The 57,671-nt window shown below is 58.1% G+C and carries 51 protein-coding genes and 1 tRNA gene (2 of these 52 only partly in view); 27 read left to right on the forward strand and 25 right to left on the reverse strand.

Annotation, left to right across the window (positions count from 1 at the left end; translation table 11 throughout):
* On the reverse strand, nt 1-1,577 hold the 5' portion of the coding sequence (locus FO268_RS07460) for a carbohydrate-binding module family 20 domain-containing protein (protein ID WP_150991230.1). It extends 136 nt beyond the left edge of the window; only the first 1,577 of its 1,713 coding nucleotides appear in the window; the start codon lies at nt 1,575-1,577; its stop codon lies off the left edge, out of view.
* 263 nt (nt 1,578-1,840) lie between these two features.
* On the opposite strand from FO268_RS07460, the gene FO268_RS07465 reads away from it, so the two are divergent.
* Nucleotides 1,841-2,581 (forward strand): ParA family protein, encoded by a 741-nt coding sequence (locus tag FO268_RS07465; RefSeq protein WP_150991232.1) that lies wholly within the window; start codon nt 1,841-1,843, stop codon nt 2,579-2,581.
* Here the strand turns inward: FO268_RS07465 and gabT are convergent.
* Entirely contained in the window at nt 2,578-3,852 is a 1,275-nt protein-coding gene (gabT, locus tag FO268_RS07470; RefSeq protein WP_150991234.1) for a 4-aminobutyrate--2-oxoglutarate transaminase, read from the reverse strand. The genes FO268_RS07465 and gabT overlap by 4 nt on opposite strands.
* Before the next feature lie 90 nt (nt 3,853-3,942).
* The gene (locus tag FO268_RS07475; protein WP_150991778.1) at nt 3,943-5,679 is read right to left on the reverse strand and encodes an ABC transporter transmembrane domain-containing protein; all 1,737 of its coding nucleotides are present in this window, start codon (nt 5,677-5,679) and stop codon (nt 3,943-3,945) included.
* 251 nt (nt 5,680-5,930) lie between these two features.
* Here FO268_RS07475 and FO268_RS07480 point away from each other — a divergent pair, with 251 nt between their 5' ends.
* The gene (locus FO268_RS07480) at nt 5,931-7,736 is read left to right on the forward strand and encodes an ABCB family ABC transporter ATP-binding protein/permease (RefSeq protein WP_150991236.1); all 1,806 of its coding nucleotides are present in this window, start codon (nt 5,931-5,933) and stop codon (nt 7,734-7,736) included.
* A gap of 7 nt (nt 7,737-7,743) precedes the next feature.
* On the opposite strand, the gene FO268_RS07485 is transcribed toward FO268_RS07480, so the two are convergent.
* Both FO268_RS07485 and FO268_RS07490 read right to left on the reverse strand, forming a co-directional pair.
* Nucleotides 7,744-10,272, reverse strand: a complete 2,529-nt coding sequence (locus FO268_RS07485) for a chemotaxis protein CheB (RefSeq protein ID WP_150991238.1) — start codon at nt 10,270-10,272, stop codon at nt 7,744-7,746.
* Nucleotides 10,272-10,865, reverse strand: a complete 594-nt coding sequence (locus FO268_RS07490) for a PAS domain S-box protein (RefSeq protein ID WP_150991240.1) — start codon at nt 10,863-10,865, stop codon at nt 10,272-10,274. The genes FO268_RS07485 and FO268_RS07490 overlap by 1 nt, the downstream gene beginning before the upstream one ends.
* Nucleotides 10,866-11,129: 264 nt before the next feature.
* On the opposite strand from FO268_RS07490, the gene FO268_RS22815 reads away from it, so the two are divergent.
* Both FO268_RS22815 and FO268_RS07500 read left to right on the forward strand, forming a co-directional pair.
* Nucleotides 11,130-11,531: a DUF4398 domain-containing protein gene (locus FO268_RS22815; RefSeq protein WP_191966886.1), complete on the forward strand. Its 402-nt coding sequence runs from the start codon at nt 11,130-11,132 to the stop codon at nt 11,529-11,531.
* Complete coding sequence (locus tag FO268_RS07500) at nt 11,528-12,394, forward strand: OmpA family protein (RefSeq protein ID WP_150991244.1); 867 nt, start codon at nt 11,528-11,530, stop codon at nt 12,392-12,394. The genes FO268_RS22815 and FO268_RS07500 overlap by 4 nt, the downstream gene beginning before the upstream one ends.
* A 75-nt stretch (nt 12,395-12,469) precedes the next feature.
* On the opposite strand, the gene FO268_RS07505 is transcribed toward FO268_RS07500, so the two are convergent.
* Both FO268_RS07505 and FO268_RS07510 read right to left on the reverse strand, forming a co-directional pair.
* Nucleotides 12,470-13,192 carry a Crp/Fnr family transcriptional regulator gene (locus FO268_RS07505; RefSeq protein WP_150991246.1) on the reverse strand — a complete coding sequence of 241 codons (723 nt, stop codon included), beginning with the start codon at nt 13,190-13,192 and terminating at the stop codon, nt 12,470-12,472.
* A 127-nt stretch (nt 13,193-13,319) separates the two neighbouring features.
* A complete protein-coding gene (locus tag FO268_RS07510; protein ID WP_150991248.1) occupies nt 13,320-15,692 on the reverse strand; it encodes a sensor domain-containing phosphodiesterase in 2,373 nt (790 codons plus the stop codon).
* A 111-nt stretch (nt 15,693-15,803) separates the two neighbouring features.
* On the opposite strand from FO268_RS07510, the gene FO268_RS07515 reads away from it, so the two are divergent.
* Nucleotides 15,804-17,381, forward strand: a complete 1,578-nt coding sequence (locus FO268_RS07515; protein WP_202336547.1) for an FAD-binding oxidoreductase — start codon at nt 15,804-15,806, stop codon at nt 17,379-17,381.
* A gap of 42 nt (nt 17,382-17,423) precedes the next feature.
* On the opposite strand, the gene FO268_RS07520 is transcribed toward FO268_RS07515, so the two are convergent.
* The 7 genes from FO268_RS07520 to def all read right to left on the reverse strand — a co-directional run bounded on the left by FO268_RS07520 (nt 17,424) and on the right by def (nt 25,090).
* A tRNA-Pro gene (locus FO268_RS07520) sits at nt 17,424-17,500 on the reverse strand.
* 139 nt (nt 17,501-17,639) lie between these two features.
* A complete protein-coding gene (gene glyS, locus FO268_RS07525; protein WP_150991250.1) occupies nt 17,640-19,721 on the reverse strand; it encodes a glycine--tRNA ligase subunit beta in 2,082 nt (693 codons plus the stop codon).
* Nucleotides 19,722-19,723: 2 nt separating this feature from the next.
* On the reverse strand, nt 19,724-20,743 hold the full coding sequence (glyQ, locus tag FO268_RS07530; RefSeq protein ID WP_150991252.1) for a glycine--tRNA ligase subunit alpha: 1,020 nt from the start codon (nt 20,741-20,743) through the stop codon (nt 19,724-19,726).
* A 127-nt stretch (nt 20,744-20,870) separates the two neighbouring features.
* A complete protein-coding gene (trkA, locus tag FO268_RS07535) occupies nt 20,871-22,274 on the reverse strand; it encodes a Trk system potassium transporter TrkA (protein ID WP_150991254.1) in 1,404 nt (467 codons plus the stop codon).
* Nucleotides 22,271-23,572: a 16S rRNA (cytosine(967)-C(5))-methyltransferase RsmB gene (gene rsmB, locus FO268_RS07540; RefSeq protein WP_150991257.1), complete on the reverse strand. Its 1,302-nt coding sequence runs from the start codon at nt 23,570-23,572 to the stop codon at nt 22,271-22,273. Before rsmB ends, trkA begins: the two co-directional genes overlap by 4 nt.
* On the reverse strand, nt 23,573-24,508 hold the full coding sequence (gene fmt / locus FO268_RS07545; RefSeq protein ID WP_150991259.1) for a methionyl-tRNA formyltransferase: 936 nt from the start codon (nt 24,506-24,508) through the stop codon (nt 23,573-23,575). It abuts the gene before it with no gap.
* A gap of 78 nt (nt 24,509-24,586) precedes the next feature.
* Nucleotides 24,587-25,090, reverse strand: coding sequence for a peptide deformylase (def, locus tag FO268_RS07550; RefSeq protein ID WP_150991261.1), 504 nt, complete (start codon nt 25,088-25,090; stop codon nt 24,587-24,589).
* Between the two features lie 374 nt (nt 25,091-25,464).
* On the opposite strand from def, the gene FO268_RS07555 reads away from it, so the two are divergent.
* The 8 genes from FO268_RS07555 to FO268_RS07590 all read left to right on the forward strand — a co-directional run bounded on the left by FO268_RS07555 (nt 25,465) and on the right by FO268_RS07590 (nt 32,279).
* Nucleotides 25,465-26,481: a LysM peptidoglycan-binding domain-containing protein gene (locus tag FO268_RS07555; RefSeq protein WP_150991263.1), complete on the forward strand. Its 1,017-nt coding sequence runs from the start codon at nt 25,465-25,467 to the stop codon at nt 26,479-26,481.
* A 142-nt stretch (nt 26,482-26,623) separates the two neighbouring features.
* Nucleotides 26,624-27,784 carry a DNA-processing protein DprA gene (dprA, locus tag FO268_RS07560; RefSeq protein WP_191966893.1) on the forward strand — a complete coding sequence of 387 codons (1,161 nt, stop codon included), beginning with the start codon at nt 26,624-26,626 and terminating at the stop codon, nt 27,782-27,784.
* A 25-nt stretch (nt 27,785-27,809) separates the two neighbouring features.
* Nucleotides 27,810-28,385, forward strand: coding sequence for an L-threonylcarbamoyladenylate synthase (locus FO268_RS07565; RefSeq protein ID WP_150991265.1), 576 nt, complete (start codon nt 27,810-27,812; stop codon nt 28,383-28,385).
* 8 nt (nt 28,386-28,393) lie between these two features.
* A complete protein-coding gene (hemF, locus tag FO268_RS07570; RefSeq protein WP_150991267.1) occupies nt 28,394-29,320 on the forward strand; it encodes an oxygen-dependent coproporphyrinogen oxidase in 927 nt (308 codons plus the stop codon).
* On the forward strand, nt 29,313-30,140 hold the full coding sequence (gene aroE, locus FO268_RS07575; protein WP_150991269.1) for a shikimate dehydrogenase: 828 nt from the start codon (nt 29,313-29,315) through the stop codon (nt 30,138-30,140). The genes hemF and aroE overlap by 8 nt, the downstream gene beginning before the upstream one ends.
* A gap of 73 nt (nt 30,141-30,213) precedes the next feature.
* Nucleotides 30,214-30,987, forward strand: coding sequence for a MotA/TolQ/ExbB proton channel family protein (locus FO268_RS07580; protein ID WP_150991271.1), 774 nt, complete (start codon nt 30,214-30,216; stop codon nt 30,985-30,987).
* Between the two features lie 3 nt (nt 30,988-30,990).
* The gene (locus tag FO268_RS07585; RefSeq protein WP_150991273.1) at nt 30,991-31,824 is read left to right on the forward strand and encodes a flagellar motor protein MotB; all 834 of its coding nucleotides are present in this window, start codon (nt 30,991-30,993) and stop codon (nt 31,822-31,824) included.
* Nucleotides 31,825-31,961: 137 nt separating this feature from the next.
* Nucleotides 31,962-32,279, forward strand: coding sequence for a PA4642 family protein (locus FO268_RS07590; RefSeq protein WP_150991275.1), 318 nt, complete (start codon nt 31,962-31,964; stop codon nt 32,277-32,279).
* A 28-nt stretch (nt 32,280-32,307) separates the two neighbouring features.
* Here the strand turns inward: FO268_RS07590 and FO268_RS07595 are convergent, their stop codons facing one another.
* The 3 genes from FO268_RS07595 to FO268_RS07605 all read right to left on the reverse strand — a co-directional run bounded on the left by FO268_RS07595 (nt 32,308) and on the right by FO268_RS07605 (nt 35,116).
* Nucleotides 32,308-32,763, reverse strand: a complete 456-nt coding sequence (locus FO268_RS07595; RefSeq protein ID WP_150991277.1) for an Hsp20/alpha crystallin family protein — start codon at nt 32,761-32,763, stop codon at nt 32,308-32,310.
* Nucleotides 32,764-32,895: 132 nt separating this feature from the next.
* Nucleotides 32,896-34,503, reverse strand: a complete 1,608-nt coding sequence (locus tag FO268_RS07600) for an alkaline phosphatase family protein (RefSeq protein ID WP_150991279.1) — start codon at nt 34,501-34,503, stop codon at nt 32,896-32,898.
* 76 nt (nt 34,504-34,579) lie between these two features.
* Entirely contained in the window at nt 34,580-35,116 is a 537-nt protein-coding gene (locus tag FO268_RS07605; RefSeq protein ID WP_150991281.1) for a gamma carbonic anhydrase family protein, read from the reverse strand.
* A gap of 207 nt (nt 35,117-35,323) precedes the next feature.
* Between FO268_RS07605 and prlC the strand changes: the two genes are divergently transcribed.
* The 3 genes from prlC (at nt 35,324) to FO268_RS22820 (ending at nt 37,917) form a co-directional block, all read left to right on the forward strand.
* Nucleotides 35,324-37,369 carry an oligopeptidase A gene (gene prlC / locus FO268_RS07610; RefSeq protein ID WP_150991283.1) on the forward strand — a complete coding sequence of 682 codons (2,046 nt, stop codon included), beginning with the start codon at nt 35,324-35,326 and terminating at the stop codon, nt 37,367-37,369.
* 76 nt (nt 37,370-37,445) lie between these two features.
* Entirely contained in the window at nt 37,446-37,700 is a 255-nt protein-coding gene (locus FO268_RS07615; RefSeq protein ID WP_150991286.1) for a YheV family putative zinc ribbon protein, read from the forward strand.
* Between the two features lie 58 nt (nt 37,701-37,758).
* The gene (locus tag FO268_RS22820; RefSeq protein ID WP_191966895.1) at nt 37,759-37,917 is read left to right on the forward strand and encodes a hypothetical protein; all 159 of its coding nucleotides are present in this window, start codon (nt 37,759-37,761) and stop codon (nt 37,915-37,917) included.
* Between the two features lie 132 nt (nt 37,918-38,049).
* On the opposite strand, the gene FO268_RS07625 is transcribed toward FO268_RS22820, so the two are convergent.
* Together FO268_RS07625 and FO268_RS07630 are read right to left on the reverse strand one after the other, a co-directional pair.
* Complete coding sequence (locus tag FO268_RS07625) at nt 38,050-39,372, reverse strand: Na+/H+ antiporter family protein (protein WP_150991291.1); 1,323 nt, start codon at nt 39,370-39,372, stop codon at nt 38,050-38,052.
* Between the two features lie 111 nt (nt 39,373-39,483).
* On the reverse strand, nt 39,484-39,714 hold the full coding sequence (locus tag FO268_RS07630) for a DUF1653 domain-containing protein (protein ID WP_150991295.1): 231 nt from the start codon (nt 39,712-39,714) through the stop codon (nt 39,484-39,486).
* Between the two features lie 163 nt (nt 39,715-39,877).
* Here FO268_RS07630 and FO268_RS07635 point away from each other — a divergent pair, with 163 nt between their 5' ends.
* Nucleotides 39,878-41,677 (forward strand): sensor domain-containing diguanylate cyclase, encoded by a 1,800-nt coding sequence (locus FO268_RS07635; protein ID WP_150991298.1) that lies wholly within the window; start codon nt 39,878-39,880, stop codon nt 41,675-41,677.
* A 2-nt stretch (nt 41,678-41,679) separates the two neighbouring features.
* On the opposite strand, the gene FO268_RS07640 is transcribed toward FO268_RS07635, so the two are convergent.
* The 3 genes from FO268_RS07640 to FO268_RS07650 form a co-directional block, all read right to left on the reverse strand.
* The gene (locus FO268_RS07640) at nt 41,680-42,066 is read right to left on the reverse strand and encodes a DoxX family protein (protein WP_150991301.1); all 387 of its coding nucleotides are present in this window, start codon (nt 42,064-42,066) and stop codon (nt 41,680-41,682) included.
* Nucleotides 42,067-42,137: 71 nt separating this feature from the next.
* Nucleotides 42,138-42,785: a hypothetical protein gene (locus FO268_RS07645; protein ID WP_150991304.1), complete on the reverse strand. Its 648-nt coding sequence runs from the start codon at nt 42,783-42,785 to the stop codon at nt 42,138-42,140.
* Between the two features lie 203 nt (nt 42,786-42,988).
* Nucleotides 42,989-44,260 (reverse strand): MATE family efflux transporter, encoded by a 1,272-nt coding sequence (locus tag FO268_RS07650; protein WP_191966922.1) that lies wholly within the window; start codon nt 44,258-44,260, stop codon nt 42,989-42,991.
* A 264-nt stretch (nt 44,261-44,524) separates the two neighbouring features.
* Between FO268_RS07650 and coxB the strand changes: the two genes are divergently transcribed.
* The 3 genes from coxB to FO268_RS07665 all read left to right on the forward strand — a co-directional run bounded on the left by coxB (nt 44,525) and on the right by FO268_RS07665 (nt 48,265).
* Entirely contained in the window at nt 44,525-45,649 is a 1,125-nt protein-coding gene (gene coxB, locus FO268_RS07655; RefSeq protein ID WP_150991310.1) for a cytochrome c oxidase subunit II, read from the forward strand.
* A gap of 92 nt (nt 45,650-45,741) precedes the next feature.
* Entirely contained in the window at nt 45,742-47,328 is a 1,587-nt protein-coding gene (gene ctaD / locus FO268_RS07660) for a cytochrome c oxidase subunit I (protein ID WP_150991313.1), read from the forward strand.
* 49 nt (nt 47,329-47,377) lie between these two features.
* On the forward strand, nt 47,378-48,265 hold the full coding sequence (locus tag FO268_RS07665; RefSeq protein ID WP_150991316.1) for a cytochrome c oxidase subunit 3: 888 nt from the start codon (nt 47,378-47,380) through the stop codon (nt 48,263-48,265).
* A 29-nt stretch (nt 48,266-48,294) separates the two neighbouring features.
* Here the strand turns inward: FO268_RS07665 and FO268_RS07670 are convergent, their stop codons facing one another.
* Nucleotides 48,295-48,498 carry a twin transmembrane helix small protein gene (locus FO268_RS07670; RefSeq protein ID WP_150991319.1) on the reverse strand — a complete coding sequence of 68 codons (204 nt, stop codon included), beginning with the start codon at nt 48,496-48,498 and terminating at the stop codon, nt 48,295-48,297.
* Between the two features lie 50 nt (nt 48,499-48,548).
* Here FO268_RS07670 and FO268_RS07675 point away from each other — a divergent pair, with 50 nt between their 5' ends.
* The 6 genes from FO268_RS07675 to hrpB all read left to right on the forward strand — a co-directional run bounded on the left by FO268_RS07675 (nt 48,549) and on the right by hrpB (nt 55,490).
* Nucleotides 48,549-49,292, forward strand: a complete 744-nt coding sequence (locus tag FO268_RS07675) for an SURF1 family protein (RefSeq protein WP_150991323.1) — start codon at nt 48,549-48,551, stop codon at nt 49,290-49,292.
* A complete protein-coding gene (locus tag FO268_RS07680; RefSeq protein ID WP_150991326.1) occupies nt 49,279-49,923 on the forward strand; it encodes a hypothetical protein in 645 nt (214 codons plus the stop codon). The genes FO268_RS07675 and FO268_RS07680 overlap by 14 nt, the downstream gene beginning before the upstream one ends.
* Nucleotides 49,924-49,947: 24 nt before the next feature.
* Nucleotides 49,948-51,054, forward strand: coding sequence for a COX15/CtaA family protein (locus FO268_RS07685; RefSeq protein WP_225316526.1), 1,107 nt, complete (start codon nt 49,948-49,950; stop codon nt 51,052-51,054).
* Nucleotides 51,051-51,974: a heme o synthase gene (gene cyoE, locus FO268_RS07690; protein ID WP_150991329.1), complete on the forward strand. Its 924-nt coding sequence runs from the start codon at nt 51,051-51,053 to the stop codon at nt 51,972-51,974. The genes FO268_RS07685 and cyoE overlap by 4 nt, the downstream gene beginning before the upstream one ends.
* Nucleotides 51,975-51,996: 22 nt before the next feature.
* The gene (locus FO268_RS07695; RefSeq protein WP_150991332.1) at nt 51,997-52,665 is read left to right on the forward strand and encodes an SCO family protein; all 669 of its coding nucleotides are present in this window, start codon (nt 51,997-51,999) and stop codon (nt 52,663-52,665) included.
* 347 nt (nt 52,666-53,012) lie between these two features.
* Nucleotides 53,013-55,490 (forward strand): ATP-dependent helicase HrpB, encoded by a 2,478-nt coding sequence (gene hrpB / locus FO268_RS07700; RefSeq protein WP_150991335.1) that lies wholly within the window; start codon nt 53,013-53,015, stop codon nt 55,488-55,490.
* Here hrpB and FO268_RS07705 read toward each other — a convergent pair.
* On the reverse strand, nt 55,444-56,295 hold the full coding sequence (locus FO268_RS07705; protein WP_150991338.1) for a translation initiation factor eIF-2B: 852 nt from the start codon (nt 56,293-56,295) through the stop codon (nt 55,444-55,446). The two genes, hrpB and FO268_RS07705, sit on opposite strands and share 47 nt — an antisense overlap.
* 63 nt (nt 56,296-56,358) lie before the next feature.
* On the reverse strand, nt 56,359-56,727 hold the full coding sequence (locus FO268_RS07710) for a DUF6746 family protein (protein ID WP_150991341.1): 369 nt from the start codon (nt 56,725-56,727) through the stop codon (nt 56,359-56,361).
* Between the two features lie 572 nt (nt 56,728-57,299).
* Between FO268_RS07710 and FO268_RS07715 the strand changes: the two genes are divergently transcribed.
* On the forward strand, nt 57,300-57,671 hold the start of the coding sequence (locus tag FO268_RS07715; RefSeq protein WP_150991343.1) for an ATP-grasp domain-containing protein. 447 nt of this gene lie beyond the right edge of the window; 372 of the gene's 819 nt are visible here — the first part of the coding sequence; its start codon is at nt 57,300-57,302; its stop codon lies off the right edge, out of view.

The raw sequence follows: 57,671 nt of genomic DNA on the forward strand, positions 1-57,671 counted from the left end.
TTAGCCGGCATATCAAAAGTACCGCTCCAGTTCGGGTAGGCGGTCGGGTCCAGTTTGAGTGCGTCGGCTGGTGACCAACTGCCAATGGCACTATTGTCGCCGGTGATATACACGCTCTGCCCCCACTCCGTCGCGCCATTCTGGCACTGGAAAGTCACGGAAGCAGAGTTTTCTACCGGCGGCTCGGGGTCGGTATCGCATGGTTCGCCCGTGTGCAGAGCCGCAGCTTGCATTGCAGGGACGGTCAGAGACACCTGCCCGTTCTGGACAGTGACGCAGGCGCCATCGCCGGCAACATTCCGGTAATTGCCATCGGCCAGAGTGGTACTGAAGGTGCGGGAGAGGCTGTTGCCTTCACGGTTAATGGCGACGAAACCGGCATTACCGCGGCTGAAGGCAATCTGGTTATTGCTATTGTCCCACCAGTTATTCACACCCTGCCCGTCGGTTTCGGCCCGGAAGCCTACCATGCTGGCAATGGAATCCCATCGGTGTTCGCACACCCAGGCAGAACCACACTGTGCCGAGCCATTCTGGTAGACGCTCTGGGCCGGTGGCCCCTGTTCACTGTCAGAAAATGCGTAACTGGACATGACCTTGGGGTAGCCATAGGGCCATGCCAGCATGAACACGTTTGCCAGGTTGTAAAGATCTCCGTTCTTGTACGTCAGGACATTGCTGCCGCCGGCACCGTGACCTCGCTGGTTGTCGTGGTTATCGGTAAAGACCACGGCATCCCCGCCGGCAAGAAAACCCCAACTCTCGCCAAACGCATTCAGGTCGGCCAGCCTCTGATTCTTGAAGACATTGCCAATAGAAGCACTGTAGCGAAATTCGGTAACGTCCGAAGTACTGGTGTATTCATTGGCGCTGACGGCCTCTCCCCCCAGGTCAATCACTTCCTGGAACACATACAGAGGCTCATTTACCTGACTGACGATAGCGCCAATATCCTCCGGCGACATATGCTTGGCGGCGTCCACACGAATACCTTTGACCCCAAATGACGTAAGCTGGTTCAGATACCCGGCCAGGGTGTTACGCACGTAAGTGCTTCCGGTATCCAGGTCCGGCAGACCCACCAGCCGACAATTGCGGACGCGCCAGGCATCTGAGCTGTAGTCGGAACTGTCTATGCTGCATTCGTCATGGAAGTCATTACTGCTGTATGTCGGATAAGTCAGCGAGTTGCTGTTGTAACCGGAGCCTGCAGTACCGGTGCCGGTACCATTGGCCGTGTGGTTTATGACTGCATCGACGTAGACGTCCACACCGGCGGCATTGCAACGGGATACCATGTCGGCAAACTGGCTGGCGTTGCCACTACGGCTCTGAAGTTGATAGCTGACCGGCTGGTATCGGGTCCACCAGGCATCGCCCTGAATGTGTTCCTGGGGTGGGGATACCTGTACGGCACTGTAGCCCTTGGGGCCCAGGAACTGCTCACATTCGGTAGCAACATCGTTCCATTGCCATTCAAACAGATGGACAAAGGTGCCGGCCTGAGCGGTGTTAAAGGGCAACGCAAGCGTCAGGCCGAGGCTGACACCGGTCACCAGACGTGGAATAGAGATCATAATGTGCTCCTGATTGTATTTGTTGTGGAGACCATCCGACTGCCCATGTCGTCGGGAGACGCCATATGCAGATGCCCATAATCAACATGAAGTGTTCACCCGTTAGCCAAAACATCCTTATGCGCAGTTAACGGGGAGTAGGCAGGGGGAGGAGGCAAGAAACTCGTGTCGGGTATAGCGATGTGTCATATAACTGAAACACGCTCCCAAGCAGGATCGGTTAAGCTGGCAGCCGTTATCCCGTAAGGGTTTCAGGAGGAAGCATGAAGATCATCGCGTTTTACAGCCTCAAAGGTGGTGTGGGTAAAACCGCAGCGGCTGTGAATATTGCCTACCTGGCGAGCCAGGCCGGTATCAGTACCCTGTTGTGGGATCTGGACCCCCAGGGGGCAGCAAGCTGGTATCTGGCGGGTACGGACGAGATCAAGGGCCGGAAGCTGGCAGCATTGATGGACGGCAAGACACCGATAGGCAAGTTCATTCGTGCCAGTGCCTACCCCGACCTGGATTTCATCCCCGCTCACAACAGCTTCCGCAACCTTGATGTCCGCCTGGACAAGGACGATAGCAATAATACCCTCAAGAACTGGCTGGCGCCGTTGTCGGAGGAAACCAGCCTGGTGGTGCTGGACTGTCCCCCGTCCATGTCGCGTTTATCCGAGCAGGTACTGAAAACGGCCGATGCTGTATTTGTGCCGGTAGTGCCCACCTGGCTGGCACTGAACAGCTGGCATCAACTGCAGGAGTTCGCAAAAGACAAGAAGCTCAAACCGGGCCGTCTGCACCCGTTTTTCTCGATGGTAGACCGGCGCAAGAACCTGCATCGGGAAATGGTCATCAACCGTAAAAAACATCTGGAGGGCGGGATGAACGCCATCATTCCCAATGCCAGCGTTGTGGAGAAGATGGGCGAAAGCGGCCAGCCGGTTGAACTGATGGACAGATCCTCGGCTGCCGCTGACGCCTATCGTCGCCTATGGAAGGAAATCCGTAAGCTCCTTTAGCCTATTTCTTTCAGAGCCTGCTCAACGATACCCAGCCCTTCCTCGAGGATGTTGTCCTCGATGGTTACGGGCATCAGGAAACGAATGGTATTGCCATACATACCGCAGCTAAGCAGGATCAGGCCGTTTTCCTTGGCTTTCTTGGTGACGGCTGCAGCGAAGTCCGCTCTTGGTTCCTTGCTGGTTTTATCTGTCACCAGCTCAATGGCCGCCATGGGGCCCAGGTTACGCACGTTGTCCACATGGGGGAACTGCTCCTGCCACTGGTCAAAACGCTTGCGCAGCTTCTCGCCCAGACGCTGGCTCTTGCCCAGAATGTCCTCTTCCTTGAACACATCAAATACTGCCAGGGCGGCCGCACAGGCAGTGGGGCTGCCGGTATAGGTGCCACCGAGTGAGTTCGGACCGGAAGAGTCCATTACCTTGTCAGTGCCAACGATCGCGGAAATCGGCATGCCATCGGCCATGCTCTTGGCCATGGTCATGATGTCTGGCTCAACACCGCTGTGTTCGATGGCGAACATCTTGCCCGTACGGCCAAAGCCGCTCTGAACTTCATCCGCAATCATCAGGATGCCATTCTCATCACAGATCTTGCGAATCTCTTTCAGGAAGCTGGCGGGTGCAGCGTAGAAACCACCCTCACCCAGTACCGGCTCAATCACGATAGCGGCAGTATCGTTGGCTGGGGAGTCCGCCTTCATGGCCATTTTCAGTCCGCGCAGCGCCTCGTCTTCACTGACACCGTGATAAGGCACCGGATAGGGTGCGCGGAAGACAGTGCCTGGCATCGGCCCGAAATCGGTCTGGTAAGGCGCGGCCTTGCCGTTCATGGCCATGGTGTAGAAAGTACGGCCGTGGTAACCACCATCGAAACAGATAACGTTGGTTTTTCCGGTTGCCGCCCGGGCGATTTTCATGGCGTTCTCAAGGGCCTCGGCGCCGGAGTTGGCCAGCATCACCTTGGCGTGCCCTTTCACCGGAACTACTTCGCTGAGTTTCTGCGCCAGCTTCACATAGCCCTCGTACGGCATGACTGTCTGGCAGGTGTGCATCAGCTTGTCCAGCTGCGCTTTCACCGCCTCAACCACTTTCGGGTGGCGATGACCGATATTCAGTACACCGATGCCGCCGGCGAAGTCGATCATCCGCTTGCCATCGGCGTCCCAGAGTTCGGCATTGGTCGCATGGTCGGCAAACTGCTCGTTGGGGCTCGCGGCACCGGCCGCGACATAACGTTCTTTGAGTGCCTGCAGTTCTTTGTTCGTCACTTTGCCTCTCCTCGAATTCGGTTTAGTTCCACCAGCATACACGAAATGATGGCCCGGTTTGAAAACCCGACCCTGATGTTTCTACGTACTTCAGCTGCCCTCGTCTTCCCGGAACTGAAGTTCCGCCAGGCGCCGATACAGCGGATTGCGTGCCACCAGATCGTCGTGATTGCCAATATCCTGAAGAACGCCGGCGTCCAGTACAATGATACGATCGGCGTGCCTCACGGTAGCCAGCCGGTGCGCAATAATCAGTGTTGTGCGGTCCGACATCAAGCCCGGCATTGCCTGCTGAATCAGATGCTCGCTTTCAGCATCCAGGGCACTGGTGGCCTCGTCCAGTAACAGTATAGGTGCATCCGCGAGCAATGCCCTGGCAATTGCCAGCCTCTGCTTCTGTCCTCCGGAAAGCCCCAGCCCGGTGTCGCCCAGGGGTGTTTCATAACCGTTTGGGAGTTTGCGAATAAATTCATCGGCATGGGCAATACGCGCGGCTTCCACCATGGCCTCGTCGCTGGCTTCCGGGCGGGCATAGCGAATGTTGTCGGCAATGGTGCCGTGGAACAGTGCCGGGTTTTGGGGCACCAGGGCAAAGCATCGTCGCAGGTCATCGATTGCGACCTGGCGACTATCGGTATTGTCGATAAGAATCTGCCCCGCATCGGGTTCGTAGAATCGCAGCAACAGATCAAACAGCGTGGATTTGCCCGCTCCGGAGGGGCCCACCAGAGCAACGGTTTCCCCGGCGCGAATGCTCAGTGAAAGCCCCTTTATGACCTCGACATCCGGTCGCGACGGGTAGGAAAAGCTCAGATTGCTGATTTCGATACTGCCCTGAATGGTGTCAGGGAGAGTTTGTGTAGCGGTGTCCGCTGTCGAGATTTCGCTGGGTGTCTGCAGCAACTCAAAGATCCGCGCCGCTGCCCCGGCAGCCCGCTGCAACTCGCCGATGACCTCACTGATTGCCCCGGCCGCGAGGCCCACCAGCAGGCTGTAGAACACAAACGCTGCCAGTTCCCCGGGGCTGGTACGGCCGGCAATCACATCCAGCCCGCCGATCCAGATCACCACCCCGATCGCACCCATCACCAGGGTGATCGCAATGGTGGTCAGCCAGGCCCGCTGGCGAATCCTCACCCGCGCTATGTCAAAGGCATTCTCAGCCACACGGGCAAAGAACCGGCGGTCATGGGGTTGGTGATTGAACGCCTGCACGGTCTTGATCTGGGTAAGGTTCTCTCCCACGTAGCTGCCTACTTCCGCCACCCGGTCCTGGCTTAGCCTGGAAAGCTGCCTGACGCGACGCCCGTAAACCAGAATGGGAATGATCACCAGCGGAAAACCCAGGATGATAATGCTGGCCAGTTTGGCATTGGTAACAAACAGAAGAATCAGCCCGCCCACCAGCATCAGTGCATTACGCAGCGCGATCGATACCGTGGAGCCAATCACCGACTGCAGCACGGTGGTATCGGCGGTAAAGCGTGACTGAATCTCCAGGCTTCGGTTTTTCTCGTAGAAGCCGGGGTGAAGGTCGATCAGATGGTTGAACACCTGCTTGCGAATATCCGCCACCACCCGTTCGCCAATCCAGGACACTAGGTAGAAGCGGGCAAAGGAACCGGTTGCCAGGCCAATCACCAGTACAAAGAAAAGCCCCACAGCTTTGGACAACATCACGGGGGATTGGGTTGCCAGTCCCTGGTCGACGAGAATCCGTAGTCCCTGTCCAAGTCCAAGCGTGATAGCCGCCGTAATAACCAGAGCAACCAGCGCACCAGCAACGGCCCTTTTGTAGGGACTGATAAAATCGACGACCAGTTTCAGAGCTTTGCGGTGACGGGTGTTGATGATGTGCCTCCTGATTGGCGGTGCTGTAAACTCTGGCAACAATACGGTTTGAACGCCGTAAAAGACCTATCATACATCCGGGCAGAGCACACGTGGGTGGCAGGGTCTTCCGGGACACGCTGTAAATACGTCCCTGTACGCTCGACAAAAGCCATCCATGGCTTTTGACGGTCCCGGAAGACCCTGCCACCCACGCGCGCTCCCCAACCTTGGAGTTATTCTCGATAGTGAGAGCCTACGCCGATAACGACTACCCCGCTGACCATAAACCGGACTGGAAAGTCATTTCCGGTCTCTGGCCCTATCTGGCCGAGTTCCGGGGCCGGGTTGTTCTGGCGTTGGCGTTTCTCATAATCTCCAAGCTAGCGACCGTTGCCACACCGGTAGCCTTGAAGTACATCGTCGACTACCTGGATGAGAACCGCGGTGGCGAGATGCTGCTGTGGATTCCGGTGCTCTTGGTGCTCGCCTATGGCCTGCTCCGATTCGGCAGCACGCTGTTCAGCGAACTACGGGATGCAGTGTTCGCCCGAGTTGCGGAACGGGCAATGCGGCGGGTATCGCTGCGGGTTTTCGAACACCTGCATAATCGGGAACTGGCGTTCCATCTGGACCGGAAAACCGGTGGTCTGGCCCGGGATATCGAGCGGGGTACCAACGGTATCAGCTTCCTGCTGCGTTTCACCCTGTTCAACATCGTGCCCACCCTGCTCGAAATCCTGCTGGTCGCCGGCATCCTGTTTGTGGTGTTCAACGTCGGTTATGTACTGGCGATCCTGGTGGCTGTGGTGGTCTACGTGGTGTTTTCCATCAAGGTTACCGAATGGCGCACCAAGTTTGTGCGTGAAGCCAACGCCCGGGATAACCAGTCCAATTCCCGGGCGGTCGACAGCCTGCTCAACTACGAGACGGTCAAGTACTTCAACAACGAGAAGTTCGAAGCCCGGCTGTACGACGAGGACCTGGACGACTGGGAGAAGGCCCGCCTGAAAAACCGCCTGTCCCTGGCGGCCCTGAACGCCGGCCAAGCCTTTATCATTGGTCTGGCGATGATTGTCATCATGGCCATGGCGGTACGGGAAGTGGCCAGTGGCGAGATTACCCTGGGTGACTTCACCATGATCAACGCTTACTTGCTGCAGTTATTTATCCCATTGAACGCGCTCGGGTTTGTGTATCGGGAAATACGCCAGGCACTGGTGAACGTGGAGCGGTTATTCGGTCTGCTTGGCGATGAACCTGTGATCGAGGATGCACCAGATGCCAAAGCACTGGTTGTGGAGAAAGGCGAAGTCCGTTTCGACCATGTTCACTTTGCCTATCGACAGGACCGCCAGATTCTTCGGAATGTAAGTTTTTCCATCCCGCCGGGTCATACCGTGGCTGTAGTAGGTGCCAGCGGTGCCGGCAAGTCGACCCTCGCCCGCCTGCTGTTCCGGTTTTACGACGTGGACCGGGGCGGTATTACCATTGATGGACAGGATATTCGCACCGTCACCCAGGCCAGCCTGCGCGCTGCTATTGGCGTGGTGCCCCAGGATACGGTGCTGTTCAATGACACGCTCTACCGTAACCTGGCTTACGGACGGCCCGAGGCCAGCGAAGCAGAGGTCTATGAGGCGGCCCGTATGGCCCATCTGGACGCCTTTATCCTGAGCCTGCCGGATGGCTATGAAACTCAGGTCGGCGAGCGTGGACTGAAGCTCTCCGGGGGCGAGAAACAGCGGGTAGCGATTGCCCGTGTTATTCTCAAGAATCCACCAGTGCTGATTCTGGATGAGGCTACCTCTTCCCTGGATTCCCTGTCTGAACAGGCCATTCTCGGGGCGCTGAAGGAAGTCAGTCGTCAGCGCACGTCGCTGGTGATTGCCCATCGCCTCTCCACCATCCGGGATGCCGACACCATTCTGGTGATGGACGGCGGACGCATTGTGGAAAGTGGGCATCACAATGACTTGCTTGCCCGCAATGGCCACTATGCCCATCTCTGGGCGCAGCAGCATCGGAGCGGCGATGATAACCGTGAAGCCTGAAACAGCGTCAGGCCGGAGGCGTCTTCCGCAGGGAGGATTCCAGTTTCTTGGTGTCGGTGATGTCCACCAGGGTGATGACAACACCGTCAATCATGTTGTCCAGTCTGCGGTAGGGTATGATCCTGACTGAAAACCACCGCTCATCGTTGGTGGTAATCTGCTTCTCCCTGACCGCCAGGGTATCCAGGGTTTTCCGGGCGTCTTCCTGAAGCTCGGGGTAACGCAGGCTGGTGGTCAGATCGCTGAGCGGGCGGCCGACGTCGCTCTCGCGCAGGCTGATAATGGCAGCAGCCCGTTCGGTGTAACGCCGTACGTTCAGGTCCTGGTCCAGGAACAGAACCGCAATTTCGATACTGTTGAGCACATTCTGCATATCGCTCTGGGCAAGGGCGAGATCATCCAGCTTGGTTTGCAGTTCCGTGTTGATGGTCTGCAGTTCCTCGTTCATCGACTGCATTTCTTCTTTAGAGGTTGTCAGTTCCTCATTGGCAGACTGTAGTTCTTCATTGGTGGACTGCAGCTCCTCGTTGGACGCCTGCAGTTCTTCCCGGGTGTGCTTTGCCTGCTGCCGCAAGCTTTCGATTTCCTTCTGGTAGCGCTGGACTTCCGCAACATGGTCAGAGTCGGCAGCAGAGGCGGATTTGCGGCGCCGGGACGCCACCGGCATGGGGGCATCGCGGAATACAACCATCGTCATACCCTTCAGGGCTTCGGGTTCCCGTAACGTCTGAATGGTTACGTCAACGGCCTGCGTGCTGGCGTCGGTCTGAACCTGCACTCCTGTGAGCTCAAGCGGGTCTGTTTGCTCCGTTACCTGTTGCAGGGCGGTATACAAAGGCTCCCGCAGACCTTCCCGGGCCATGGCGTGGATGTTCCAGTTGGCCTTGCCCGCAGCCGGTTCCAGATACTTGCCGGTACGCCCGCTGATATAAACGATATCGGCATCGGCATTGAGCACCACCGCAGCGGGTGAATAGACCTGCAACAACACATTGTCGGCAGCGGACTGCAGGCTGTTGGTGGCCTCCTGTGGGGGAACCTGTGTGGACCGCACGGGGTGCTCCTTGTGCAAGGTGGACATGGGTGGGAAGGATTTTAGCAGGAAGTCAGAGTGGCGAAACGACTCGAAAGGTTTGCGGCGGTATAGACGCAGCCTGGGCTTCACTGGCGCAAACAGGTGATTCAGCCGGCCAATGGTCTCGGAACTGCCCAGCATCAGTAATCCGTTGGGGCGAAGGCTGTAGTGGAACAAGGGCAGTATCCGCCGCTGCAGTGTGACATCGAAATAGATCAGCAGGTTGCGGCAGGCAATCATGTCGAGCTTGGTAAACGGTGGGTCAAGAATGACGTCGTGGGGGGCGAACATCACTTTATCCCGTATCAATGGCCGTACCTGGTAATGGTTGTTGTGTCTGGTGAAAAAGCGTGCCAGCCGGTCCCGGGATACGGTGCTTTCAATACTGAGTGGGTATTGCCCCCGCCTTGCCCCCGCAATGGCATCCGGGCTGATGTCAGAGGCAAATATCTGCAGATTCAGTTCCTGCCCCGGCAGAGTGTTTTCCAGCGCCTCGGTAAACGCAATGGCCAGCGAATAGGCTTCTTCCCCTGTTGAGCAGCCCACCACCCAGGCACGCAGCGGATGGCCCGGCGTTTGCCCGGTGATCAGTTCCGGCAGCCCGGTTTCTATCAGGTAATCCCAGGTGTCAGGATCCCGGAAAAACTCGGTAACACCGATCAACAGTTCCCTGAACAACAGCTGTACTTCCTGTTTGTTGTCGGCCAGAAAGCGGGTGTAATCCCCAAGGTCCGCAATACCATGGATGGCCATGCGGCGCTCAATCCGGCGGTTCAGCGTGGAGGGTTTGTACAGGGAAAAATCATGCCGGGTGTGCTTTTGCAGCAGGCTGAGAAGCGGATCAAGCTGCTTCAGCGATGTTTGGGCGGGGTGGTTATGAGTGGGGCTTTCTCCCGGGACGGGAACGCGACGGACATAGGCCAGTATGCGATCCGGAATTTCATCTGCCGGTGCCACTATATCTGCGCAGCCTGCATCTATGGCGCTTTTGGGCATGGCGTCAAACTGGGCCGAGAGAGGTGTCTGCACCAACGTCAGCCCCCCGGTCGCCTTGATGGCCTGCAAACCCAGGGTGCCATCAGAGCCCATGCCGGAAAGCACAACGGCAATGGCCCGTTCGTTCTGGGCGCTGGCCAGGGATGAAAACAGCACATTGATGGGCAGGCGCAGCCCCCGTGCTTCGGTTGGCTGCACCAGCTTCAGGGTCTCATCCTGTACCCGCAGTTCGCGGTTTGGCGGGATGACGTAGACGGTATCAGCGCGAACGGCCGTATTCTGCCGGGCTTCAAAAACCGGCATCTCGGTATAGCGTTGGAGGAGTTCCGGCAGCAGCGCTTTCTGGGTTGGATCCAGATGCTGCACCACCAGGAAGGCCATGCCGGTATCGCAGGGCATGTTACGGAAAAAATCCTCGAATGATGCCAGGCCGCCAGCGGAGGCACCAATACCTACGATACGCATCAGTACGTGGGGGCGTAAGTCGTGGCTTCAGTGAGTATCATCAAAACGCTGTCCCTGGCAGCGGTGGGCTTTGCGCTGATCACCATGCATCTGCGATCTTGCAGTTCGACCGTTGCTTCTACCGCGCCCGACGTTCTGAGCAACGTATTCACGATGTCGTGCTGTCCAGGTGCGAGAAGGGCATTCAGGCCCATTCCGGCAAGGTCCGTCGTGTGGTCGCCGAATAGAATGCCCGCAGCCAGGTTACCTTCAATAATATCGCCGTCGTTAGCCACAATCAGATAGGCGGCAGGCGCCTGCTCATAGAGCGACCGGTAATGGGCCAGCTCCTCGTTGATTTCCTGTTCGTTAGCCAGAAGCTGTTCATACAGCAGATCAAGCTCCACCTGGTAGGTTTGCAGCTCGTGGAGCAGCTTGAGGGCATCAGCAGCGGATTCGGGGTTGCTGGCACGCTCGTAGAGCAAATGGAGTGCTTCCACGCTCAGGTTGCCGCCGTGGTTGCGGGGCGGTACGCCGTGTTCGATCAGATCACTGGCGCTGCGTCGCAGCCGTTCATGGTGTTCAACATCTGAATATCCGTTCGTATGACTCATCGTCCCTCTCCAAACCGTTCAAACCGTCCAAACTGTCCAGGCCGCCACCGGTGTTACATCAGGCAAGTCTACTCCACCTCAAGCGGCCCGAATAGCAAGTGGCTGGGGTATTTCATTTTGAGGCCCTTGTGTGTGTTAGCGTACGGACGATGTCACGGCCCTGGCGCTAATGTGAATGACAGGGAGCATTGGCGGACCGTTCAGGTTCGGCATTGGCCGGTTCAAAACAGAACCGGGGAGCTCCGTGGCATAAGGAGCCATGCTATGAAAACGCACATGATCCGGCGGGCCGCTGAACGTCTCGGCCTATTTACCACGTTATTTCTCGCAACTTTGACCCTCGTCGCCTGTGCGTCTGCGCCGTTACCACCGACCGAATCGCTGACCATGGCCAGCGATGCCATTGCCAATGCCGAACAGGCGGAAGCCCGGCGTTATGCCGGCGCGGAACTGGAAGAAGCGAACCGTCATTTGGCAGAAGCTGAGAAGGCTGTGGCAGCGGAGCGAATGACCGAAGCCGACCGGCTGGCAAAACAGGCCCGCGTTGCCGCAGAGCTGGCAATAGCAAGAACCGAAGCGGCGAAGGCCGCGGCGATCAATCGTGAAATGGGGCGCGGCGCCGAGGCCCTGGATGAAGAGATGCAGCGCCAGGGAGATCAGCAATGAAAATCTTATCGTTCCTGAAACCGGTTCCAGGTAAAAAAACGACCATCGCCGTGGTGCTTTCCTCAGTACTGCTGACCGCATGTGCCATGTCGCCGACCAGCCCTGAAGGCTCAGAGGATGTGCGCACCAAGCTGACCGAGCTGCAACAGAACCCTGACATGATGACTCATGCCCGCATCGAATTGCGTGATGCGGAAGCGGCGGTGCAGCTTGCCGAGCAACCGTTGGATAGCGATGAACAGGCCCTGGCCGACTATCGCCTCTACATGGCTGACCGCATGGTCGAGATTGCCCGGGCCAAGGGCCAGACCCGGCTGTTGGAAGCCGAGCGGGAGCAACTGGGCGAGCAGCGTGATGCGGCCAGGCTGGCCGCACGAACCCGCGAAGCGGATGAGGCCCATGCCGACGCCGAAAGTGCGCGTAGCTCACAAGCGGATGCCGCAGCCCTATCTGCCCGTGAAGCGGAAGAACTGCAGCGGCAGATTGACGACCTTGAGGCCGAAGCAACCGAGCGGGGGCTGGTGTTGACTCTGGGGGACGTGCTTTTTGCGAGCGGTAGCGCGGAGATTCAGGGAGGCACTAACGAGAATCTGGAGAAGCTGGTGAACTTCCTCGAACAGTACCCTGACCGCCAGGTGCTGATTGAAGGCCATACCGATAACGTGGGTAGCGCGATGTTTAATGAAACCCTGTCGCGTCAACGGGCAGAATCTGTGCGGCGTTTCCTGACTGGCCGCGGCATTGACGGCCGCCGGCTGACCGTGTCCGGGTTCGGTTTTGAGCGTCCGGTTGCCAGCAATGACAGTGCAACGGGTCGCCAGCAGAATCGCCGTGTTGAAGTGGTGATTGAAAACCGGGAGTAGCACATGCTGAGGTATCGGGATTTCTTCCCGCTGGCGGGGGATACCAAAGCCAGCGACGAGTCGGCGTCGACCGGCTCAGTAACCGGGGTAGCCCGAGGTCAGGCGGTCGGTCTCGTGCTTGACCACGGCGTAACATTCGCAGCTGAGGGCCTCAAGCCCCGGCCGGTCAATCACGGTGATATGGCCGCGATGGTATTCGATGATCCCCAGGTCCTGCAGTTTGCCAGCTGCTTCGGTAACACCCTCACGGCGAACACCCAGCATGTTGGCGATGAGTTCCTGGGTCATCGTCAGATGGTTGTCCGCAAGGCGATCAAGGGATAACAACAGCCAGCGACACAATTGCTGGTCAATGGAGTGATGGCGATTACACACGGCGGTCTGGGACATCTGGGTGATCAACGCCTGGGTGTAGCGCAGGGTAAGCCCCCTTACCGCGGGAGTGTTATCGAACTCCTCCTTGAGTTCCGGGGCGGTCATCCGGTAAGCAAATCCCTTGCTTTGCACAACCGTCCGGCTGGGGGTACTGTCGCCACCCATGAACACGGCAATGCCGGCCATTCCCTCGTTCCCGACCACCGATATTTCGGCGGACGAGCCATTTATCATCACGTACAGCAGCGAAATGATGCAATTGGTCGGGAAGTAGACAAAGTCGATGGGTTGGCCGGATTCATAAATTACGTCCCCGAGGTTCATTTCAACCAGTTTGAGCTTGGGGAATATCCGTACCTTGGCGCTGTCTGGCAAGGCGGCCAGCAAATGATTCTGATCGTGGAAGGTTGTAATGTCTGACATAACTACCTCCCTGGCGGAGCCGTCGTTTATGGGTACAACACGCTAACACAAAAACGCATTCTAACTGTAACAATAGAAGGTCCTGGCAGAATATCCCGATGATCAAACCACAAAGTCAGAGTGGTGACTATTGCGGTTGAGGACTGGCGGATCGAGCCTCCCAGGTGAACCTGCCTGCCCACGACAGCGCCAGCGCCAGCGGCATCGGCCTGCTGTAGAAAAAGCCCTGCCCCAGCTCACACCCCATCTCTATCAGTTTCGCTTCCACCGCAGCGGTTTCAATACCCTCCGCGACGAGGCGGCGCTGGAAACTTTGCGACAGGCTGACAATGGCACTGACAATGCTGTAGTTATCGTTATTGTCCAGCATGTCCATGACGAAGGACTGATCGATCTTGATTTCCTGCGCAGGCAGCCGACGGAACAGATCCAGTGAGGAATAGCCCGTACCGAAATCATCCAGAGAAACATCCACTCCCAGGTCACGGCAGGCCTGGAGGTTCTCCAGAACCTTGTGAGTATCGTCCAGGGCGGTGGTTTCGAGAATTTCGAGAATCAGGTGGCAGCGGATGTCACGGGGGCAATCGCCCAGGGCGCTGGCCAGGTCTTCACGGAATTCAGGGCCCAGAAAATGGGAGGGGCTGAGGTTAACGCTCAGGGTGTACGGAAGCCCATTTTCCGCAAATTCCTGTAAGCGTGTGATCGCTTCGCGAATCACGAAGTTACCGACACTTCGGGCGTATTCGGTATATTCAATGTGTTCAAGGAAATAACCGGGACTCAGAAGCCCTTGCACGGGATGGTTCCAGCGTATCAGTGCCTCGAAACCTTCCAGGCACTGTCTGGTGAAATTCACCTTGGGCTGATAGTAGAGCTCGAGCTGGCCCAACCTTATGGCATCGCCGATCTGCTCAATGACTTTTACGCGCTCCTTGCGTGAGAAGTGGGAGTCCAGATCGAACAGGGTGTACGTGTTCTTCCCTGCTTCCTTGGCCGCATACATGGCCTGGTCAGCATGGCGTATCAGCAGGTCGGCATCGGCATCGTCGCTCGGATAGACGGTCACACCCATGCTGCCTGAAAGGTTCAGAATATAATGCCGGTAGTTGATGGGCTGGCGGATGGCTTCCAGAAGCCGGGCATAAACCCGCGCATCATCCACATCCCGGAGTATGGCCACAAATTCGTCACCTCCCAGGCGGGCAACGATGTCGTGGGCACGAACGCTCGATAGCAGCCTTTGGGCGACGGACTTAAGCACCGCATCGCCCACAGCGTGGCCGTGCTGATCGTTGATTTCCTTGAAACCGTCGAGGTCAATAAAACACACAGACACCAGCCCCATTCGCTGGTTGGCTTCGAACAGCTCCTGCTCAAAAAGGGCTGTCAGCCTGCGCCGGTTTGGCAGGCCGGTGAGTGAATCGTAGTTGGCAGCCTGCTCGAGACTCTTCTGGTGTTCGCGTTTCTCCTGGTAAAGCCGTTTACGCTCGATCAGGTTGCCAAGGGTTTGTAACAGGGGCTCGAGCTCTTCGGCAAGTCGAGCAGGGTAACCATCCAGCCGGTTGGCAAGGCCAATCAGCCCGATCTGTTTGTCGCCGGAAAATACCGGGATACCTATATACGCGCTGATGGGCGGATGGCCGCTCGGCAGGCCCCCCCGGCGGGGATCGGTCTCCAGGTCGTTGGAGATGATGACTTCTCCGGTCACCATGGGTTTGCCAAGAATGTTGTCGAGGCGGTCGAAGATCATTCCTCGCCGTTCCACTTCCTGATACAGCGCCTGGGTTTCCGGGCTCCAGGCGATATTGGTGATGGCCCCGATTTTCAGATAGGGGGTTTGATCCTCATGGCGAAGCACTTCGCCGATGAAGCCGAACTGGCTGCCGGTCAGTGATAGCAGGTCGCTGAGCATCTGCTCGAACGCCGCGCGCTCATTGTTGCTGGTCAGGAAAACGTTCTGCGCCCGGTGAATGGCCCGGCTGAGGTGAGACACATGCACATAGTCGTGGTCGGTGGCCGTCAGGTAGGCGCGTTCCAGCTCGTCCTCGACAATGCTGGCGAGGCTTCGTAGCACGTCCAGGTCAATCTCGTTGAGGTGGCGGGGCTTGTCGTCAATGATGCAAAGGGTGCCAATCTTGAAACCGCTGGGCTCTCGCACCGGCATACCGGCGTAGAAACGGATGAAAGGCTCCCCGGTCACCAGGGGGTTTTTGCAGAAACGGGGGTCCTCGGTAGCGTCAGCCACCAGAAAGACCTTGTCCTGTTGTATGGCGTAGTCACAGAAGGCAACCGATCGCGGCGTTTCCGGTGCTGCCAGGCCCTGGCGGGATTTGAACCACTGACGTTCATTGTCGACGATGGTGAAAAGCGCGATCTTGACCTGATAGTACTGTCGCGCAATTCGCGTCAGCCGTTCGAAGCGTTCCTCCGGCGGAGTGTCAAGAATACCCAGGCGATCAAGAGCGGCAAGCCTGCGTTTTTCGATGTTCGGGGTGGTCATCAATCGGTCTCCGCAAGGGGCCGCTTTACCTGAAGTTCAGATGAGTTCTGGAATATCACTCACTATTGCCTTGAACTAGACTGAATGCAAAACAATAAACAGGAAATGTCCATGACAATACGCAATTACTGGGGTTGGGGTAATGAAGACAGCGCATTTGATGATCAGCAGATTGAGCAATTGCGTCAACTGGTGGGTATGCAGTTTGATGGCATAGAGTTCACCTCTCAGGCGCCGCCAGCCTTGGCCGACCTGGTAATGCCGGAATCCCGGTTGCAGCCTCCGCAATCTCTGTTGCCCATTATGTCCACGGACCGCCGGGACCGGGCCAGCCACACCTACGGCAAATCCTTCCGGGACATTGTGCGTGGCCTGGACGGGGATTACCGCTGCGCGCCGGACCTGATTGCCCGCCCGTCCACCGAACAGGAACTGCTGGACGTGCTGGACTACGCCAGCCGCAGTGGTGCGGCGGTGATTCCCTATGGCGGCGGCTCCAGTGTGGTCGGTGGCACCGAAGCCCGCTACGAAGGCGACTGGGCCGGTACTGTTACGGTCGATATGGAGCGCTTCAACCGCATCCTTGAGGTGGATCACCAGTCCCGGGCGGCTCATATTGAGGGCGGCATCTATGGGCCTGCCCTCGAGGCCGGGCTGCGGCCCCATGGTTACACCCTGCGGCATTTCCCCCAGTCCTTTGAGTTCTCGACCCTGGGCGGCTGGATAGCCACTCGTTCCGGCGGCCATTTTGCCACGCTCTACACTCATATCGATGACATGGTGGAGTCCACCCGTGTGATAACGCCCCGAGGCTCCCTGGAAACCCGGCGGTTGCCGGGATCAGGCGCCGGGCCATCGCCGGACCGGCTGTTCCTGGGCTCCGAAGGCATTCTCGGTTTTGTCACTTCGGCCTGGGTGAGGCTGCAGGTAAGGCCGGAGTTCCGCGCCACCCGCACGGTGCATTTCGCAGATTTTCTGCAGGGTGCGGAAGCGGTTCGCAGAGTGTCCCAGTCCGGCCTTTACCCCGCCAACTGTCGGCTGATTGATGCCCGTGAAGCCATGATCAATGGCATCGGTAACGGTAGTAAGCACTTACTTATTATCGGCTTTGAATCTGCTGATCACCCGGTGGAGGCGTGGATGGAAAGAGCCCTGGAGATTGTCGCCGGCGCAGGCGGATCGGTTCAGGTCAGCCGGGAAAAGACACCTGATAAAGGCCAGGCTGGTGACTGGCGCCAGCAATTTATCCGTGCCCCCTACATGCGGGATGGACTGATCCGCCTGGGGCTGGTTGCGGAAACCTTTGAAACTGCGATTACCTGGGACAGGTTTGAAGGTTTCCACCAGGGTGTCATGGAAACCGTGACCAGGGTCGCCCGGGAGATCTGCGGCAAGGCGTTCGTCACCTGCCGCTTCACCCATGTGTACCCGGACGGCCCCGCGCCCTACTACACCGTGATTGCCCCGGGCCGGCGCGGAGATCAGGTAAAACAGTGGGACGAGATCAAGCTGGCGGTAATGGCAGCCCTGATTGACATGGGCGGCACCATTACCCATCACCACGCCGTGGGGCGTGACCATCGGCCGGGCTATGATCGCCAGCGGCCGGATCTGTTTGCGGAGGTGTTGCGTTCAGCCAAACAGACTCTGGACCCCGATGGTCTGTTGAACCCGGGGGTGTTGGTATAAAGGTCTTTGAAGAACAAAAGAAGACGAAAAAGCGGGAAGGAATGGTCGGCGTGGCAGGATTCGAACCTGCGACCCCTTCGTCCCGAACGAAGTGCGCTACCAAGCTGCGCCACACGCCGATCAACGGCCGGTATTATACGGATTAGCGGGTTATTTACCAGCCCCCGGATGACTTAACGGCATCCGTAGAGTTGCTGAGCCTGCCATGGCGGGGCCAGGTATCGGAGGGCCGGTTCAAAGGCCCTCCGGATATCCCGGTTAACCGGCAGCAGGCAGCACGGATATATCCGCCACCCGAAGGAACAGGTTGCGTAGCAGATTGAGCATGGCCAGGCGGTTGTTGCGCACGGCCTCGTCGTCGGCCATGACCATCACTTCGTCAAAGAAGTTGTCCACCGGTTCCCTCAGGCTGGCCAGGGAGCTCAGGGCAGTGGCGTAGTCGCCCTTCTCGAACAGTGGCAGCACCTTTTCCGCCTGCTGGCGGATCTGCTCTGCCAGGGCTTTCTCGGCGTTGTCCTGCAGCAGATCGGTATCGATGGTTTCACCGATGCTGTCACCGCCCTGCTTGGTGAGAATGTTGGACACCCGCTTGTTGGCACCGGCCAGGGCCAGGGCTTCCGGCAGCTGGCGGAAGGCTTCCACGGCTTTCACCCGGCGGTCGAAATCCAGCGGGCGTGTGGGACGACGGGCGTGCACGGCCAGGTAGACTTCGGCGCTGATGCCCTGCTCCTCATAGTGGGCGCGGAAGCGCTCCAGCATGTAATCCACCACGGTGCTGGCTACGTTCGGCTCGGTGATGCTGGTGTGTTCTGCTTTCGCCCATTCGCAAAGGGTCTGCAGATCCAGTGGCAGTTCCCGTTCGATGATGATGCGCAGCACGCCCAGAGAGGCACGGCGCAGGCCGAAGGGATCGCGGGTGCCGGACGGTGGCTGGTTAATCCCGAACAGGCCCACCAGGGAGTCGATACGGTCGGCAATGGCCACGGCGCAACCGGTCAGTGTGGCGGGCAGGTCGTCGCCGGCAAAGCGCGGCATGTACTGCTCGTTCAGTGCGCTGGCCACTTCTTCGTTTTCGCCGTCATTGGCGGCATAGTACTGCCCCATGATGCCCTGAAGATCGGTGAACTCCAGCACCATCTCGGTGACCAGGTCAGTCTTGGCCAGCATGGCGGCGCGCTCAGCAAGTTGCGGATCGCTGCCAATAGCGTCGGCAATTTTCTTCGCCAGTGCCGCTACACGAACAGACTTGTCATGGATGCTGCCCAGCTTGTCCTGGAATACGATCGGCTTGAGCTGGTCGATCCGGTCTTCCAGCCGGGTTTTGCGGTCAGTGTCGTAAAAGAACGCGGCATCGGCCAGACGCGGACGGATGACCTTCTCGTTGCCGGAGATCACCTGGCTCGGGTCCTTGCTTTCCAGGTTGGCAACGGTAATGAACAGCGGGAGCATCTTGCCGTCGTCAGAGACCACGTGAAAATACTTCTGGTGTTCCTTCATGGAGGAAATCAGTGCTTCGGCGGGCACATCCAGGAAACGGTCCTCGAAGCGGCCCATCAGGGGCACTGGCCATTCGTTCAGCGCGGTGACTTCATCCAGAAGGTCTTCATCAATCACGGCTTGTCCGTGGCCTTCATTCTTTGCAATGGCCATCACCCCGTCGCGAATCTGTTCACGGCGTTCGGCGAAGTCCGCGATCACGTAACCTTCCTGGCGCAATACCACCTCGTAATCACAGGGCTTTGGAACAATCAGTGACTTGGGGCAGTGGAAACGGTGGCCACGGGTTTTGTTGCCCGGTGTCAGGCCCATGATCGGCGTCTCGATCACCTTGTTACCGAACAGCATGATGGCCCAGTGTACCGGGCGGACAAATTCGGTGCGGTGAGCGCCCCAGCGCATGCGTTTGGGTATGGGCAGTGCTGCGAGGGACTGGTCCACCAGTTCCGGCATCAGTTCCACGGTGGGGCGGCCTTGTTCAATGGTGCGATAGACCACCCAGGCGCCCTTGTCGGTTTCCAGGGTGTCGAGCTGGTCAGGGGTTACGCCCAGGGAGGTGGCAAAGCCAGTCAGCGCCCGTGTGGGGTTGCCGGAATCGTCGAAGGCGGCTTTTACGGCCGGGCCACGCTTTTCCACCGGCTTGTCCGGCTGTGCGTCTTCCAGGTCACGAACCCTTACGGCGAGCCGGCGCGGTGCTGCAAAGGCCTCTACCTTGCCGAATTGGATGCCCGCTTCTTCCAGGCCCTTGCTGATACCACGGGTAAAAGCCTCAGACAGTGGCTTGAGGGCCTTGGGGGGCAACTCTTCGGTGCCCAGTTCAACCAGAAAATCCTGTGTTGCCATGATTATGCGTTCCCCTGTTCCTGCTGAGCTTTCTTCGCTTTTTTGCCCTTCTTGCCTTTTTCATCGGCGGCGTCGGCTGCTGCCAGTACTTCCTTGCGCAACGCCTCTGGCGCCAGCGGGAAGCCAAGCTTGCGGCGACTGTCGAAGTAAGCCTGGGCTACGGAACGGGCGAGGGTACGAACCCGCAGGATGAACCGTTGACGCTCGGTCACGGAGATAGCGTGCCGCGCATCAAGGAGGTTAAACGTATGGGAGGCCTTGAGCACCTGCTCGTAGGCAGGCAGTGCCAGGCCGGCTTCGATCAGGCGGGCGCTTTCACGCTCGTGGACATCAAAGCTGTGAAACAGAAATTCGGTATCGGCGTGTTCGAAGTTGTAGGTGGACATCTCCACTTCCTGCTGATGGAACACGTCACCGTAGGTGACCACGCCATCCGGGCCCTCGGTCCATACCAGATCGTACACACTGTCGACGCCCTGCAGATACATGGCGATACGCTCAAGACCGTAGGTGAGCTCGCCGGTCACCGGATAGCACTCCAGACCGCCCACTTGCTGGAAGTACGTGAATTGGGTCACTTCCATGCCGTTGAGCCAGATTTCCCAGCCCAGGCCCCAGGCGCCGAGGGTGGGCGATTCCCAGTTGTCTTCCACGAAACGGATATCGTGTACCAGCGGGTCGAGGCCGAGCGCCTTCAGGGAATCCAGATACAGTTCCTGGATGTTGTCCGGCGACGGCTTCAACACCACCTGGAACTGGTAGTAATGCTGCAGGCGGTTAGGGTTTTCCCCGTAGCGGCCGTCGGTCGGTCGGCGGCTGGGCTGAACGTAGGCGGCGTTCCAGGTTTCCGGGCCGATGGAGCGCAGGAAGGTGGCAGGATGGAAAGTGCCGGCACCTACTTCCATATCCAGTGGCTGGAGTACTACGCAGCCGTGCTGCGCCCAGAAATTCTGCAGGGCGAGAATCAGGCCCTGGAACGTTTTGATATCCGGAGTGTTTTCGGAAGTTGCCTTGTCTGTCACGACGTTTGCCTGTTGGTCAGTCTGTGTGTGGCGCCCGGGCATCTTGCCGGGGCACTCTGTAAAAAATCGGCATTATACGCCTGCCAATCGCGTATTTCTAAGTCAGCTTCACTGGGCCGGCTTTGCGCTAGAAGAAAGTCAGCCCTACCTGGAAGAGTTTCTCCACATCTCTTATCCGGGTTTTGTCCACCAGGAACAGCACTACGTGGTCGTCCGGTTGCACCCGCAGGTGGTCATGAGCAATCAGGACTTCATTGTGGCGGACGATGGCACCTATGGTGGTGCCCTCCGGCAGGTTGATCTCATCAAGCCGCTTTCCGACCACTTTGGAGGAGCGGTGGTCGCCATGGGCGATGGCCTCGATGGCTTCCGCAGCGCCTCTGCGCAGTGAGTGAACATTTACTACGTCACCGCGGCGCACATGGGTGAGCAGGCTTCCAATGGTGGTTTGCTGGGGCGAAATGGCGACATCGATATCGCCGCCCTGGATCAGATCAACATAGTCCGGGTTGTTGATCAGGGTCAGGACCTTGCGGGCACCAAGACGTTTGGCCAGGAGTGAGGCCATGATGTTGGCTTCGTCGTCGTTGGTGACGGCGCAGAAAACATCGGTATTCTCGATATTTTCTTCCAGCAGGATGTCCTTGTTTGCGGCATCCCCCTCCAGTACAACGGTTTTGCGAAGGCTCTCAGACAGCATGACGCAGCGTTCGTGGTCCCGCTCCAGAAGTTTGACCTGAAACCGGGATTCCAGGGTGTGGGCCAGACGCTGGCCGATGTTGCCGCCTCCACAGATGAAGATGCGCTTGTAGGGTTTCTCCAGCGGCTGCAGCTCACTCATCACTGAGCGGATATGGTCGGAGGCGGCAATAAAGAACACCTCGTCACCGTCTTCGATCACGGTGTTGCCCTCGGGCATGATGGCCCGGTCTTTGCGGAAAATGGCGGCCACCCGGGTCTCGATCTTGGGCATATGGCTACGCAGGTACGACAACTCATGGCCCACAAGCGGACCGCCCTCGGTGGCACGAATGGCGACCAGCTGTACCAGGCCCTTGGAAAATTCCAGTACCTGGAGGGCGCCCGGATATTCGATCAGCCGGGTGATGTGCTTGGTGACCAGGTGTTCCGGGCTGATCAGTACGTCGATCGGAAAGCCCCGCAGGCTATCCAGATCCTTTTTCTGTTCACGCTGGTAAAACAGTTCCGGTTTTGCCAGGTAAGCATTGGCCCTCACCCGGCAGATGGTCGTTGGCGTCTTGTACATCAGCTTCGCCACCTGGCAGGCCACCATGTTGACCTCATCGCTGTTGGTGACGGCAATCAGCATGTCGCCGTCCTCAGCACCGGCCTGTCTCAGCACCGTGGGAAAGGACGCCTTGCCCTGTACCGTACGAATATCCAGGCGATCCTGGAGTTCCCGCAGACGGGTACTGTCGCTGTCGATCACGGTAATGTCATTGGCTTCGTTGGCGAGGTTCTCTGCCAGGGTTCCGCCCACCTGGCCGGCGCCGAGAATCAGGATTTTCATGGTTCAGGTTTCTCCAGCACGGCGTAAAAGAATCCATCGTGGCTTTCGGGATCGGGCAGCAGCTGGCGGCCGGATTCCATATCGCGTCCCCACTCCACATCCGGCTCTATCAGGGTCGCGTCATCCTGCTGAGTGAGGAATCGACGGATTATACGGTGATTTTCCTGGGGGAACACGGAACAGGTGGCGTAGACCAAACGTCCGCCTGGTGCGAGCACCTGCCACATGGCTTTCAGAAGACCCAGCTGGATGCTGGCCAGTGGCACAATGTCCGACTCCCGGCGCAGCAATTTAATGTCCGGGTGCCGTCGAATCACGCCGGTGGCGCTGCATGGAACATCCAGCAGGATACGGTCGAACGGCCGCCGATCCCACCATTGATCAATGTTCCCTGCATCCGCGTGTGTCAGGGTGGCCACCAGATCCAGCCGGTCGAGGTTTTCCTGCACCCTGGGCAGCCGGTCGGCAGACTCGTCGATGGCGACCACTTCCTCCAGCTCCCCGCAGCTTTCCAGGATAGCGCAGGTTTTGCCGCCGGGGGCGGCGCAGGCGTCCAGCACGCGTTGGCCGGGGGCGAGATCCATCAGGGTGGTACAGAGCTGGGCGGCTTCGTCCTGGACACTGACAGCGCCGTCGGCGAACCAGGGCAGGTGGTCTACAGGGACGGGCGAGGCCAGTTGAATGCCGTAGGGAGCGAATAGTGTGGCGTTTGCCTCGATCCCGGCGTCTGTCAGCAACTGAAGGTAGTCGTTGCGGCTGAACCGGCGGGCGTTTACCCGCAGGGTCATGGGTGCCTGGGCGTTGTTGGCATCAAGAATGGCCTGCCAGTCATTGGGCCAGTTGTGACGCAGTTTCTCCAGCATCCAATGGGGGTGGCTGAAGCGTGCGCTCTCGTCGGGCCAGGCGGGCTCCCCTTCCCGTTCCGCCGCTCTTAAAACCCCGTTGACCAGGCCAGTAAGGTGCGGCCTGTCGAGGCTGCGGCAGGCTTCCACGGTTTCATTCAGTACTGCGTAGGTGGCCTGCTGGCTGAATCGTAGCTGGAAAAGCGCCACCAGCATCAGGTGGTGTACAACCCGGTCAGGCTTGCGCAGAGGTTTTTTCAGACGGGCCTGCAGTTCGGCGTCCAGTCGGTGAAACCAGCGGCAAGTGCCATAGCATAATGCCTGGAGTTGCGGGCGCTCGCTGTCTGCGACCTCATTCAGGGCCAGGGGCAGGCATTGTGTCAATGACTGGCCATTCTCGACCGATTGCAGAACCCGGGCGGCGACGGCCCTCACTGGCTGACCACGGTCACCCATTCAATGCAGCTCCTGGCCGGGCATCAGTATTTCCTTGCCGCCGTTGATCAGATCGTTGGCCGTTTGCGGGCGCGAGCCAGACAGTTGCAGCCGGGTGATCCTCAGTGACTCAAGCCCGCAGGCAACGTCAATACCTTCGCGGCTGCGGCGAATAACCGTCCCCGGGTGTTTGTCACTGGTGTTTTCCAGAATGGTGGCCTGGTGAATGCGGATGCGCAGTTCGTCCAGATCGGTGTAGGTGCCGGGCCAGGGATTGAAGGCACGGATCAGGCGGCTGATGGCGGGGGCGTCCAGGGTCCAGTCGATATGGCCTTCTTCCTTGCTCAGCTTGCTGGCGTAACAGGCCCGGTTCTCATCCTGCACTTCACCACGCAACTCGCCTTTTTCCAGGTGGTCCAGCGCCTTGACGATGGCGTGGCCACCCAGGTCAGCCAGACGGTCATGGAGACTGCCGCCGGTATCGTCTTCATTAATCGGAGTAATGGCTTTGAGCAGCATCTCACCGGTGTCCAAACCGGCATCCATCTGCATGATGGTAATGCCGGTTTCGCGGTCCCCGGCGGCAATGGCCCGCTGGATCGGGGCGGCGCCACGCCAGCGGGGCAGGAGGGAGGCATGGATGTTCAGGCACCCATGGCGCGGGATATCCAGTACTGCCTGGGGCAGGATCAGCCCATAGGCGGCCACGACCATCACATCCGCATCCAGCACCCGCAATTCCTCCTGGGCCTCGGCGGCTTTCAGGGACTCGGGCTGGAAGACAGGAATACCCGCCTCTGCGGCCACCTTTTTCACCGGGCTGGGTGTCAGTTTTCGGCCACGGCCGGCGGGGCGGTCAGGCTGGGAATAAACACCAACCACCTGATGGCGGGTGGCGAGCAATGCCTGGAGCGCGGTGGCTGCAAAATCGGGGGTGCCGGCAAAAACAAGTCGCACGGGCTGTCATTCCCTTGTCCGTTGGATACGAAAAGACCGGGCTTGCACCCGGTCCCGGTTTACTCTGAACTGGTTGTCTCAGGCACTTTTCTTGTGGAGCTTTTCCAGTTTCTTGCGAATCCGGGTGCGCTTCAGTGAGCTCAGGTAATCCACAAACAGCTTACCGTTGAGATGATCCATTTCATGCTGAATACAGACCGCAAGCAGGCCGCGAGCTTCCAGTTCAAACGGGTTGCCGTCCCGATCAATGGCCCGGATCATGCAGTGCTCAATCCGTGAAACGTCTTCATAGAAACCCGGAACGGAGAGACAGCCTTCCTGCATTTCCTCAAGCTCGCCGTCGAGAACTTCCACTTCGGGGTTAATGAACACCCGTGGCTCGCTCTTGTCTTCGGACAGGTCCATCACAATGATCTGCCTGTGCACGTTGACCTGGGTGGCCGCAAGGCCAATGCCGGGCGCATCGTACATGGTCTCGAACATGTCGTCGATCAGCTTGCGGGTCTCGTCGGTCACCTTGTCCACCGGCTTGGCGACGGTGCGCAAGCGGGGATCAGGGTATTCGAGAATGTCTAGTATCATAGCGCTCGTACTTTTGGTGTCTGTATCTGGTTTCCACCGTTATCTTTTGTAACGGTGTGAAAACGCTCTCCGAAATGCGACAGCGTACTGCGCATTTTCCAGTCCCGTGTCTATTATGATCGGGACGAAAGAGCCGGTTTCAACGGGTTACTGCCGTTTATGGTGCTATTATCCCTCAACTCGCTCATTGAGTACAAACTGATCAGGTGATAGTTAAAAGCTTTCGTCCGTAACGTAGAATTCACTGGAAGAACAAAAGATAACATCACAATTTGCGAGACATCTTCTATAGTAGTGGTATAAAAGGCAGAGTACCGGCTGCATACCAAGAACAGAATCTAGCGATTCAAGGCACGCGATCAAGGACTTAAACAATGAGGAAACTGCTGTACGCTCTGGCAGCAAGCATGTTGCTGCTAACCTCCTGGGCCCAGGCTGCCCCGGATCTGAGGTCCGATCATCCCGAGCGTTACACTGTCGTGAAGGGTGACACCCTGTGGGATATTTCCGCACGTTTTCTGAATAATCCATGGTACTGGCCGGAAATCTGGCATGTGAACCCACAGGTACAGAACCCCCACCTGATCTATCCGGGAGACGAACTGGCCCTGGTTTATATTGATGGTGAGCCGCGTGTAACCAAGGTGTCCAGTGATCGCGTTGTGAAGCTCTCGCCGAAAGTGCGTTCCGAAGCTATCGACACCCCGATTCCTGCCATACCACTGGATGCGATCAGCAGCTTCCTCACAGATACCCGTATTGTCAGTGCGGAAGAGCTGAACGGTGCACCTTACGTGCTGGAGGGCGAAGATGGCCGCATTGTTACCGGTGCTGGCGACCGCATTTATGCTCGTGGTGAAAAGCCTGCCGATAACCTGGGCGTTTTCCGCCGTAGCAAGGAGTTCCGCGACCCCGAAACCGGCGAATTCCTCGGCCTGGAAGCCCGCAGTATTGCCCGCGGTGAAGTCACCGCAGAAAACGGCGACGTACTCACCCTTATGCTGAAGCAGTCCAGTGAGGAAGTCCGCATTGGTGACCGTCTGCTGGTTAGTGAGGAGCGCCGCATTACCACCAGCTTCGTGCCCAGTTCCCCGGACAGCGAGATTGAGGCGCAGATGATTTCGGTGGAAGGTGGTGTCAGCCAGATCGGTCAGTTTGATGTGGTTGCCATTAACCGCGGCGAGCGCGAGGGCCTGAAACCGGGTAACGTCATGGCTGTGCTCAAGAGTGGTAACCTGGTCCGGGATCCGGTCACCAATGAAACCATTGAGCTGCCCTCCGAGCGTGCCGGGCTGATGATGGTGTTCCAGACCTACGAAAAAATGAGTTATGGCCTTATCCTGCAGGCTACACGCCCATTGTCGGTTGGTGACAAGGTGACCAATCCCTGAGTGGCTGAAAGCCGTTGAGAGATCTTGAGTGAAGTTGAGAAAGGGAGCCGCATCGCCGGCTCCTTTTTTTATGGCATAATTTCGGGCTGTCCCGCCAGGAAGGTGGGAGCCGTTACCACTATCTGATCCACGGAAGGATGCCATGCCCCTGTCTACTGCTGCCCGAACCGACCTCGACCTGTTCCGGTCCACCACCGGATTCTGGCTACTGCTGTCACGCCTGCCCAAATTCGGTACCCGCCGTCAGCAGGCCATACTCGAACATTTATCCGATTTTCAAAGCCTCTTGACCAGCAATGCCGCCACATTGAAAGCTGTCGGGCTGGCATCCGAAACCATTGAGGCCCTGGAGGCGTGGCGCCGCCAGGACCTTGATCATCCGGTCGTTGCAAGCGCTGCCGGCATTCGCAGGGATTGTATAAGGACCGGCACCGATATCCTGACCCTGGCGGACGCGGACTACCCTGAACCCTTGAAGCATATCGCGGACCCGCCACTGGTTCTTTTTCTGCGGGGAGACCGCTCATTGCTGGGGCGCGAACAGATCGGTATTGTCGGCAGCCGAAACGCCACGCGGGCCGGGCTGGAACATGCTCGCTCGTTCGCCGCAGCGTTGGGCAGAAAAGGCCTGCTGGTGACCAGCGGGCTGGCACTGGGGGTGGATGGTGCGGCCCATTCCGGTGCCCTGGATGCCGGCTTTCCGACCGTAGCCGTCATTGGCAATGGTGTGGACCAGCCCTACCCTTATCGCCATCGTAAGCTTAGCGAACGCATCGCCAGCGATGGTGTCATTGTGTCTGAATACCCGCCCGGTACTTCTGCCAAAGCGGGTCACTTCCCCCGCCGAAACCGGATTATCAGTGGTCTCAGTCGGGGCATCCTGGTGGTTGAGGCAGGGCTGAAAAGCGGTTCGCTGATCACCGCCCGCCTGGCGCTGGAACAGGGGCGTGAGGTGTTCGCCATACCCGGCTCCGTGCACAATCCGCTGGCCCGTGGCTGCCATGATCTGATACGCCAGGGCGCGAAGCTGGTGGAAACCGTGGATGACATCTGTGAGGAACTGGGCGCCTGGTGGAGCAATCACGGCCAGGAAGGGCCTCAGGCACCGGAACGCCCTGCCACGGAAGGGCTGGACTCCCGGGAAATCGCGGTTCTGGAGGCTTTAGGGTATGATCCGCAATCAACCGACGATTTATGTTCAGTGACCGGCCTTCCCGCCGACCAGTTGATGCAGTCGCTGCTGCTTCTGGAGCTTCAGGGGCTTGTAGATGCTGCACCCGGAGGGTTTCAGCGGATCGCCTGAACAGCATCAGTGACCTGGCGCCCCCATGAAGAAACCACAGCAACCATTGTCTGACTGGCACCTCCACTGTGCCCGCCGCACCCTTCTTGGGGGTGGCGTTATTGCTTATCCTACCGAAGCTGTCTGGGGCCTGGGCTGCGACCCCTGGAACCCGGAAGCGGTCGAGCGGATTCTCGAACTGAAGCAGCGCCCGGTCGAGAAAGGCGTCATCCTTGTGGCCGCCTCTGTTGATCAGATACGGTTCCTTCTGGACCCGCTGCCAGCGGAGCTGCAGGAAAAGGCCCTCGCTAACTGGCCGGGGCCGGTAACCTGCCTGTTACCGGACGTTCTCAAGCAGATTCCTGCCCAGGTGCGAGGGCGACACAGTTCCATTGCGGTGCGCGTCAGTGATCATCCGGTAGTGAGGGCGTTGTGCGAAACAGTGGGTTTTCCTTTGGTATCCACTTCCTGCAACCCCGCTGGCCGCCAGCCGGCGCGCACCCCCTGGCAGGTGCGCCGGTACTTTGAGGGCCAACTGGACTGGCTGGTACCGGGCGACTTGGGGGGTAATCGCCAACCCAGCCGTATTATCGACATCGTCAGCGGACAACAACTGCGTTAGGAGTTCTCATGCCACAGCAACCCGACAGTAATGCCGTCAAACAGTACCTGCTGGGACTGCAGGAGCAAATTTGCCGACGGCTGGCAGCGGTTGATGGCAAGGGGAGCTTTGAAACCGACGCCTGGGACCGGCCCGAGGGTGGAGGTGGTATCAGCCGGGTTATTACCGACGGTGCGGTCTTCGAAAAAGGCGGGGTCAACTTCTCCCACGTCATGGGCGAAACCATGCCCGCGTCCGCCACGGCACACAGGCCCCATCTCGCAGGTGCGCCCTGGCAGGCGATGGGGGTATCCCTGGTGCTGCATCCCTTCAATCCCTATGTACCTACCTCTCATGCCAACGTCCGGTTTTTCGTGGCAACGCCGGAAAATGCCGAACCGGTGTACTGGTTCGGCGGTGGTTATGACCTCACACCCTATTACGGCTTTGATGAAGACTGCGCACACTGGCACCGGGTAGCGAAGGCCGCCTGCGACCCCTTTGGCAATCAGATGTACCGCCGATACAAGCACTGGTGTGACGACTACTTCTATCTGAAGCACCGGGACGAGCCCCGGGGGGTCGGCGGGCTGTTCTTCGATGACCACAATACCGGGGATTTTGACCGTGACTTTGCATTGATGCAGTCCGTGGGCGATAGTTTCATTGAGGCCTACGAGCCTATTGTCCAGCGCCGTAAAGACACGCCCTGGAGCGATCGCGAACGGGATTTCCAGCTCTACCGGCGCGGCCGCTATGTGGAGTTCAATCTAGTGTATGACCGTGGCACCCTGTTTGGCCTGCAGTCCGGTGGCCGTACCGAGTCCATCCTGATGTCGCTACCCCCGCTGGTGCGTTGGGAGTACAGTTTCAAGCCTGAACCGGGCTCTGAAGAGGCACGGCTGACGGAGCATTTTCTGACCGGACGGGACTGGCTGGAGATTGGCGATGAATAACGATCTTTACGCGGTGGTGGGTAATCCCATCAGCCACAGCAAATCTCCCCGCATTCACAGCCTGTTTGCCAGCCAGACTGGTGAAAAGCTGGAATACACAGCCATCCAGGCTCCGAAAGACGGTTTTGCCGACACCGTAACTGGCTTTTTCCAGCGTGGTGGCCAGGGATTGAATGTGACTGTGCCCTTCAAGGAACAGGCCTGGAAGCTGGCGGACCGGCGTACCGAACGGGCGGAGTTGGCCGGCGCCGCCAACACTCTGTACCAGGACAGTAACGGCTTACTGATCGCCGATAATACCGATGGTACTGGATTGGTGATGGACCTTACCGAAAACCACTGCATCACTTTGGCAGGTCTACGCATCCTGGTGTTGGGCGCAGGCGGAGCGGTACGGGGTGTGCTTGGGCCTTTGTTGGCGGAGGAACCGTCGGCCCTGGTCATCGCCAATCGCACGGTTGCGAAGGCAGAAGGCCTGGTAACACTGTTTGAACCCATTGCTGGGCAAACGCTGCTGGAGGCGTGTGGATTCGAGGAGCTCAAGGAGCCGTTCGACCTGATCATCAATGGCACCAGCGCCAGCCTTCAGGGTGATCTGCCACCGATTTCGCCAAATGTGATCGGTGCCGGCACGGTGGTCTACGACATGATGTATTCTCTCCAGACCACCACATTCAATCAGTGGGCGTTGGACCACGGTGCCACGCTGGTATTTGACGGCCTGGGCATGCTGGTGGAGCAGGCGGCCGAGTCGTTCCGGATATGGCGTGGGGTCCGCCCTGAAACACGGCCGGTGATTGACGAATTGCGAACCGACTGAGCTCCCGCCGGGCCCATGGGCTATGCTCTGCAGGCGTACAAGCTTCCCAAAGGTTTCTGATGTAAGGTCTCTGATGGATATTCTCACCCTTGTGGGGCTGGTGGCAGGTGTTCTGATTGTTTTGCTCGCCATGCTGGCCAATGCCTCGATCCTTACCTTTTTCAATCTCCCCGGACTGGCGATCGTATTGGGCGGCACCTTTGCGGTTACCCTGATCAAGTTCCGCCTGCCTTCGGTGATGGGTGCATTCCGGCTGGCGTTTGCGGCGGCTTTTACCGAGCGGGTGGAGCGCCCGGCGGATCTTATCCGGGAAGTAGGAACGCTGGCACTGGTGGTGCGCAAGGAAGGTATCCTGGGTCTGGAAAACCACGACACCAGTAACGATTTTCTTCGCAAGGCCATCAATCTTTGTGTTGACGGCCACCCACCCGAACTGGTCGAGGAGGCCCTGGCCCAGGAAGCCCAGCAGACGGCAGAACGCTACGAGGTAGCCGAGCGGGTGTTTCGAGGGATTGGTGAGTCCGCCCCGGCTATCGGAATGCTGGGCACCCTGGTGGGTCTGGTCCAGATGCTCAACACCCTCGATGACCCTTCCTCCATTGGCCCGGCCATGGCCATTGCCCTGCTGACCACGCTTTACGGAGCCTTCATCGCGCAGTTGATCGCCCTGCCCCTGGCGGACAAACTCCAGCTCAAGGCGGAGGATGAGGCGCGGAATCAGCTCCTTATTACCACTTCCATACGCAATATCATGCGCGGTGAAAACCCGAGGGTAATGACAGAGCTACTGTCGTCGTTCGTAACCCCGGACCAGCGTACCAACCTTGCCCCGGAGCGGGAGGCGTAGGTTTTGATATTGCGTCAGCCAGTAAAAAAGAAAAAACAGGGCCGGGGTTCTCCGGCCTGGATTGTGACCTTTGCCGATCTGGCTACGTTGCTGCTGACGTTTTTTATCCTGCTGCTGTCCTTCGCGGAAATGGATATCGAAAAGTATCGGGCCATGGCCAACTCCATGGCTGTGGCCTTCGGTAGTAACCAGGTGCTCTCTGATGACGTGGGCGGGTCGCCCCTGACCCTGATCGAATCAGACACGGTTTCCCTGCCGCAACCCACCGATACCTCTGCCAGCGAGCCGGAATTCATAGACGAGCGCGCCGAGGGTGAGGCCCCCACAAAGATTCCTGGGGGCGTCATTGACCTGGCGAGCCGATTGATTGATGAGCTGGAAGCGGAGGTGGCCTCGGACGCCTTGAATGTGACCTACGACGAAAACCAGGTGGTCATCCGTTTTTCTGAAGAGGCCACTTTTCGCTCCGGAGCGGCGTCCATCAAGCCAGAGATGATCCCCATTATTGAGCGGGTGGTGGCTGTACTGTCTGGTTGTTCCGGCGACGTACTGGTGGCCGGCTACACCGACGACCGCCCCATATCCAGCGGGCGTTATCGCTCAAACTGGGATCTGTCTGCGGCACGGGCGGTTTCCGTGGTGCATGAGCTGGTGCTGAATCGTCAGGTGCCGGCGGAACGGGTAGTGGCTGCCGGCCGGGCAGAAACCAATCCCCTGGCCCCCAACGACAGCGACGAAAACCGTGCAAAAAACCGGCGGGTGGAGATCGCCATCCGGGACCCGGCGTGTGACGACAGCGTAAATACCGGGCAGCTACCGGTGGAAATCATGCCGTAAACAGCGCCTTATGCTTGCGGGGCAGCCTCTCATAGTCAATTCATATAACTCCTATGCGTTCAGATCTTTATACTGTGCGGCCCCAGGCGAACACATTTGCTGATTCAATTTGTTGATACAAAAGGGCCAGAGAGATTATGAGCGGACCAGACAAGCCGAAAGTCATTGGCGAGGAATGGAGTGATGAACGGGTAAAGAGCTTTCTGGCGATTGCTCCCTATGACAGCAATGTCAATGCTGACTTCAATGCCCTGATCAAGGCTTACCAGGCTATGATTGCCGAAGATTTCGAGCGTTTTGTCGCTTTCTTTGTGGAAGTAGGGCGGGATATCAACGCTGTGGATGAGAACGGCGAAACCTTCCTTGACCTGGTGTCAAAGCACCGCCGTAGTACCGCCTACGCGGAGATCGTCAAAAAGGCCGGAGCCAAAACAGCAGCAGAGGCCGGGAACTGAGCCCGGCCTTGCCGCATCGCCTTGTTTGTTACTGAACATCCACTTCAATGGCTTTGGGTTCAGCCGGCTCTGCCTTGGTCAGTGTCAGCGACAGGATGCCGTCCTTGAAGCTCGCCCTGATGCTGTTCTCATCCACGTTTTCCGGCAGGGTAAACCGACGCAGGAAGCTACCGTAAACCCGCTCAATGCGGTGGTGCTTTTTGTCGTTGGTTTCTTCCTCGTGCTTGCGTTCACCCTGAATGCTCAACACACCATCCTGGACAGTGACTTTCACATCGTCCTTCGTCATGCCCGGTAGTTCAGCTTCGATGTTGAAGGCTTCCGGGGTTTCCTTGATATCCACGGCCGGGGCCCAGTCGCTGCGGCTGAACAGGTCTTTGCCCTCCCGTTCATCGTTACCACGTGTCAGACCGAACAGCCGGTTATAACGGTTCATCAGGTCATCGAATTCGCTCACTGGATTCCAGCGGGTTATGTTAGCCATACGAAACTCCTCCTACGAAATTGAGTTAACACGTTGATGTCAGCTTCAATCGCGGAACAGCTCCATACCGGTGGCGCCAGCCTGTATGGTTTTCCGTGAACCTCTGCTATCTCTCAATGTTGGAGCATTTGATCAGTTTTCAATAGGTCGGCGGGCAGATATTTCCACTGCCGGGGAGGATGCACCAAACTGCTGTTGAAGGAAGGGTCGGAACTCTGCCATCGCCGGGCCATCCGGATTGTCTCCCGGCAGGGCACCCCAACTGAACCCGGGCAGTTGGCCACTGGCAACAAAGGGCGCCAGCAATTGCGGATCGGCGCTGATGATATGCACCACCACATCCCGGCTGGCATCCTCGCCAGTGACAAGTGGCGCTGCCTGATGGTCTCCGAGTAGCACCAGCAGTGTCTGGTTGTCGACGTGACGGAGGGCGTATTCCGTGGCCACATTCAGGGCATAATCCAATGCCTGTGCATAGTGTTCCCTCACCCGCTCCGGGTCACGCCACAGGCGGGCGGGGGCCTCGCCAGTACCTTTCCATTGGTTGAACGTTTCGCCAGTGCCGATGGCGTCCCAATCTTCCAGGACGGGCAACACCGGTACCCAGGGGGCGTGGCTGCTTATTAGTGCAATCTCTGCAAACAGGGGTGTTTCCGCCTGGTCCCGAACGTTGCGCTGGAACCATGACCAGGTGTACTGGTCCGGCATGGTGACCCAGTTAAAAGCGGGGCCGCGGTAGTCCATGGTGGTGGAAGCGTAGATACGGTTGTAACCAAAAGCCTGGCCTTCAGGCCAGGCTCTCGTTATGGCGGGCATGACAGCCACCGTGTCGTGGCCGGTGGTATCCAGGTCGTCAATCAGTGTGGGGAAATTGCTGGCCAGGAAGATTTCGTAGTCCAGCTGCGTTTCGATCCATTGACCGCTGAGCAGCGTGGTATGTGCCAGCCAGGATTGGCCGCCCTGGACGGGGGAGCGCAGGCGCCCGGTTACAACATGCAGGCCGGCTTCATCCAGCTTTTGCGCCATTTGCTCCAGACGGGGCTCGATCACCGGTCTGTAACGGGGGTCAGTGATGGCTGAAATGCCATAGGATTCGATAAAGCCCAGGATGACGTCGGTAGTCTCCAGTCCTTTGAGAGGGGTGGTCTGAGCAGCGTCCGGATTATCTTCAAGATGTTGTCGGAACGCCAGGGTGGACTGGTGGGTATCCGCTGCCAGCTGGATTTGCGTTGCCGCCAGCCCCGAAACGCTCAACCCCACGACCGGCTGAGGCAGCCATGACGCGGATACTGCGATACCGCCTGCCGCTGCCACCAGCCTGCCTGCTCTGGCCGGAGTACCGCCACCAAGCTGGGACAGCAGCCTGCCGACAAAGCCACCCAGGCCGGCAAAGGCGACGGCCAGGGCCAGAATAACCAGTAGCGACAGACCAAGCCCCAGGTTACTCTCCAGCAGGTCAAATACAGAACCCGCAACGCCCACTTCCAGGTACAGATTGAACGGCCGCCCAATGCTCTGCCGGACCAGCACATCGCTCAGGGAGAAGAAGGCCAGCAAGGCGTACAACACGCCAACGGTTCCGGCCAGGTATTGCTTGCCTCTTCCGGCGGGCAAAATCGCAAATACGCCCGCCAGTAACAGCGCGTCAGCTGCAACCCAAGGTATCCAGGGGTAATCCGGGAGCAGCAGCACCAGGAACAGGGTATTGAGCAGTAGCGTGGTGACTATCAGCCGTTTCATATCGACGCCTCTGCTCCTTAAGAGAACAACACGTTCAAATACGCTGGCACCGTCGGTTTCAGATTAATTGGCCGGATTAAACCTCGTTCAGGTATTCGTCTTTGAGTTTCACGTAATTGCTGGCGGTGTAGCGGAAAAAGGTTTTTTCTTCGTCCGATAGCGCCCGAGCCTGGCGGGCGGGTGAGCCCACGTACAGAAACCCCGATTCCAGGGTTTTGCCCGGCGGCACCAGGCAGCCAGCGGCGACAATCACCTCGTCTTCTACGACGGCGCCATCCATGATGATACAACCCATACCCACAAGTACCCGGCTGCCCACGGTGCAGCCGTGCAGCAGCGCCTTGTGGCCAATCGTGACATCATCACCGATCGTCAGTGGGTACCCGCCGGGGTTAAAGTCACTGGCATGGGTGATGTGCAACACAGACCCATCCTGAATACTGCAACGGTCACCGATACGAATTTTGTGCATGTCGCCGCGTACTACGGTCATTGGCCAGATGGAGACGTCATCCCCTGTCTGAACATCCCCGATGACCACTGCACTGGGGTCAATCCAGGTGCGTTCTCCAAAATGTGGCGTGTTACCCTTGTGTGTTCGTACATTCGACATTACATATACTCATTGAGTGGATTGATGCTTGTAGGGAAGGAGTCTCTGGGGGAGGCCTTTCCAAAACACGCTCAAGCACATCCATGTGGCGCTTGAGCTCCGCCATCCATGGCTCCGCACAGTTTTGGAAAGGCCTCCCCCAGAGACTCCCCAAGCATTGGAGTTATCTCAAATTACCTTAGACACCCGGAGCTGAGAAGGGGACTTATGAATAACCCGTTATTGACCGACGACCTGTTGCCCAAGTTTGACCATGTTCGCACCGAGCATATGGAAACGGCAATTGACCAGATTCTCAGCGAAAACCGCGTGAAAATCGCCCAACTGGCCCAGCAGGATGAGCCCACCTGGGAGACCCTGGCGCAACCCATGCAAGCCACCGAAGACCGGCTGGAAAGGGCCTGGTCGGTGATTTCCCATTTAAACGGCGTCATGAACAGTGACGATCTGCGCAAGGTGTACAAGAGCTGTCTGGAAAAACTCACCGAGTACAGCACCGAACTGAGCCAGAACACCGAACTCTGCGACGCCTACAAAAAACTGGCCGCAAGCGAAGAATACAAAGGACTGAGCGAAGCCCAGCGCAAGTCGGTGGACAACACCCTGCGGGATTTCCACCTCGGTGGTGTCGATCTGCCGCCGGAGAAGAAAAAACAGTACGCGGATCTTTCCATGGAGCTGTCGGAGCTGTCCAACCGCTTCAGTGACAACGTGCTGGATGCCACCCAGCACTGGTACAAGCACATCACCAACGTGGAAGAGCTGGCGGGCGTGCCTGAGAGCGCGCTTGATGGCGCGAAACAGGCCGCGCAGCAGAAGGATCTGGACGGCTATGTGATCACGCTGGATTTTCCCAGTTTCTATCCGGTAATGACCTACTGTGACAACCGTGACCTGCGCCGGGAAGTCTACGAAGCCTTTGTCACCCGCGCCTCCGACATGGGGCCGGACGCCGGCACCTGGGACAACACACCGGTGATGGCCGAAATTCTCAAACGCCGCCACGCCATGGCCAAACTGCTGGGCTTCAACAACTATGCCGAGCGCTCGCTGGCCACGAAAATGGCCCGCAGCGTGGATGAGGTTCTTGATTTCCTGAATCAGTTGGCAGGCAAGTCCAAACCCATGGCCGAGCGCGAGTTTGCCGAGCTGAAGGCATTCGCCAAGGACACGCATGGGGTTGATGACCTGCAGGCCTGGGATGTCGGCTATTACAGCGAAAAGCTGCGCCAGCAACGCTACGATATCTCCCCGGAAACCCTGCGCCCCTGGTTCCCGGTAGACAAAGTGGTCCCCGGCCTGTTCGCGGTTGCCGAGAAACTGTTCGACGTTCAGATTGAAGCGAAACCTGACGTGGAAACCTGGCACCCGGATGCCACCGCCTATTGCATCAGCCGTAACGGCGAGCCGCTGGCCTGGTTCTACCTCGACCTGTTCGCCCGCCAGGGCAAACGTGGCGGCGCCTGGATGGCCGATTGCCGGGTACGCTGGCGCAACCTGCGGGGTCAGTTGCAGTTACCGGTGGCTTTCCTCACCTGTAACTTTACCCCGCCGGTGAACGGCAAGCCGTCGTTGCTGACCCACGACGAAGTCACCACGCTGTTCCACGAATTCGGCCATGGCCTGCACCACATGCTGACGCAAGTGGACGTTTTGGACGTATCGGGTATTAACGGCGTGGCCTGGGACGCGGTAGAACTGCCGAGCCAGTTTCTGGAAAACTGGTGCTGGAACCCGGACTCCCTGGCCCTGATAGCCTCGCACCACGAAACTGGCGAGCCCTTACCAGAAGATCTGCTGCAAAAAATGCTGGCAGCCAAAAACTTCCAGTCCGGGATGGCCATGGTGCGGCAGTTGGAATTCTCGTTGTTCGACTTCCGCCTGCATGCGGAATTCACTGAGGAAGCCCCCACCAATCCGCTGGACATGCATCGCAAGGTACGCAGCGAAATTGCCGTGGTGGAAGCACCGGCGTTCAACCGCTTTCCCAACAGCTTCTCCCACATCTTTGCCGGCGGTTACGCGGCAGGCTATTACAGTTACAAATGGGCTGAAGTGCTGGCTGCGGATGCGTTCTCACTGTTCGAGGAACGCGGCATCTTCGATCCGGAAACCGGCAAGGCGTTTCTGCAGAACATTCTTGAGAAGGGTGGTTCCCAGGAACCGATGGAACTGTTCAAGGCATTTCGTGGTCGCGAGCCGCAGGTGGATGCGTTGTTGAAGCACAGTGGTATTACGGACGACGCTGCGTGAATTAACCGGGAACGGGTTTGTCGGATTACGGCCTGCGGCCTGATCCGACAACTGAAAGACATTGCGGAGTATTACCATGCCAACCCCCAAACGCTTCATCGCCGGCGCCGTCTGCCCCCGCTGTGCGGAGATGGACAAAATCATGATGTACACCACCGACGACGAGGACCAGGTTCGCGAGTGCGTGGCCTGCGGCTTCACCGACGCGGTGTCCGACGCCCCACCCGCTCCGACCAACCCGGAACTTGAAACCCGTGTTAACACGCGTAGTAACAAAGACGACCATACGGTTAAACAGGTGGTGTTTTTCAAGTCCGGCGAGGAGGACTGAAACTTCGGAGTTTGGGTTCCTTTTGTAGCCTGCTGGTATTGGGGGCCTGGAGGGCGTCGTGGTGCTTTCTTCTGGGAAAAAGAACTCGCTGCGCTCGGACACCTTTTTCCCGGCAGAAAGCACCCCAACACCCTCCGGTTTGAACCAAAAGGATATCGCTGAAAAAGAAAAGCACGTAATGCGTGTCCTTGGCGATATCCGTGGTGTTCATTCGTGAGGGGGCAGGGGGATTTTTACTCGCCAGAAATGGGTGTCTGAGCGCAGCGAGTTCCATTTCAAGAGAAAAAACTCCCCCTGCCCCCTCGCAGCCCCAATCCAGGCAGGCTACAAGAAGGCCAGCTCCCAAAGCTTAAAGAACCATAGCCGCCAACCACCCAAAGCCCAACAAAGGCAGGTTGTAGTGCAGGAACGTAGGCACCACCGTGTCCCAGATGTGGTTGTGCTGGCCGTCGACGTTGAGGCCGGCAGTGGGGCCGAGGGTGGAATCGGAGGCCGGGGAGCCGGCATCGCCGAGGGCGCCGGCGGTGCCCACCAGGGCCACGATCGCCAGAGGGCTGAAGCCCAGTTCCAGTGCCAGGGGCACGTACAGGGCTGCAATGATGGGGATGGTGGAGAACGAGGAGCCGATACCCATGGTGATCAGCAGGCCCACCACAAGCATCAGTAATGCCGCTAACGCCTTGTTGTCGCCAATGGTTCCGACGGAGCTTTCCACCAGGGTGGCGATTTCGCCGGTTTCACGCATGACTTCCGCAAAGCCAGAGGCGGCGATCATAATGAAGCCAATCATCGCCAGCATCTTCATGCCTTCGGTGAAGAGGTCATCGGCTTCTTTCCACTTCACAACACCGGACAGGTTGAACAACACGAAGCCTGCCAGCGCCCCGAGAATCATTGAGCCCAGCCACAGCTGCACCACGAAGGCTGCCACAATAGCCACCAGAGCCATGAACAGCGTGCCTCTGTTGTACTTCACATCCACCCGTTCGGTGCGGGCGATGGCGTCCAGGTTGTAGTGTCGGCTGCCGCGGTAGCTGAAGAACACAGCCACCAACAGGCCGCAGAGCATGCCCAGGGCTGGCAGGGCCATAGCCGACATGACGTTCAGGCCGGTGGCGTCCACGCCATTTTCGCCCACGTTCGCCAGCAGGATTTCGTTCAGGTAGATGCCACCAAAGCCCACGGGCAGAAACATGTACGGGGTGATCAGGCCGAAGGTCAGAACGCAGGCCACCAGGCGGCGATCCATGTTCAGTTTTGCCATTACGTACAGCAGGGGCGGCACCACCAGTGGGATAAAGGCGATGTGGATCGGCAGGACATTCTGGGAAGACATGGCGATGGCCAGCAGCAGGCCGATAATCAGCAGGCGGATACCGCCGGCGGCCTTGCCGTCGTGCTGCCGGCCTACCAGATTAAGCGCCTTGTCGGCCAGGGCATGGGCGAGGCCGGATTTGCCAATGGCAACGGCAAACGCGCCGAGAGTGGCGTAGGACAATGCGACGGTTGCCCCGCCCCCGAGCCCTTCGTTAAATGCGGCAATGGTGGCGTCCAGGGACAGGCCACTGATCAGGCCGCCGGAAACGGCGCCAATGATAAGGGCAACAACAACGTGAATGCGGCACAAACTCAGGACGAGCATGATGGCTACCGCAGCAACAACGGCATTCATGGCAAACTCCGGGATTTCGGGGTGGCTTTCAGAGCCCTGAAGCAACGGGCGGTTCGGGAAAGCGCGCTAATGTGCCGGAAATGGGTGCTGCAGTCAAAACCGTGATAACCGTTACCGGTCCCCTACGAAGGCAAAACGTGGAACCTGCTCGCCAGCCATCTCCACGGTTTCGCGGAACATGGTCAGCGGCCTTACCCATAGGCTGTAATCGCCGTAAAGGCAACGGTAGACAACCATCTGCTCTTCGGTTTCGCTGTGGCGGGCAACACCGATAACTTCGTAGTCCATTCCCTTGTAGTGGCGGTAGCGGCCAAGGCGGAGTTCCGGTTTCTTGTCAGGCATTGTATCCTTCTCCACGCGTAGCGTATGGCTACGTGTTTTGCGACGCGGACATACTCCCTGTATACGTATAGACTGATAATGATAAGGCGCAGGGAGGCATAGTGACTGATTGTTGGCTTCGTCAGTCTAGTCGAGTTTTCTGGTTCCGGGTAAAACGGTCATTATGGGATTTCCTGTTGCTTGCCAACTCTGGCGGTTAGTGCTTCTGGCGCTATTGCTGGCGCCTGTTCAGGCGCTAGCGCAAAGCGTTGCCGTTGCCTGGGTCGAAGCTCCGGAACCGGACAAGGATATCGAGGATATCCGGGCGTTGCCCGAATCGCAATGGCGGCCAGCGGCGGGGAATGAAACCCTGAGTTTCGGCTTCAGCGACAGCAGTTTCTGGCTCCGGGTGGAAGCGCCTGCGGAACCCTTCAACCGCTTGCTGGAGATTGGTTACCCCCTGCTCGACGACGTCCAGGTGTACTGGTTTGTAGAGGGTAAGCAGGTGGAACGGCATGTTACCGGTGACCACCGAGTGTTCAGTTCCCGCCCTATCTACCACCGTAATTTCGTCTTTCTGGTGCCATCGAACACCGAACCCTCCACGGCGTATGTGCGGGTGCGCAGTGAAGGTTCGGTGCAGATACCGGTGCGGGTTATTTCCTCGGCGGACTTCCTGGCAGTCGAGCAACTGACATACGGTTGGCAGGCGCTGTTTCTCGGCATCATGATCGCCATGGCCCTGTATAATCTGTTCATCTTCGTGATTGTCAGGCATCTGGCGTACTTGTGGTATGTGCTCACGGTTATTGCCTCGGCACTGGTGTTGCTGAACTTCAACGGGCTGGTTTTCCAGTGGTTGTGGCCCGACCTTCCGATTATCAACCGGTATTTTACGGCCCCGGCTATCTCGGCCAACATGTTCTTTGCTGTCATGTTCACACTGAGTTTTCTGGCGGTCAGGCGATACAGCCCTGTCGCTCACCGATTGCTTCAGCTGATTCTGCTCACGAGCATTGGCTGTTTTATCTATAGTCTGTTTGGCAGTTATCAGAGTGCCACCGCCCTTATCAGTGTAGTTGCAGCGGTGGCCACTCCCCTGACCTGGTTAATAGGCCTCGCTGTCTGGTATCGGGGGCAGGTGTTGGCTGGCTTCTACGTAGTCGCCTGGACACCGCTGCTTTTGGGGCATCTGGTAATGGCCATCAGCAAGATCGGCCTGGTTCCGACCACTAACCTGACCGAGATAGCCCCGCAGATTGGTGTAGCCGTGGAGGTAATACTGTTGTCGTTCGCATTGGCCTATCGTATTAACCTGGAGCGACAGCGCCGGATTAGAGCTCAGGAACACACTCTTGACGTCCAGCTTAAGGCCAATCAGACACTGGAGGCCCGGGTTCAGGCCCGGACAGAAGAGCTGGAACAGGCCAATGAACAGCTCAGGGCGGTTTCCATTACCGATGGTCTGACACGGGTGGCGAATCGTCGCCGCTTTGACGAGAAACTGGAAGCCGAGTGGAACCGGGCCCTGAGGCAGGGGCATCCGCTCAGTCTGGTGCTGCTGGATATTGATTATTTCAAGCGCGTGAATGACGACTACGGCCACCTGGCGGGTGACGACTGCCTGGTGAATGTCGCCCGCGTGTGCGCTGAGGAAATCCAGCGCTCAGGGGACCTGCTGGCCCGGTATGGGGGTGAAGAATTCAGTGTATTGCTGCCTGCCACACCGGAAGCAGGGGCCGTCAGTGTGGCAGAGCGGTTGCGAAGGGCAGTCGCAGAGACGCCGGTTCACATAGATGATCAGGCCGACCCTGTGAACATTTCAGTCAGTGCTGGTGTGGCGACGATCATCCCTACCCCGGGAAGCCGTCCTTCGGACCTTATAGCACGGGCCGATGAAGCCCTCTATGCCGCCAAGCATGCCGGCCGTAACCGGGTAATGGTGTTCCGGGACAGCGGCGCCGCGACGGTTCCCGGCTTGTAGCGTCAGTTTTTCAGCTTGTAGCGACCCGGCCCGAGGAATATCACCGCCACGGCGTTAAACAGGAAGAATCCCTGAAGTTCCAGTGCCCAGCCCCCATTGCTGCCCAAAGCCATCAACTCGTGGCTGTGGACCAGGGCGATAGCTACCAGCATATTGAAGACAACGAGCAAGGCGCCGATGCGGGTCTGGTAACCGAGGATAACCATCAATGGTGCCAGTAACTCGCCGATGAAGACGCCCCAGGCGAAAAAGGCCGGAATACCGTGGCTAGCCAGTTGGCCTTCGATAAAACCGACCCCGTGGAACAGTTTGGCGATGCCATGAAACAGCAACAGGCCCCCCAGGGTAAGGCGGATAATCAGTTTTCCGAGGTCTGCATTTTCCAGCAACGTCTGTCTCCCGTCAGCGAAGGATTACGGATAAGCCGGCAAGCTTAAACGGTTTGTGGCCAGGCTCAAAGTTACAGGCCTGTCCCCAGGGAGAGACGAATGTGATTGCGGATCAGCAGGTTTTCCCAGTAGTGCTTCATCCAGTCCCACGCAGCATTTCGTGTCTGCTCTACGAAGGGGTCCAGATTCAGTTCGTAATAGTCCGGTGTACCGGCAATCTGCAGAACGGTTACAGTGATTGACTGGTCCAGCTCATTGGCAAAGGGTTCGCCGATGAGCTGGTGGGCAAGCAGGTTGGCCCGTGTTGCTTCCACGTCGACCAGCTCGCTGGCCCGTGTGGAACGGTTGTTTTCGTACATTTCCTCCATCAGGCGATGGCAGAGATAGGCTCGTATGAGAAGGCCGTCGAGGCCGTCATACCGGACCAGAAGGACCGACGGCTGGGTAAAATAGCCGATCGCTGCATTCACGAAGGGTTCAAACAGCTCTGCCTTGCCGGCTTCCCGGGCGCAGGCTTCCACGCATTCGATCAGTCGTGGCGCCATTTCAATGTATTCGATGGCGAACTGGAACAGGCAGGTGGCTGGCTGATAGCCATCAATAGTGATTGTGGCAGGCAAAGAGGATGCCCTCTCCCGCATCTGCTCGAGGAAGGTGCCGGAGCGGGCTTCCTGCCTGCGTGCCTGATCAATGATGTCGAGAACAGCCTTTGGTGTCATTTCAGGAGATGCCGGTCTCTGAACGGAATGGGGTCGCAAGGCGCCTCCCGTTATACGTCTAGGGTCGTCTGGGGGCACGGGGAAGCGGCTGGCCACCGCAACATGCCTGCCTTTTCTCACAAGTGTAGACGAGTTTTGGCAGGCTGCCGTGGCATCCACATTAAAACCTGAACAGGATGTTCATAATCATTGAAGACACCGGCCTATTGTTGCGAAAACCAGCGATCGTGCCGCGAATGGCTCACAAAAAGCAATCCCATGGTAGCCGCTCGTGCCAGCATCAGGCAGATCAGCGAAAACCAGAGCCCATGGTTTCCCCAACCGGTGGTCAGCCACCACACCGGCAGAAACACCACAAGTGCTGAAAATAGCATGGTGTTCTGCATGTCCCGGGTACGGGTGGCGCCAATGAACACGCCATCCAGCAGAAATCCCCATACCGAAGCCAATGGCAGCATCCACAACCAGGGCAGGTAGAGCCAGGCGGTGGTTTTTACTTCCTCAATACCGGTCAGCAGGCTGATCAGGAAGCGACCGCCCAGGACAAAAGCCACCGTAAACAGAACCGAGCCCCAGAGGGACCATCGGAACGCGACCCGGAACACCTGGCGGAACTGCCGGCGGCTGTTTTTGCCAACGGCCTCTCCAATCAGGGCCTCGGCGGCGTTGGCAAAGCCATCCAGGCCGTTGGAGATCACCAGGAGGAATGTGATCAGTACCGCATTGGCGGCCAGTATGGTGTCGCCCTGTCGTGCTCCCTGGGCGGTAAAAAATGCCAGTACCAGAAGCAGCGCAATGGTTCGCACCATGATGTAACGGTTGACCCGCAGTATTTTCAGATAGTCATTCAGCTGGCCGAACAGGGCACGGCTGAAGCCCTGGCCGGGCGGCATCCGCAACAGCACCATACGAAAACCGATGGCTGCTGCGGAGTACTCGGCCATCACGGTGGCCATGGCGACGCCCCGACTGTTCCAGCCAAAGCCGGTGACGAAGAGTATATCCAGGACGATATTGAGCCCGTTGGCCACGATCAGCATGACCATTGGCCCCTTGGGTAGCTGTGTACCGATCAGCCAGCCCACCAGGGTGTATTGGCACAGCACCGCCGGCGCGCTCCAGATCCGGATGCTGGCGTACTCTGCGGCAAGCGCTGCTACACGTTCACTGGGGTTCATCAACTCAAGACCCAGGCGGATCAGGGGCTGATGGAGCAGAATCAGTACCAGGCCGATGGCTGTGGCCAGCAGCACGGATCGCAGAAGAAGTGCAATCTGGGCGAATTCATCGCGTTTACCCCAGGCCTGGGCCGCAAGCCCGGTGGTGCCCATGCGCATGAAGCCGAAGGTCCAGTAGAGAATGCTGAACAGGTTGGCGCCCACGGCAACGGCACCCAGGTATTCCGGACTCTCGAGATGGCCCAGAACCGCGGTGTCCACCAGCCCCAGAAGCGGCACGGTAAGGTTTGTGAGCATCAGAGGCCAGGCCAGGGCCCAGAGTCGTCTATCGATGGTTGTGAGCAGCGGAGGTGATTTCACGGAATTGGAAAAAGTTCCTTCTTTAAGTTGATTTATGTCGTCCCGGACTTTCGCATTTTTTTGATCTGTGTCTATACTTGTTCGTGAATTATCCATAGCAGACTTCCACTCTGGCTCCAATGGTGTGTGCGAGCACTGTCCGGAACAGAGGGATTGGACGCAAAATCCGACAAGAATAACACTCTGTGGAGACACAGTATTATGCGCGTGCACGCTAAGCGGGCAGGTGTCCTCTTGGGCGGACTTATGGCGCCAGCGTTGTCCATGGCGGACTGGACGCTGAACATGAGTCCCGGGGTCACCGGTACCAGTAATGAAATCTTCAGCCTTCACATGACCATCCTGTGGATCTGCGTCGTCATCGGCGTTGTGGTCTTTGGTGTCATGTTCTGGTCCATATTTGCCCACCGCAAATCTTCGGGGCGTAAACCGGCCAACTTCCACGAGAACACTCTGGTAGAGATTCTGTGGACAATCATCCCCCTCGTCATTCTCGTAGTGATGGCCATTCCCGCCACTGCGACCCTGGTTGATATGTACGACACCAGCGAAGCCGAGGTCGACATCAAGGTCACCGGTTACCAATGGCGCTGGAAGTACGACTACATCGACGAGGAGTTCGGATACTTCTCCACCATGTCCACCAGCCGGGATGAAATCTACAACCGTACGAAAAAGACCGAGAACTACCTGCTGGATGTGGATAACCCCATGGTTGTTCCGGTCGGCGCCAAAGTCCGTTTGTTGCTGACTGCGAACGATGTGATTCACTCGTGGTGGGTGCCGGCGTTCGGCGTCAAGAAAGACGCTATCCCGGGCTTTATTAATGAAACCTGGACCCGTGTGGACGAGCCCGGTATCTACCGTGGCCAGTGCACCGAGCTCTGCGGCAAAGACCACGGCTTCATGCCGGTTGTGGTCAAGGCTGTACCGCAGGAAGAATACGATACCTGGGTGGCTGAACAGAAAGAAGCCGCCCAGCGTGAGCGTGAGCTGACCGAGAAAGACTGGACCATGGACGAGCTGATGGAACGTGGCGAGAAGGCTTACGCCAGTGCCTGCGCCTCCTGTCACCAGGCCGATGGTAGCGGTTCACCGCCAGCCTTCCCGGCACTCAAGGGAAGCCAGATTGCCCTGGAGGATATGGATGCTCACCTGGATGTGGTTGTGAACGGCGTTTCCGGCACCGCAATGCAGGCCTTTGGCGACCAGCTGAATGAGGTCGACCTCGCGGCGGTCATTACCTACGAGCGTAACGCCTGGGGTAATGATACCGGAGAGATGATTACGCCGAAGGAAGTGTTCGAGTACAAGAACCAGGAATGATTAACCGGGCGGCGATGCGTGCCGCCCCGTCCAATTTCGCCAGACTAATGACATCACCAGCCAGAACAACAAGGCGGTAACGGGGGTTTTTCATGAGTGCGGTTGCAGATACCCACGCCCAGGACGATCATCACCACGGCCCTGCCAAGGGCATTACACGGTGGTTGTTGACGACCAATCACAAGGATATCGGGTCAATGTACCTGATATTCAGTTTCACCATGTTTCTGCTCGGCGGGGCCATGGCCATGGTTATCAGGGCCGAGCTGTTCCAGCCAGGCCTGCAGATTGTGGAGCCGGAATTCTTTAACCAGATGACGACCATGCACGGTCTGATTATGGTGTTTGGTGCGGTTATGCCGGCCTTTGTAGGTCTTGCCAACTGGATGATCCCGCTGATGGTGGGTGCGCCGGACATGGCGCTGCCACGGATGAACAACTGGAGCTTCTGGCTGCTGCCCTGCGCCTTCCTGATCCTGGTATCCACCCTGTTCATGCAAGGTGGCGCACCCAACTTCGGCTGGACCTTCTACGCGCCGCTCTCGACGACGTATGGCCCGCCAAGTACGACCTTCTTCATCTTCGCCGTTCACATCATGGGTGTGTCGTCGATTATGGGCGCCATCAACGTTATTGCCACTATCCTGAATATGCGGGCACCGGGCATGACCCTGATGAAAATGCCCCTGTTCGTCTGGACCTGGCTCATCACTGCCTTCCTGTTGATCGCGGTAATGCCGGTTCTGGCTGGCGTGGTCACCATGATGCTGATGGACATCAACTTTGGCACCAGCTTCTTTGATGCCTCCGGCGGCGGCGATCCGGTGCTGTTCCAGCATGTATTCTGGTTCTTCGGTCACCCCGAGGTGTACATCATGATCCTGCCGGCCTTCGGCGCGGTTTCCCACATTATTCCGGCGTTCTCCCGCAAGCCGCTATTCGGCTATGCCTCGATGGTTTACGCAGTGGGTGCCATCGCCCTGCTGTCGTTCGTGGTCTGGGCGCACCACATGTTCACTGTGGGCATTCCCATCGCCGGGCAGCTGTTCTTCATGTATGCAACCATGCTGATTGCCGTGCCCACAGGGGTGAAGGTATTCAACTGGGTGGCCACCATGTTCCGTGGCTCGCTGACGTTCGAGGCGCCGATGCTCTTTGCGGTAGCCTTCGTCATCCTGTTCACCATCGGTGGTTTCTCAGGCCTGATGCTCGCCATTGCACCAGCCGATTTCCAGTACCATGACACCTACTTTGTGGTGGCCCACTTCCACTACGTGCTGGTGCCGGGTGCCATCTTCGGTATCTTTGCCTCGGCCTACTTCTGGCTGCCCAAGTGGACCGGGCACATGTACGACGAAACCCTGGCCAAGACCCATTTCTGGCTGTCTTTTGTCGGCATGAACCTGGCGTTCTTCCCGATGCACTTCCTTGGCCTCGCAGGTATGCCTCGTCGTATCCCGGATTACGCCTTGCAGTTTGCTGACTTCAACATGGTGTCCAGTATCGGTGCCTTCATGTTTGGCGCCACCCAGATTCTGTTCCTGGTGATTGTGGTCAAGTGTGTCAGAGGCGGCGAGAAAGCAGCCGCCAATCCCTGGGACGGAGCGGAAGGCCTGGAGTGGACTGTGCCTTCACCGGCGCCCTACCACACCTTCGCCACCCCGCCAGAAGTAAAATGAGCGGCCGGGAAAATAATAAACGATAACGGATAAGCCATCGGAGATTGTCATGGCGGAAAACCAGACGTATTACGTTCCAGAACAGAGCAAGTGGCCGATTGTGGCCACGGTGGGCCTGGGGGTTACCCTCTACGGTGTTGCCTCTATTATGGTGAACAGCAACCAGGGTGAAAGCACCACCGCTTCCTGGGTGATGTTCGGCGTTGGTGCGATCATCATGACCTACATGCTGTTCGGATGGTTCGGCGCTGTGATCCAGGAGAGCCGGTCGGGTTTGTACAGCCCGCAGATGGATCGCTCTTTCCGCTGGGGGATGAGCTGGTTCATCTTCTCGGAAGTAATGTTTTTCGCCGCTTTTTTCGGCGCTCTGTTCTATACCCGGGTCTTCGCGCTGCCATGGCTCGGTGGTGAGGGCGATCGCGGCAGTTCCAACATGCTTTGGGAAGGCTTTCAGGCAACTTGGCCACTGATCAACACTCCCAATCCCGAGGCCTATCCAGCACCGGAAGGTGTAATCGGACCCTGGGGACTGCCGTTGATCAACACCATTCTGCTGGTTACGTCGTCCTTTACGGTGACGGTTGCCCATCACGCATTGAAGGAAGACAACCGCAAAAAGGTCAAGACCTGGCTTGCCGCCACCATTGCTCTGGCATTGGTTTTCGTATGTGTCCAGGGTTACGAATACGTTCACGCCTATCAGGATCTGGGTCTGACACTTCAGTCAGGCATCTACGGCAGTACTTTCTTCATGCTGACCGGCTTCCACGGCGCCCATGTAATATTGGGTACCCTGATGCTGGTTATCATGCTGGTACGCATAAACAAGGGCCACTTCACGGGTGACAATCACTTCGGGTTTGAAGCCACGTCCTGGTACTGGCACTTTGTGGATGTGGTCTGGCTCGGACTCTTCGTTTTTGTCTACGTGCTCTGAATGTACTGATCAAAGCTGATCAGAGGTGCTCAGGGGGTCGGATTCAGGGTAAGGCCCCCTTGCCATAACGAAATCAGAATGACGGCGAGCAGCAAGACGCTCAGTACGACCCGCAATGCCAGGGAATTCAGGACACGGTTCGTTTTCCCGCCATCCTTGATCAGGAAAAACAGCCCGCTGAACAGGCTCACCAGAACCGCCAACATAAGTACGACAATGAAAAACTTCAGCATGGACAATCCTGTTTACGGGAATATTGGTCAAGAAACCACTATAGCAGAGCATGTCTGATCCGGCTGATCAATCCCGTCGCCGGCAGTGGCATTTTGACTGGCGGCTCTTGCTGTTCTCGGGGCTGTTCCTGCCACTGCTGATCGGCCTGGGTGTCTGGCAGCTCGAGCGGGCTGAAGAGAAGAAGGAGCAGCTGGCGCAATGGGAGCAGGAAGCTGTCAGCCTGAGTTGGACAGATCTGGAGGCTGCAGGCCTGGAGGCCGGTCAACCGGTTAACCTCTCCGGCCATTTCGGGGAGACCTCCTGGCTGCTGGATAACCGCACTCGGGATGGTGCGCCCGGCTACGAGGTGCTGACGTTGTTTTTTCCTGAACAGGGCCGCCCGGTGGTCGTGAACCGGGGTTGGCTCCAGGCTCCCAGGCGGCGCGACGAGCTGCCGGAACTCAGCCGGCCCGAAGGCGAGGTTCGTCTGCAGGGGCGCCTCAGCGAGTTTCCCGAGCCGCCGGTGTTGAAGGACGATACCCGTGAGCAGGATGAGTGGCCGCGGCGAACACAATCGCTGTCTCATCAGCAGGCACAGGCCGTTCAGGCTGACGTGGTCGGGCTTGTATTACGGCTCTCTGGCCCCGGACAGCCCGGAGCCTACCGTGCAGACTGGGCTCCGGACCTGATGGGGCCCCAGACGCATTACGGATACGCATTGCAGTGGTTTTCACTGGCCGCGGCACTGGTTATATTGACGGTGGTAGCGAGTTATCGCAAAACAGGAGCCAACGACGACAATGACAACGGCTGAGAAGATAGACCAGAACGACCAGGAAGAGCCGGTTTCCCCTGAAAAAGTGCGCCGCGGCAGACGCACGGCACTATTGCTCTTTGCCATCGGCTTTGGCCCGATGATTTTTGCAACAATCATGTACTACACGGGCTGGCTGAACCCGACCGGCCACAGCAATAATGGTGAACTGATCCAGCCCCCGGCCCCTCTGGGCCAGATGCAGCTTGAAGGGGCCAATGGCCAGCCTCTCGCTGAGCGTTTCGGTCCTGCGGCTACCGATCCGGAATGGATGATGGTGGTAGTCTCCGGCGATTGTACGGCGGATTGTGAAGAGCTTCTATACCGCGCCCGACAGGTCAATATTGCCCTTGGCAAGAATGCCAACCGTGTCAATCGGTCCGCCTGGCTGGGTACTGTTTCCGAGGACCTGACGTCGCGCTGGTCTGAGGAATACAGCTCAATGGAGCGCCTGAGCCTTTCCAGCGATGGTTCGCCCCAGTGGCCGGCTGGCATCAGCCCGGATCGGGAGCCCCGGATCCTGCTGGTTGACCCGTTTGGTAATGTCATCTTGCATTATGGTACCGAGCATAGCGGCAAGGACATGCTGAAAGACCTAAAGCATCTGCTGAAACTGTCACAGATTGGTTAGCCACGATTGCCGGGAGATCCCGCGTTGAACGAAATACGGAATAGCTTATCCCGCCATGCCCGCATACTGACACGCTGGTCCCTTCTGGCAAGCTTGCTGGCGGTCGTGGTTATCATGTTGGGTGCCTGGACCCGGCTTGTGGACGCCGGCCTTGGTTGCCCTGACTGGCCCGGCTGCTATGGTTTTCTCACCGTGCCCCACGACGAAGCGCGGATGGCCATCGCCAATGCAAGGTTCCCGGAGACGCCGGTTGAGGTGGAGAAGGGCTGGCCGGAGATGATTCACCGTTACGCCGCCGGAGCCCTGGGCCTGGTGGTTTTCGGCCTTGCGGCCTTCGCTTTCCGCCACAGGCGTGAAGGGCTGCCGTTCCGTTTGCCCCTGTTTATTGCCTTCTTCATCGTACTTCAGGGTGCGTTCGGTATGTGGACGGTTACCCTGAAACTCTGGCCCCAGGTGGTTGCTCTGCATCTGCTTGGGGGTTTTACCACGCTGAGCATGCTTGTCCTTCTCACACTGCGCCTGCGCGGAAAACAGCAGCAAGCTGCCGCTGGAGTTGTGCAAACAAGGCCCGCGGAACGAAACCGTTTCCGCCCCTGGCTATATGGCGGCCTTGCTCTGGTTGTCATGCAGATAGCGCTGGGCGCCTGGACAGCAGCCAATTACGCGGCGGTAGCGTGTACGGACCTGCCCACCTGCCAGGGGGAATGGTGGCCGGCCGATATGGACTTCGCTCATGGCTTTGATGTTACCCAGCACGTGGGCCCGAACTATCTGGGAGGGCAATTGACAGCGGACGGGCGAGTGGCCATTCACGTTACCCATCGCTTGGGAGCAATGATATTACTTGCGTACTTCACGGTATTTCTGGCATTACTGTGGCGCAGAGCGAAGCAGACCTCCATGGTACGGCATGTGCAGCTGGTGGCTGTGGTGCTGGCGGCCCAGATAGTGCTGGGTCTGGCGAACATCGTGTTTCATATTCCCCTGGCGGTGGCAGTGGCGCACAATGCCATGGGGGCAGGTTTGCTGCTGGCAGTGATCAACCTGCTCTGGCGTTTTCACCAGCAGGGTCTGCCGCAGCCAGTGGGTGCAACACATACAACAACAATTGAGCGAGAGGTGACGGCATGAGCGAGCGTGTTGAGGCACTGCCGGCGCGGGCTACGGGTAGCAGAGCCGATTCTGCGAGCATTTCCTGGCGTGATTTTCTGGAGCTGACCAAGCCCAGAGTTGTGGCGATGATGATTCTCACCTCGGTCATCGGCATGTTGCTGGCCGTCCCGGGTGTTCCGGGCTGGGAGGTTCTGGTGTATGGCAACCTTGGCATCGCTTTGCTGGCGGGTGCTGCCGCCGTGGTCAATCATGTAGTGGACCAGAAGATTGATACCGTCATGGCCCGCACCCGCAAGCGGCCCGTAGCCACGGGAAAAATTTCTCCCGTCGACGCATTGACGTTTGCGACGGTGCTGGCGGTATCCGGCATGGTCGTTCTGCTGTGGCAGGTGAATGCTCTTACGGCCTGGCTCACGCTGGCTTCACTGGTGGGCTATGCCGGCGTCTACACCCTGTTTCTCAAGCGCATGACGCCGCAGAATATCGTCATCGGCGGACTAGCCGGCGCCATGCCCCCCTTGCTTGGCTGGACGGCGGTAACCGGCCAGGTGGAAGGGCACGGCCTGCTACTCGTGCTCATCATATTCGCGTGGACACCGCCGCATTTCTGGGCCCTGGCCATCCACCGCAAGGAAGAATACGCCAAGGCGGGTATACCGATGCTACCGGTCACCCATGGCAACAAGTACACCGAGCTGCACATTCTGCTGTATACCCTGATGTTGCTGGCTGTCAGCCTGCTGCCATTTGTCACCGGCATGTCCGGGTTGATCTACCTGGTGGGTGCCCTGTTGCTGGGCCTGCGTTTCCTGCAATATGCGGTCCGCCTGCTCAGAGGTGATGATCGCCGGGTGGCTCTGAATACCTTCAAATACTCCATCACCTATTTGATGGCACTTTTTGTCGTGTTGCTTGTCGATCACTTTGTGTTTTTCTGATTATTGAGCTGCCGGAGATTTCATGGACCGTTCGATTCGCCTGACGCTGATCACCCTGCTGTTGGTTATCGTGTTGATCTTCGGTCTGGTGGTTGGACGTCAGGTGCTGCTGGTAGGAAACGATGAACCCGCGCCCGCACCGGAACTGAGTGAGATCAACACTTATGTCTATGACCAGGGCCGTGAGATTGCCGAGTTCGAACTGGTCAACGAACAGGGCGACACCGTTACCCGGGAGAGCCTGAAGGGGAAATGGACCTTCGCTTTTGTGGGCTACACCAACTGTCCGGATATCTGCCCTGCTGCCATGGCGAACCTGCGCCGGACCGACAACCTGCTGCCTGAAGACCTGCCCCAGCCTGAATTCCTGCTGATCACCGCTGACCCCGAACACGACACGCCCGAGCGGCTGCGGGATTATGTGGGCTTCTTTGGTGACAACTTTCATGGCTACACGGGTGATCTGGAAACCCTCAGAAAGGTGGCAAAAAGCCTCAATGCTGCCTTCAGCCACCGGGAGGTGGAGGGTGAGCTGATGGTGGACCACAGTGGCCACTTTGCCCTGATAAACCCGGAAGGCGACATGACCGCTGTGTTTCAACCTCCTCATAACCCGGAAGACCTGGTGGACGCCTATCGCGAGATCTACGAGTGGGCTCGTGCCAACCATCCTCGGGCTTCGCGGTCCTGATCCGGGACTGATGGCTTTGGTGCAGGAGCGGGGTGGTGGAATTATTTTCTTTGGGAATGGAACTCGCTTCGCTCAGACACCCATTCCTGGCGGAAAATAATTCCACCACCCCACTCTTACGTAACTCGCAGTTATCCCTTCCAGTATGAAGACGATTGCTCCATGCAATACAGAGCAAGACCATAGTACGCTTTCGCGAAACCTTCGAGTTGCTTAGGGGTGTGGGGGTGATTATTTTTTCAAACAGAAAATGGTGTCTGAGCGAAGCGAGTTCATTTTCCACTTGAAAAAATAATCACCCCCACGCCCATCCCCCAAACCGACCAGTCTTATACCAAGCCGAACCAATGCTCCCAATCAACCAAATCATCCCGGACCTCCTGCAAACCCTGGAGTCCAAAACAACGGTCCTGCTCCAGGCCCCACCAGGTGCCGGTAAAACCACGCGCGTGCCTTTGGCGCTACTGGAGGCAAAATGGCGGCGAGGCCGCAGGATTCTGATGTTGGAGCCGAGGCGGCTGGCGGCCAGGTCGGCGGCACGGTATATGGCCGGACAGATGGGGGAGAAACCGGGGCAGACGGTGGGTTATCGAACGCGGCTGGATACACGGGTAACCTCCGCTACAGTGATTGAAGTGGTCACAGAGGGCATTCTTACCCGGCTGATCCAGAACGATCCCGCGCTGGAAGAGTACGCAGCCGTTATTTTCGACGAATTTCACGAACGCTCGCTGCAGGCTGACCTGGGCCTGGCGTTGGTGCGAGAGTCGCGGCAGGCATTGCGGGAGGATTTGCGGGTAATCGTGATGTCGGCGACCCTGGATACAGCGCCGATTGCCCGCCTGCTGGGCGACGTACCGGTATTGACCAGCGAAGGCCGGGCGTTTCCTGTGGAAGTGGCCTATCGGCCGATTCCACGCAATGGCCGGATGCTAGAGCAGATAGTGTCGGTGATTCACGAGGCCCTGGCGGCCCAGCCGGGGTCGCTTTTGGTCTTTCTTCCGGGGGCTGGCGAAATCCGACGGGCGGAAAGACAGCTTCAGGGGCAGGTAAGTAGCGACGTTATTGTGGCGCCGCTCTACGGCAATCTGAAGAACGACGAACAGGACCGCGCCATTGCGACAGCGCCCAAGGGTTACCGCAAGGTGGTCCTGGCCACCGCCATTGCAGAATCCAGCCTGACCATTGAAGGCATACGAGTGGTTATCGACAGTGGCCAGCAGCGTCGTGCGGTATTCGATGCCAATAGCGGTATGACACGGTTGGTAACCGGCTGGGTTTCAAAAGCATCGGCGGAGCAACGCAAGGGACGGGCTGGCCGGATAGAGCCGGGGGTCTGCTACCGGCTGTGGAGCGAGTCGGCCCAGTTCGGGCTGGCGGAATTCACGCCGCCGGAAATACAGGAGGCGGATCTCGCACCGCTGGTGCTGGAACTGGCCCAGTGGGGTGCACGGTCTCCCGGACAGCTGGACTGGATTGACCAGCCGCCCACTGCACACTGGCAGCAGGCGGTGGAGTTGCTGCAATGGCTGGATATGCTCGATTCTGAAGGTGCGATAACCGAACATGGCAAGGCCGCCCGGGAGATGGGGGTGCACCCGCGGCTGGCCCATATGATCCTCCGGGGTCGCGATATAGGGCACGGTTATCTCGCCGCAGAGCTGGCGGCTTTGCTGGAGGAGCGGGACCTGGCCGGACGATCATCGGGGGCAGACATGCAGGAGCGGGTGCGGATACTTCGTAACCAGGCGGGCCGTCATGGTGTGGATGCCGCGAGAGTGAAAGCTATTGCCAAATCAGTGTCGCGGCTGGCGGGTCAGCTGGCTCGCCCGAGTGAGGTGCCGGCGGATGACGAGGTAGGCCGTCTGCTCGCTCTGGCCTATCCGGACCGGGTGGCTCGCAAACGGCGGGGAGAAGTTCCCCGTTACCAGCTCAGTAACGGCCGTGGTGCGGTTTTACGGGACGACGACCCTCTTGCCCGACACCAGTGGCTGGCGACAGCCGAGCTTGATGGCATGGCCAGGGAGGCCACCATCTATCTTGCGGCACCGGTTGATCCGGCGCTGCTGGAACAGGATCTGGCCACTCACATTCATGAACAGGACGAGGCGGTCTGGGACGACAGCCGTGGAACGGTGATCGCCCGCCGCGTCAGAAAGCTGGGCCAATTGGTACTGGAAGAAAAAGCCTTGCCGACGCCCTCTGCGGAACTGGTGCAACAGGGACTGCTGGCGGCCGTCAGGAAGAAAGGAGTCAAAAGCCTGCCCTGGATTCCTGCGGCGGAACAATGGCTTGCCCGGGTCGCCCTGCTTGCCCGTTGTTTTCCCGGCGACTGGCCGGATGTCAGCGAGGAGTGGCTGGCGGATAACCTGGATACCTGGCTCGGGCCTTTCCTTACAGGGCTGTCGCGCTGGCGTGACCTGGAAAAACTCAACCTCCACCAGGTCCTTGCCAGTTTGCTGGATTACCAGCAACAAACGACGCTGGAAGACCTGGCGCCCACCCGCCTCACCATACCGACCGGGCAGCAGGTAACGCTGGACTATACAGCGGAGAACGGACCGGTCCTGGCGGCCAAACTGCAGGCTCTGTTCGGCTGGACCGAGACCCCGACCGTGGCCCGCGGCCGGGTGCCGGTAGTTATTCACCTGCTCTCGCCGGCACAACGGCCCCTGGCCGTGACGGCAGACCTGGCCAGCTTCTGGCGCAATGCTTACCCGGAGGTGCGCAAGGACATGCGCGGGCGTTACCCCAAACACCCCTGGCCGGAGGACCCCTTCAGCGCCGAGGCGAGTCAGGGAACGAAAAAACGCCCTGTTCGCTGATTTTGCCGGTAACCAGAGATTCCGGAACGGTTTCGAAATACAGGTTCCGGGGCGTAATCCACTCGCCCGCCGGGGCATGTAATTCACTGGCGGGCATTTCTTCGAGGGAGACTTCGTCGCTGGTCTGATCACTGACCCTGAAACTGTCCCCCAGCACCCAGAAAGGCTTGCGGTGGTCGTGGGCCGCCAGTGCGAGCAGGCGGGTTCCACTTTTATTGATGAAATGCCCATCCGCCAGCCAGGTATCGCAACCGGTAACTACGACATCCGCCCGGGGTACAAACAGGCCCATCTGGGCGTCGGTAATGAGTGTAATTGGTACCCCCAGATCGTTCAGCTCCAGTGCCAACTGGTGTCCCTCCATGCCGGGACTGCTCTGGGTGCATATGACGGAAAACCGGTGCTGCTCCTGGGCAAGCAAACGAAAAAGCCCCAGCACAACCGAACTGGCACTGTGGGTCATGATGACTGCATCGGCGGGGATCTGCTGGCGCGCATACTGCGCTATGGCTGAACTGGCATTATCCAGTTCACTGATAACCTGGTTGACCGCAACTTGTGGCGTACACCCGTCACTTAACAGCGACTCCACCCTGGTCATGGCGTTGCCGATGACAATCATACTGGGTCGGGCTTTGCGGAGTTCATCAAGCAGGGATCTCAGGGAGGCCGGTTCAGGGTCTGTCGCCCCCACATACGAAGCCAGGTTCCTGAGGGTCTTCAGCGCCAGCGCCGTGGCCCCGGACAGATAATCCTTCCGGAGCCCGTTCAGTAATTCCTGTGCTCTGTCATCAAAACCGGCCATCGCTGCTACTCCCTGCCATTCAGAATCAAGGGTAGCAGCGCGGGTAACGGTTGTCCGCGAGGTTTATTCAATCACCGTGCGGCTAGTTTCCAGATAGTCTTTGCCATTGGTGGCGACACCTTTGGTATCGGCACTTTCTGAGGCAAGGTGGATTTCTTCCAGCGTCTCCGCCAGTCCATCAAACTCTTCGTTAATCTTGCCGAGGGCGTTTTCGAGCGTGTAGGTAAGCTGATGGATTTCGTTCATGGCTTCTGGAGTCAGTTCGCCATCCAGGATTTTCTCGAGCTTTTCGTTGTACTCAGAGAAATTAGCCACGGCCTCTTTCAGAGTGGCGGATTCCTTGCCTTCATAGTGTTCAACCTCGTCAGCAAACGAGATCACGGGAAACGTCAGAGCAGCACAGGTGAGCAGCGCCAGGGTCTGTTTTTTCATATCGCTTTCTCCTTTTCGATATTAATAATGATAATAGTTCGTGTTCAAGATTAGGGTAAGTTTGTTCTGCTGGCAATGACTTCGGTCAGTTTCTGGCTTTTGGCTTTTGGTAGGACTGGGGGTTTTGGTGGGAATCGGGGTGGTGGGTGTATTTTTCCTTGGGAATGGAACTCGCTTCGCTCAGACACCCATTCCTGGCGGAAAAATACACCCACCACCCCGCTCTACCGAAAATGGTGATGTCGCTACGGAAAGCTTTGGTTGGGCTGCGGTTTGCCTATAGGTCATTTTGGACGGACATCGCTTCAGGTATATAGATAACAGATTCCCAAGCAAACCCGGGCAAAACCCTGGGAAATCGTTACGACAACTGGAGTTACCTAAGGGTATGGGGGTACCTTATTTTTCAATAAAGAAAATGGTGTCTGAGCGAAGCGAGTTCATTTTCATTTGAAAAATAAGGTACCCCCATACCCCTCCCCCAACACCAGCAGTCCTACCAAGCGAATAAACATTGCACCCAACCAAAACCTGTATAAAATGCGACCAACTCAACCACACACCCAACCTACATGAAACTGGTTTCCTTCGACATATTCCGCACCCTGGGCTTCCCGGATACCAAAGTACTCAAACCCGAACAATTCCTCGCCCACAAGGAAGTGCTGAGAGACGCAGACTGGGTACTGTTTCCGGAATACTGGCAGTTGAATGCCCTGGTTCATGGTTTGAAGTGCCGGGTGTTCCCCAGCGTTGCCAGTTATCGCATCGGCCATGACAAGGTGGAGATGACTCGCGCCTTCCAGGCGGTGGCTCCGGAGCACACGCCCTGGACTGTGATTGAGGCGAACGGCCCAGAGGAGCAACAGGCGGTTTGGGATGCCATGGTGCTGCCGTTTGTCGCCAAGTTACCGAAGGCGAGTATGGGCGAAGGGGTGTGGCTG

Origin of the sequence: Marinobacter denitrificans (assembly GCF_008795955.1) — a bacterium.
Lineage (GTDB): Bacteria > Pseudomonadota > Gammaproteobacteria > Pseudomonadales > Oleiphilaceae > Marinobacter > Marinobacter denitrificans.

Coding starts and splice junctions, on each gene's coding strand:
- FO268_RS07465 (WP_150991232.1), top strand. CDS start 1,841: ATGAAGATCATCGCGTTTTACAGCCTCAAAGGTGGTGTGGGTAAAACC.
- FO268_RS07485 (WP_150991238.1), bottom strand. CDS start 10,272: ATGCGTATCGTAGGTATTGGTGCCTCCGCTGGCGGCCTGGCATCATTC.
- FO268_RS07490 (WP_150991240.1), bottom strand. CDS start 10,865: ATGAGTCATACGAACGGATATTCAGATGTTGAACACCATGAACGGCTG.
- FO268_RS22815 (WP_191966886.1), top strand. CDS start 11,130: ATGAAAACGCACATGATCCGGCGGGCCGCTGAACGTCTCGGCCTATTT.
- FO268_RS07500 (WP_150991244.1), top strand. CDS start 11,528: ATGAAAATCTTATCGTTCCTGAAACCGGTTCCAGGTAAAAAAACGACC.
- FO268_RS07505 (WP_150991246.1), bottom strand. CDS start 13,192: ATGTCAGACATTACAACCTTCCACGATCAGAATCATTTGCTGGCCGCC.
- FO268_RS07510 (WP_150991248.1), bottom strand. CDS start 15,692: ATGACCACCCCGAACATCGAAAAACGCAGGCTTGCCGCTCTTGATCGC.
- FO268_RS07515 (WP_202336547.1), top strand. CDS start 15,804: ATGACAATACGCAATTACTGGGGTTGGGGTAATGAAGACAGCGCATTT.
- glyS (WP_150991250.1), bottom strand. CDS start 19,721: ATGGCAACACAGGATTTTCTGGTTGAACTGGGCACCGAAGAGTTGCCC.
- trkA (WP_150991254.1), bottom strand. CDS start 22,274: ATGAAAATCCTGATTCTCGGCGCCGGCCAGGTGGGCGGAACCCTGGCA.
- rsmB (WP_150991257.1), bottom strand. CDS start 23,572: ATGGGTGACCGTGGTCAGCCAGTGAGGGCCGTCGCCGCCCGGGTTCTG.
- def (WP_150991261.1), bottom strand. CDS start 25,090: ATGATACTAGACATTCTCGAATACCCTGATCCCCGCTTGCGCACCGTC.
- FO268_RS07555 (WP_150991263.1), top strand. CDS start 25,465: ATGAGGAAACTGCTGTACGCTCTGGCAGCAAGCATGTTGCTGCTAACC.
- dprA (WP_191966893.1), top strand. CDS start 26,624: ATGCCCCTGTCTACTGCTGCCCGAACCGACCTCGACCTGTTCCGGTCC.
- FO268_RS07565 (WP_150991265.1), top strand. CDS start 27,810: ATGAAGAAACCACAGCAACCATTGTCTGACTGGCACCTCCACTGTGCC.
- hemF (WP_150991267.1), top strand. CDS start 28,394: ATGCCACAGCAACCCGACAGTAATGCCGTCAAACAGTACCTGCTGGGA.
- aroE (WP_150991269.1), top strand. CDS start 29,313: ATGAATAACGATCTTTACGCGGTGGTGGGTAATCCCATCAGCCACAGC.
- FO268_RS07580 (WP_150991271.1), top strand. CDS start 30,214: ATGGATATTCTCACCCTTGTGGGGCTGGTGGCAGGTGTTCTGATTGTT.
- FO268_RS07590 (WP_150991275.1), top strand. CDS start 31,962: ATGAGCGGACCAGACAAGCCGAAAGTCATTGGCGAGGAATGGAGTGAT.
- FO268_RS07595 (WP_150991277.1), bottom strand. CDS start 32,763: ATGGCTAACATAACCCGCTGGAATCCAGTGAGCGAATTCGATGACCTG.
- FO268_RS07600 (WP_150991279.1), bottom strand. CDS start 34,503: ATGAAACGGCTGATAGTCACCACGCTACTGCTCAATACCCTGTTCCTG.
- FO268_RS07605 (WP_150991281.1), bottom strand. CDS start 35,116: ATGTCGAATGTACGAACACACAAGGGTAACACGCCACATTTTGGAGAA.
- prlC (WP_150991283.1), top strand. CDS start 35,324: ATGAATAACCCGTTATTGACCGACGACCTGTTGCCCAAGTTTGACCAT.
- FO268_RS07615 (WP_150991286.1), top strand. CDS start 37,446: ATGCCAACCCCCAAACGCTTCATCGCCGGCGCCGTCTGCCCCCGCTGT.
- FO268_RS07625 (WP_150991291.1), bottom strand. CDS start 39,372: ATGAATGCCGTTGTTGCTGCGGTAGCCATCATGCTCGTCCTGAGTTTG.
- FO268_RS07630 (WP_150991295.1), bottom strand. CDS start 39,714: ATGCCTGACAAGAAACCGGAACTCCGCCTTGGCCGCTACCGCCACTAC.
- FO268_RS07635 (WP_150991298.1), top strand. CDS start 39,878: ATGGGATTTCCTGTTGCTTGCCAACTCTGGCGGTTAGTGCTTCTGGCG.
- FO268_RS07645 (WP_150991304.1), bottom strand. CDS start 42,785: ATGACACCAAAGGCTGTTCTCGACATCATTGATCAGGCACGCAGGCAG.
- FO268_RS07650 (WP_191966922.1), bottom strand. CDS start 44,260: ATGCTCACAAACCTTACCGTGCCGCTTCTGGGGCTGGTGGACACCGCG.
- coxB (WP_150991310.1), top strand. CDS start 44,525: ATGCGCGTGCACGCTAAGCGGGCAGGTGTCCTCTTGGGCGGACTTATG.
- ctaD (WP_150991313.1), top strand. CDS start 45,742: ATGAGTGCGGTTGCAGATACCCACGCCCAGGACGATCATCACCACGGC.
- FO268_RS07665 (WP_150991316.1), top strand. CDS start 47,378: ATGGCGGAAAACCAGACGTATTACGTTCCAGAACAGAGCAAGTGGCCG.
- FO268_RS07670 (WP_150991319.1), bottom strand. CDS start 48,498: ATGCTGAAGTTTTTCATTGTCGTACTTATGTTGGCGGTTCTGGTGAGC.
- FO268_RS07675 (WP_150991323.1), top strand. CDS start 48,549: ATGTCTGATCCGGCTGATCAATCCCGTCGCCGGCAGTGGCATTTTGAC.
- FO268_RS07680 (WP_150991326.1), top strand. CDS start 49,279: ATGACAACGGCTGAGAAGATAGACCAGAACGACCAGGAAGAGCCGGTT.
- cyoE (WP_150991329.1), top strand. CDS start 51,051: ATGAGCGAGCGTGTTGAGGCACTGCCGGCGCGGGCTACGGGTAGCAGA.
- FO268_RS07695 (WP_150991332.1), top strand. CDS start 51,997: ATGGACCGTTCGATTCGCCTGACGCTGATCACCCTGCTGTTGGTTATC.
- hrpB (WP_150991335.1), top strand. CDS start 53,013: ATGCTCCCAATCAACCAAATCATCCCGGACCTCCTGCAAACCCTGGAG.
- FO268_RS07705 (WP_150991338.1), bottom strand. CDS start 56,295: ATGGCCGGTTTTGATGACAGAGCACAGGAATTACTGAACGGGCTCCGG.
- FO268_RS07710 (WP_150991341.1), bottom strand. CDS start 56,727: ATGAAAAAACAGACCCTGGCGCTGCTCACCTGTGCTGCTCTGACGTTT.